Below are 57671 nucleotides of genomic sequence, written 5' to 3'. Positions count from 1 at the left end.
ATACCATCGCCCGCAAACTGAAGCTCGATCCCGGCAATGTCCGCGCGATCAACTATTATGGCGACGATACCGGCGACATGACGCCCTATGGCCAGAAGGTCGAGGACAATCGTCTGGTCGAAGTGACGGAGGCGGTCATGGCTTCCGCCGACTGGCAAATTCGCCGCGCTGAAATCGACACCCACAATGCGGAAAATCCGGTGATCCGGCGTGGGTTGGCGATGATGCCGGTCAAGTTCGGCATTTCCTTCAATCTGACCTCGCTCAACCAGGCCGGCGCCCTCGTTCATGTCTATCTGGACGGGTCGATCTTCCTCAACCATGGCGGCACGGAGATGGGCCAGGGCCTCTTCGTCAAGGTTGCGCAAGTGGTGGCGGAAGTATTCCAGGTCGAACTGGACATGGTGCGCATCTCGTCGACCGCCACCGGCAAGGTGCCGAACACCAGCGCGACAGCTGCCTCCACCGGTTCTGATCTCAACGGCATGGCTGCGTTCAAAGCTGCGACGGCAATCAAGGCGCGCATGACGCGGGTAGCCGCCGAGCATTTCGACGTTGAAGAAGACGTGATTGTCTATCGCGAGAGCCGGGTGCACGCGGGGAATGAATCGATTTCATTCGGCGAACTGGCAAAAATGGCCTGGGCCAAACGCGTCCAGCTTTCCGAAGCCGGGCATTATGCGACGCCGAAAATCCACTGGGACGGCAAGACGATGAAAGGCCGGCCGTTCTTCTATTTCAGTTATGGCGCTGCGGTTGCGGAAGTTGCTGTCGATACGCTGACGGGCGAGACACGCTGCCTGCGCGCCGATATTCTGCAGGATGTGGGATCACCGCTTAACCCGGCTATCGATCTTGGCCAGATCGAGGGAGCCTTTGTGCAAGGCATGGGCTGGGTGACCTGCGAGGAACTGTGGTGGGATAAGGCAGGCCGTCTACGCACCGTAGGGCCCTCCACCTACAAGATTCCGGGATCGCGCGATGTGCCGCCGCAATTCAATGTCCGCATTCTCGACAATATGCCAAATCGCGAAGAAACGGTGTTCCGCTCCAAGGCGATCGGTGAGCCACCGTTGATGCTGGGCATATCGGTTTGGCTTGCCATCCGCGATGCCATTGCTTCGATCCGGGGTGGTGTGCCACAGCTGGACGCACCTGCGACTCCGGAAAACGTCTTGCGTTCAATACGGTCTGAGAGGTCGCGCAATGACGCTTGAGCAATTGAATAATCTAAGCACCGCAGATTTTGTTGGAGCACTCGGCGGCATATTCGAGCATTCGCCCTGGGTGCCCGAAGCTGTGGCCAGGATGCGACCGTTTGCCAGCGTCGACCGACTGCATGAAGCCATGGTGGTTGCTGTTGAGAAATCAGGTCAGGTCGCCCAGCTCGGACTCATTCGCGCTCACCCGGATCTGGCCGGCAAGGCGGCTCGGCAGGGCAGCCTGACCGCGGAATCGACCAGCGAACAAAAGGGAGCGGGGCTTGACCGGCTGACGAATGATGAATTCGAGGAGTTCCATCGTTTGAATAACGCCTATCAGAGCCGTTTCGGCTTTCCGTTCATTCTTGCGGTGCGCGGGCATGACAAGCATTCGATCATGGCGGCGTTCCGGCAGCGCTTGGGTCATAATGCCGGGGAGGAGGTCGCCGAGGCGCTGCAGCAGATCGCGCAGATTGCCCGGTTTCGTCTCGACGATTTAATTGCTTGAGGAAGATTTTATGGGAAAGTTATCCACGCATGTGCTCGATACGACCTCCGGAGGCCCCGCCATTGGCATGGCGCTGACCCTGCACAGGATCAATAAGGACGGCCGCGAACTGATCAAGACCGTCGTCACCAACGGAGACGGGCGAACCGACAAGCCATTGTTGTCGTCGGACGAAATGAAGGTGGGCCGTTACGAACTGACCTTCTTCGTCGAGGACTACTTCAAGCACAAGCTGGTCGCCGTGGACTCGCCGGCCTTCCTCGACGAAGTTCCGATCCGTTTTGCCATATCCGATGCCGCAGCCAACTACCACGTGCCGTTGCTGGTGACCCCCTGGTCGTACTCGACGTACAGGGGGAGTTGAAAAGCACTACGGCCCTGCTGTTTACCCATAGATCCCAACCACGCTGAAGCTGCGTTGTTCATCTCCCTTGAAGTAGACAAGGTTGGACGAAGATGCGGGCGACGGATCAGGGCAAGGGACACTTATATTGCCAGCGCCGCTGGCAAGCAGCACGCCATGCTGTGCAAACACAGTGCCCAGATGTTTTCGCATCATCGGCGAGATATCGACGGCGATGTCTTTCCTGACAGGATCGACAATCTGAATCTGTTGGATAAACCGCCAGCCAATCGCGCGACAACCTGGAAGGCTGCACACCCATGAAACATGCAACCCTGCATTCGTTGTGACCTGAAGAAATTCACATCATGGATTGGAGGTTTACAGCGGCGGCAGCAGCACCGAGCCAGCCGGTGCATTCGGAGAGGATGGGGCCACTCCGACCGAGGCGAGGGCCTCGCTGTAAACTCGGAGGTGAAGGCAAATGTGGTTCCTGCCACTACGCGTCACCCTAGAAATGAAAAAGACCCGGACGAGCTGGCAGCTTGTGATCCGGGTCCATTTCATCAGCTAGGAAAGGAGGGCGGGCGCTAGCTCGCCCCCTCTCCGGTCCGCAATATAACGAGTTTCCTGTTGATTTCCAAGCACGCCCCGGTTGATCGCCGAACGAGCATTGCATTTATGGTGCCCTATGCTACTGATCGCCCGTTTTGTGTCCCCCACGCCGAGGATCAATGAAATTGGAAAACTTTCGGCAAAGCATCTCGATGATGCCGCGTCGTTACAAGCAGATGCTCCTCGTCTTTTTCGACGTGGTGACGCTGACATTCGCGGTCTGGCTCAGCTATGTACTGAGGTTTGGTGCATTCTTCATTCCGAATAGCGAGCAAGCCCTGTTAATGGTTTCGGCGGCGCTGATCGGTCTGCCGGTGTTCGTTCGCTTTGGTCTCTATCGCGCTGTCATCCGGTATCTGCCGGACCGGGCGATCTGGACCATGATCCAGGCTGTGACGATTTCAGTCGTCCTCTGGGTCTCGCTGGCGTTTCTCACGCTCATGACAGGTGCCGAAGGCGTGCCGCGCGCCATTCCGTTCCTCTACTGGGTGCTGAGCGTCGGATTGATTTGTGGCAGCCGGTTTGCCGCCAAATGGCTGCTGTGGAGCCCGATCCGCGAAAAAGTCTTGGGCAGGCAATGCCTTATTTATGGGGCAGGCGATGCCGGGCGGCAATTGGCGAACGCCCTGAGGGCCCAGAATGAAGTCTTCGTTGCCGGTTTCATCGACGATGACAAGGGCCTGCAAGGCATGGATATCCTCGGCATCCGCGTTTATCCAGAAGCGCAGATGGAGACGCTGATCGACAATTTCGGCATCAGCGAGATGATCGTGACGACATCGGCCCTGAGCGGTATCCAGCGCCGTAGGCTCATTGGCAGGTTGAAGTCACTTGAGGTTAAGGTCCGTATTCTGCCTTCGATTTCGGACCTCACCGCCGGCAAATACCTCGTCAGCCAGCTGCGCGATATTGACATTGATGATCTGCTCGGCCGTTCGCCCGTCCCCGCAGACCCGATCCTGCTTGACAAAACCGTTGAAAACCGTGTCATCCTCGTCACCGGGGCAGGCGGGTCAATCGGTTCGGAGCTTTGCCGCACGATTGTGAAGCTCGCTCCTTCCAAGCTGGTCATCTTCGACGTCAACGAACACAGCATCTACCAGCTCCAGCGCGAACTCACGTCCATCAGCGATTGCCTGATCGTTCCCGTCCTCGGCTCCATCAGCGATGCGCCGTTGATCAGAACCGTGCTTGCCGAGCACAAGGTGGAGAATGTCTATCATTGCGCGGCCTACAAGCACGTTCCCCTGGTCGAGGAGAATGTGGTCGAGGGAGCGCGCAACAACGTGATCGGCACCGATGTGCTGGCTGGATTGTCCCGCGAGGCAGGTGTGCGGAACTTCGTGCTGATCTCGTCCGACAAGGCTGTGCGGCCGTCGAATGTCATGGGAGCGACGAAGCGCTGGGCGGAACTCATTGTCCGCCACAACGGCAATGAAGCCAGCAAGCACGGCACTGGTCAGACCTTTGCCTCGGTTCGCTTCGGCAATGTGATCGGCTCCAGCGGCTCGGTTGTGCCGCTGTTTCGCGAACAGATTGCCAATGGCGGTCCGCTGACAGTCACCCATGACGAGATGACGCGCTACTTCATGTCCGTGCGCGAAGCGGCGGAGCTGATCATTCAGGCAGGCGCACTTTCCGAAGGCGGCGACATTCTTCTGCTCGAAATGGGCGAAGCGGTACGCATCCGCGATCTGGCGGAGAACATGGTCCTGCTGGCGGGACTGTCGGTCAAGGACAGCTCCAATCCTGAGGGCGATATCGAGATCATCACCGTTGGCATCCGCGACGGCGAAAAGCTGCACGAGGAACTCTTCTACGACCCGACGGGTGTTTCACCGACGAGCCACTCGAAGATTCTCCGTGCCAAACGCAGTGTAAACTCCGTCGACCATCTGCCGGATGCCGTCGCCGAATTGCGCCGCCTGATCGAAGAGCAGGACGCGGACTCGGTTCGCAAGCTGCTGTTTGAGGGCGCGAGCGCGTAGCCGCTCATATTCCGCACGATCTCATTGTTGGCCAGTTTGATGTGCAAGAGCGATGGGAGTGAGTCAGAAGACAGGATTGAGCACTGTTGAAACGCACACCATCATCCGGAAGGGTTGCCGTCCTGCTGGTGACCCGCAATGGCGCGGCGTGCCTGGACGATCACCTCGCTTCGATCGCAGCGCAGACCTATCCCGACATTGATCTTTGGATATCGGATGACGCTTCGACCGACGCGACCGTGGCGATCATTAATGACTGGTCAAAACGCTGGAGCAAGGGGCGCGTGCGTATCCTCGAGGGATGCGGCGATGGACCGGCGGAAAACTTCCGCTCGCTGATCGTCAATCCAGACATCGAGGCAGACTATTTCGCGTTCGCCGATCAGCACGACCTCTGGGAGGTTGAGAAGGTCGCCAATTCCGTTCGCTGGATCGAACACAATGCCTTTGCAGTCCCGTCGGCGTTTTGTTCGCAAAGCCTGGCAATCCGGCAGGACGGGGCCGTATCAGGTGTCTCCCGGCCGATGGTGCGGGATCTGGTGTTTGGCAATGCGCTGGTGCAGGATATCGCGCCGGGAAACAGGATGCTTTTCAACCGGATGGCGCGCGATCTTCTCGCCCAATCTTGCCGTAAGTCTGAGTTTTCCAGCCATGGCTGGTGGCTCTATCTGATTGTCTCCGGGGCCGGGGGTGTGGTGCACTGCGATCCGCAGATACTCGCGCGCGAACGGCAAGCGCAAGGGGGGAACATATGGAATGTGTGGCTTGCCCGGGTGCGGGGGTTGATCGCAGGAGAATTCGTCGAGCAGTCTGACCTCAATGTGCAAGGGCTGGTTCGCAACCGCGCTCTGTTGACTGATGAGGCCCGCGCCACGTGCGATCTCTATTGGAAGGTCCGGTCAGATAATTTCATCAAACGGCTCTATTACCTGCGCAAGTCCGGTGTGTACCGGCAGACGATGTGGGAACAGGCGGGACTCTATCTTGCCGCGTTGCTACGCAGGCTCTGAACTCAGTTTTTTCTGTTGCGAAAGCGATAGAGGACAAGCGCGACCGCAAACAGCGCGACGAGAATGCCGACAAGGCGTGGCAAGCCATGCTGGATCGTTGCAAGGGCACAGGCGCCGAGGATGAGGTTGAGCAAGCCGACACTCGAAACCACCTGCCAGACCGACCATCCTGACCGCTTCGCCACCTGATAGGCGTGCTTGGAATGGGCGGCGAGGATGTTTTCGCCAGCCGCGAGCCGCATCAGCAACGTCGACGTCGCATCGGCAATGAAGAACAGCGGCAGGATCAGACCGGCCCAGATCGACATGTCGCGCGCGACAAGGAAACAAGCAAGGCCACTCAGGAGGCCAATAGGCAGGCTGCCGGAATCGCCAAGGAAGACGCGTGCTTTCGGCCGGTTGAAAATGGCGAAACCGGCAAGACCACCCGCAATCGCAGCGGCAAGGTTGCCGGTCCCGATCGCTACTAGACCAAACCCCGAAAATCCTGCCAGCAACGCCAGCGGAACACCGAGTCCCGAAACGACCATCAGGTCCAGTCCATCCATGAAGTTCGTCAGATTGATGAAATAAACGAGCGCAAGAACGAGGAGCCCACGCTCCAAAAGGAAAGGCAGGAGGTCCGGCAGAAGGCGGAAATCCGGACCGAGCCCATAGACGGCAATAGTGGAGGCGGCAAATTGGGATAAGAGGCGAATGGATTCCGGCAGGTGATGGCGATCATCCAGAAAGCCAATGACCCACAGAAGCAGGGAAGCGATAGTCGCGCACGCAAGAAACGCCGGGTTAAGCCCATTTTCCGGCCCGAAGATCCAGAGCGAGCAGATGATTGCCGGTACAATCGCGAGGCCGCCAAGCTGCTGTGCCGCCTGCGTGTGATTCGAGCGCTCGGTGACGGCTGCTCCAAGAAAATCGGCTGGCAGTATTCGCATGATGACCGCCAGCAACACGGTGCTTGCAATGGCAGTGACAAGGAAGGGAATGATGATCGCAGGCAAGCGTGGTTATCCTCATGCGGAATCGGGGCTCTTTCCCTTGTCATGAAAATAATGCCGAAACAATTGTGAAGAGAGACAAACTGGTGGTCATTGGTGATTGCGCAAGCGGGAGCCAAAGGTTATAAGGCCGCGCTGTCACGCGGATTAATCAAATCAGCGCTGATATTTTTGGGGCGTAGCCAAGTGGTAAGGCAGCGGTTTTTGGTACCGCCATTCGGAGGTTCGAACCCTCCCGCCCCAGCCATTGCTTTTTTGTTGCTGCACCCATCAGGCATTCCACAATGATGTAGCCCGTCAGGCATTTCTTTCCCGCAAATCATTGATATAGATCGTTGCCGGAAGTTTAGTGGAGGAAGACCAGCATGGCACATCGTATCGCCGTCGTCGGCAGCAACATGACCGATCTCGTCACATCGATCGTTCGTATGCCCGCACCAGGCGAAACATTGGAAGCGCCGTCATTTTTCATGGGATTTGGTGGCAAGGGCGCCAATCAGGCGGTGGCCGCTGCGCGCCTGGGCGCCGAAGTAATGATGGTCACCAAGGTTGGCGATGATGTCTTTGGTCAGAGCACGATCAACAATTTCAGGGACAATGGCATCGACATCGCCCATGTCGGGACCGTAGCCGGGAAATCGAGCGGCGTTGCGCCGATCTTCGTCGACGAGCACGGCGAAAATTCCATCCTGATCATCAAGGGTGCGAACAACGAACTGAAGCCCGCGGATATCGATGCGGCCGCAGAGGACCTGAAGCGCTGTAACCTCATCCTGATGCAGCTGGAGGTGCCGCTGGAGACGGTCTACTACACAATCGCCTTCGCCCATCGCCATGGTATCGAGACGATCCTAAACCCCGCGCCGGCAGCGCCCAATCTTGATGCGAAGCAGGTCACCAAGGCAACGTTCCTTGTTCCCAACGAAACGGAACTTGCGCTTTTGACGGCAATGCCCACGGGCACGGATGAAGAGATCGAGGCGGCAGCGCGGTCCCTGATCGACAAGGGTATCCGCACCGTCATCGTCACCATGGGTTCGCGCGGCGCGCGCCTGGTTACGGCCGCTTCGTCAACGCTCATTGAACCGCTCAAGGTCAAGCCGAAAGACACCACCGGCGCCGGTGATGCGTTCATCGGCAGCTTCGCCCGCTACTACGTGGAGAGCGGCGAACTGGAGGGTTCGCTGAAAAAGGCGGCGCTCTATGCGGGCGATTCCATTACGCGCGTGGGAACGCAGAAGTCCTATGCGACGGCCGAGGAGTTTGAGGCATTTGTCGGGCGGCTTGATCAATAGAGCAGCGGAATGACTGCTCTTGATCGCATGGTGGCAAGCCGGACGATCCTGCTAATCTCTACTGATTGAGTAGTGATAATGGCAGGATCGATTTTCCATGAATCGGCTTTTGTAAGATGCCGGCTCCCGGTTTTCGTCGATCCGCGGAATGGCGTTCTGATAATTTGTCGTTCGCGGCAATAAATTGGCGCTGAATTTGTTCACGCTGTGAATCCATCCTTTCCTTAATTCACACCCTTCCACTATGTTTGCGCCGAATATCGGCAATCTTTATGATGTCGACAAATTTGGAACGATATTTGTTGCCAGAGCGATGCTCGGCAGCAAGAGTGGATAGTGATTTCATGACCAAGAACCTGACGCATCTTCAGCGTCTAGAAGCCGAGGCGATCCATATTTTCCGTGAGGTCGCGGCGACGTTTTCCAACCCGGTGATGCTCTATTCGATCGGCAAGGATTCTTCCGTCATGTTGCATCTGGCGATGAAGGCCTTTTATCCGGCCAAGCCGCCATTTCCCTTCCTCCATGTCGACAGTACCTTTAAATTCAGGGAGATGATCACGTTTCGTGATTCAGAAGCTGAGCGGCTCGGCTTCGATCTTCTCGTCCACAGCAACCAGGAGGGCATCGAGCAGGGCATCAGCCCCTTCGTGCACGGTTCCAACACTCATACCCACATCATGAAGACGGTGGCGCTCCGGCAGGCGCTCGACAAATACGGCTTTGACGCGGCCTTCGGTGGTGCGCGGCGCGACGAGGAGAAGTCGCGGGCAAAGGAGCGGATTTTCTCCTTCCGCAACGCCCAGCATTCCTGGGACCCGAAGAACCAGCGGCCGGAAATGTGGAAGATCTACAACACCCGCGTCGCCAAGGGTGAATCGATCCGTGTCTTTCCAATATCGAATTGGACCGAACTCGACGTCTGGCAATACATCATGCTGGAGGACATTCCGATCGTTCCATTGTACTTTGCGGCTGAGCGCCCGGTGGTCGAACGCGACGGCATGCTGATCATGCGCGATGACGAGCGGATGAAGCTGCTGCCCGGTGAGGTGTTGCAGGACAGGATGGTGCGGTTTCGGACACTCGGCTGCTATCCATTGACAGGCGCCGTTGAATCCGATGCGGCGACTTTGCCGGAAATTGTCAGCGAGATGCTGGTTGCCCGTACCTCCGAGCGGCAGGGCCGCATGATCGACAAGGATGAGGCAGGCTCCATGGAAAAGAAGAAGCGCGAGGGCTATTTCTGATGTCAAAGCTAGCCCAAGTCGAGGTCACACACGCCGCTTCAGCTGCAGAAGAGATCAGCGCCTACATGTCCGAGCAGGAGAAGAAGTCACTGCTGCGGTTTCTCACCTGCGGCTCCGTTGACGACGGCAAGTCGACGCTGATCGGCCGTCTGCTCTATGACACCAAACTGATCTTCGAGGACCAGCTGGCGGCGCTGACCAATGACAGCCGCAAGCATGGCACCAATGGCGAAGACATCGATTTAGCGTTGCTCGTTGATGGACTTGAGGCGGAGCGCGAGCAGGGCATCACCATTGATGTCGCGTATCGCTTCTTCTCCACGCCCAAGCGCAAGTTCATCGTTGCCGATACGCCGGGTCATGAGCAATACACCCGCAACATGGCAACCGGCGCATCCACCGCGGACCTCGCGATCGTTCTGGTCGATGCCCGGCAGGGCATTTTGCGGCAGACACGCCGGCACAGTTACATCGCCTCGCTGCTCGGCATTCGCAACATCGTCCTTGCGGTCAACAAGATCGACCTGGTCGATTATTCACAGGATGTCTTTGACCGGATTGTCGCGGATTATCAGGCATTTGCAAGCAATCTCGGATTCAACACGATGCAAGCGATACCGCTCTCGGCGCGCTTCGGCGATAATGTCATCGGGCCATCCGCCAATCTTGCCTGGTACAAGGGACCCGCGCTGCTGCAACACCTGGAAAACGTACCGCTGGACAGCGCCGATTCTGCACGCCCGCTCCGCTTTCCGGTCCAGTTCGTCAACCGCCCCAATCTCGATTTCCGCGGTTTCGCCGGGACCATCGCATCGGGCACCATAGCTCCCGGTGACGAGGTGGTTGTTGCAAAATCGGGCAAGTCCTCCCGCGTCAAGCGCATCGTCACCTGGGATGGCGATCTTGAGGTTGCACACGAGGGACAGGCGGTCACGATTGTTCTCGAGGACGAGATCGAGGTCTCGCGTGGCAATATGCTGGTCGCCCCGGAAGCGCGTCCCGAAGTGGCAGACCAGTTTGCCGCCCACCTCGTGTGGTTTGCCGAGCATGCGTTGATTCCTGGCCGGTCGTACATTCTGCGCACGGAAACCGACCAGGTGACCGCGACGGTCACCGATCTCAAATATCGGGTCGATATCAACAGTTTCGCCGAGGTTGCGGCCAAATCGCTTGACCTGAACGAGGTCGGTGTCTGCAATATTTCGACGCAGGAGCCGATTGCATTCGATCCTTACAAGTCCAACCGCTCGACCGGCTCGTTCATCCTGATCGACAGACTTACCAATGCGACCGTTGGTGCCGGCATGATCGACTTTGCCTTGCGCCGCGCGTCGAATGTGCATTGGCAGGCGCTTGACGTCGACAAGGCCTCGCGTGCCGCACAGAAGGATCAGAAGCCGGCGGTGTTGTGGTTCACCGGGCTATCGGGATCGGGCAAATCGACAGTGGCCAATCTCGTCGAGAAGCGGCTTTCGTCGATCGGCAAGCACACCTACATCCTCGATGGCGACAATGTCCGCCATGGCCTCAACCGCGATCTGGGCTTCACCGAGGAAGATCGCGTGGAGAACATCCGGCGTGTCGGCGAAGTGGCGAAATTGATGGTGGATGCGGGCCTGATCGTGCTGGTCTCGTTCATTTCGCCCTTCATCACCGAGCGCCGTATGGTACGCGAACTGCTGGGAGACGGCGAGTTCCTGGAAGTCTTTGTCGACACGCCGTTCGAAGAATGCGCTCGTCGCGATCCAAAGGGGCTCTATGCCAAGGCATTGCGCGGCGACATCAAGAACTTCACCGGCGTAGATTCGCCCTATGAGCCACCGGAAAATCCGGAACTCCACCTGAAGACGGTTGGCCGGACGGCGGAAGAACTTGCGTCGGAGGTCGAAAGGCTGCTCGTAGAGCACGGCGTTATCTTCAACTATGATCAAAGTTCGTGGTCAATTTAAGCGCCGACTATCTCTCCCCTTGCGGAGAGAAAGGATTTTCCCGGGTTTAGCCTCTTTGGAAAATCCAAGTGAGGGGGTACTGAAGTGAAGCAAATCCCCTCTCTTGCAATTTCTACCACTTAGCTACGCTAAGATGCTGAAATCGCTTTCTCCGCCACAAGGCGGGGATAAACAGCGCTACAAAACTGGAAATCCCGTGACAGTACTTTCGCAACTTAATTACATCTCCCTTCTTTCCATTTTTGAAGAGACAGCAATTGCCGCTGGTCGGGAAATCCTGCGCATTTATGAGGAAGGCTGCGACGTTGCACTGAAAGACGACAAATCACCTGTGACGGCAGCCGATCATGCGGCGGAAGCGATCATTCTCGCCGCATTGCGCCGGGTGACGCCGGATATTCCGGTTGTCGCGGAAGAGGAGATTTCCGGTGGTTACGTTCCGGGAAATCTCGGGGATCGCTTCTACCTGGTCGATCCGCTCGATGGTACGCGCGAGTTCGTCAATCGCAACGGCGATTTCACCGTCAACATCGCCTTGATCGAACATGGTGCGCCGGTGCTCGGTGTCGTCTATGCGCCAGTACGCGGCTGGCTGTTTATCGGCGGGCCGGAGGGCGCGCAGGAAGTGGCGGTTGACCACGAAGTGAAGATCACCGGTCGCAAAACCATTGCCTGCCGGGTCGCGCCAGAACAGATGGTGGCGGTCGCCAGCCGTTCACATCGCACGCCGGAAACGGACGATTTCCTGGAGGGTTTCTCCATTGCCGATTGCGTCTCCGTCGGCTCGTCGCTCAAGTTCGGTCTGCTCGCGCGGGGCGAGGCGGATATTTATCCGCGATTTGGCCGTACGATGGAGTGGGATACGGCGGCGGGCGATGCCGTGCTGCGCGCCGCCGGCGGAATCACGCTGACGCTTGACGGCGAGCCTCTGACCTATGGCCGCCGCAACCAGGCCGACGATGCCGATTTCGCCAATCCCAATTTCGTCGCGCGCGGGAAACTCTAGTTTCCGGTCTGTCGCCGCAGCAATGTCGTCACCACGAAGAACGCGCCAACGGAACTCGTCACGATGCCGATGGGCAACTCCTGCGGTGCAAGCAGCAGCCGTGCGGCGAGGTCACTCAGCAGGATCAGCATGGCGCCGAACAGTGCGCAGGTGACAACGAGCCCGGCGTGCAGCGGGCCGGCGAAGCGGCGCGCAATATGCGGGATCATGAGTCCGACAAAGCCGATGACGCCGGCGACCGAAACGAAGATCGCCGTTGAGAACGCGCAGACGATGAAGACCATGTTGCGGGTGCGCGTGACTCGCACGCCGAGACTTTCTGCCGTGCTTTCTCCCGCGAGAAACGCGTCGAGATTGCGGTGGTTGGCGAGGGCGTAGATGAGGATTGCGGCAAGGCCGAGCAATGACAGTGGCAGATTATCCCAGCGTGCAAGGCCAAGGCCGCCAAGCGTCCAGAACAACACGGAATGGGCGGCACGCTGGTCGCCGGAAAACACCATGTAATTGGTCAGGGCCGCAAACAGGAATGACACGGCAAGGCCGGCAAGGATCAGGCGCTCCGGCCCCTGACCCTGAACGCGGCGTACCAGCAGGAGCACGCTGATTGCCGCGAGCATGCCGCCGCAAAAGGCGGCAATCGGCAAGGTCCATATGCCGAAACGGTCACCAAGAACGGTGATTACCGAGACGGCCCCAGCCGCCGCACCGGACGAAAGCCCGAACAGAAAAGGATCGGCAAGATCATTGCGCGTCACTGTCTGCAGCATGGCGCCAACGATGCCAAGTCCGGCGCCGACGCAGACGGCCAACAACACGCGCGGCAGGCGCAGGTCGACAATGATGCGTTCGATCGGTGCACTCGTTGCCTGATCACCCAAGCCAACGGCATGGGCAAGTGCGCCCAGCACGTCCGGAAGCGGAATGACAGCTGAACCATAGGCGACCGATACCAGGGCGAGGGCGATGACCAGCACCATCCCCGCTGCAAGCAGCAAACATTGAACGGCACTGAATCGCACCTTAGAAAGCCTCTGGATGCATGGCCTTGGCGATTTTGCCGATCGCCTCGACATTGGCTGGGCCTGGGGTAATCTCAGCGTAGCGCAGCGCGACGAAACGCTCGTTCTTGACCGCGTCGGTTTCCTTCATCGCAGGATGCGATTTAAGGAAGTCGAGAAGTTTGCGGTACCCGGCATCATCCTGGTAATCCAGCAGAACGAGGAATTGCGGGTTGCGTGCCGCGACCGTTTCCCATGAGGTCGTGGCCCAACTAGTATCCATGTCGGCCATGATGTTGGTGCCGCCAGCCTCGCTGATCAGAGCGGTTGGCATTGCGAATTTGCCCGCGGTGAAAGGTTTGTCTTCGCCGGAATCATAAAGGAAAACACGGGTATCGCCCTTGCTGCTGATTCTTTTCTTGATATCCGCGAGCTGCGCTTTCCAGCCGGAGACCAACTTCTCAGTTTCTGCCTCCTTGCCGAAAATCTTGCCGAGCTTCTCGATATCGCCATAGAGCAGATCCATTGACGCAGCAGGGCGATTCTTGTCGAGGTGCACGCAGCTTTCAGTCAGCACCAGCGTCTTTATGCTATAGGGCGCGAGCGTATCCGGTGTAACATCACCCCCGGGCTTCATGCCGTAGTTCCAGCCGGCAAAGAAGAAATCGGGACTGGCCGCGACCAGATTTTCGATGGTCGGATATTTGGGCGCAAGTTCGGGGATCGAGCCTTGTTGCTGCTTGAATGCATCATCCAGCTTGTACCAGCCGGTGATACCGGTAACGCCGACGATCGAAGGCTGTAGTCCAAGCGCGAATGCCATCTCGCTCATGTTGATGTCCTGGATGACGGCCCGCTTCGGCGCTGCGTCGAAGGTGACCGGCTTGCCGCAACTGTCGACGGTGACGGGAAATGCCCACGCAGGAGCGGACAATATTGTGAGGGTGAGGGCGAGAAAGGCTTGTCTCATTATAGACTCCGTTTGTGGGCATGGGGGGACATTTCGGGTGTTTCAAACACCATGAGCTCGCGATCCTGAGAGGGATGGCGTAGGCGCAACACGTCAAGTTCGAAGACATCGCTGACGATGCGGGGTGTCAGGGTCTGGTCGGGCGCGCCGGCTGCCACGAGCTGCGCGTGATCCATCACCGCAACATCGGTTGCGAACGGCGCGACGAGCGGCAAATCATGCAATACGGCTATCGTGGTGACCTCGAGCCCGGCCACCAGCGACAGCAATTCGCTGCGGGCCTTGGGATCGAGGTGATTAGTCGGCTCGTCAAGAAAAAGTACCGCGGGCTGCTGCGCGATGGCCCGGGCCAAAAGTACGCGCTGACGCTCGCCTCCGGACAAGGAACCGATGCGTCGCCCGCAACAACGGGCAATCTTCACGCGAAGCAGCGCTTGCGCGACGATCTCGCGGTTTTCTGCGCGCGTGAACGCGGCGCTATGCGGGATTCGTCCGAGCGCAACGTAATCTTCGACAATCAACTGCGGGTCGGGCGTGTCGGTCTGGCCGACGAAGGCAAACTGCCGGGCACGCTCCAGCGGAGTCAGCCGGCTGATGCTCTCGCCACTGAGATAGATATCGCCGGACGTCGGTTGGAGAAGGCCGGCAAGCATGCGAAGCAAAGTGGATTTGCCGGCCCCATTCGGCCCAACGATCGCGAGGCGGCAGCCACAAGTCACAGTCAATGACACCGCATCAACAAGTGTCTGGCCATCAGTGCGAAAGGTTACCGCGTCGGCATTGAGGGCAATATGGCTCATGAATGGAATCCTCCCGATATCGAAGCACGGCAAATCTCGGCCATCTCGAAGCCCAAGTAACGTAATGGTATAACATAAGTAAAGTAATTTTGTTGACCGGCGGCCATTAATTCGCCAGTCGGGTCTGACAGGAGAGGGAGTGTTTGAATGTTCATATCTGCCCGGTTCAAGGACAGGAATGCGATCCCGCTTCTAAACACGCTGCGGAAGTCATCTGACGCGATTTTTTGCGCTTCCGGTGCTCACGTACTTTCAAGTACGCTGCCTCCGGTTCTCAAAAATCACGCCATATGCCTCACCACCACAGCGTGTTTCCAAGCGGAATCTAAGGGAACGCAGCAGACATATTACCGCTGTTCGGCATGCCCGCATGTATGGGCGCCTACTGCAGCGGAAAACATCGCATCGCTCCCGGCACACCCCGTCCGGTTCGAATTTCAGAATTGATGGCAGGTCTCCTGGCTCGCGGGTCTCAGCTTCGCCTTGCCTTCCCGATCTTCTGATCAGTGGCATCATCAGGCATCGCTAACCGCTTACAGTTGCGGGGGCAGCCACGGTCTCGGTCCCTTTTGGGTACGCCTCACCGTGTTCCCTTTTCATCTCCGGCGTTGTCGTGCCGGAGAAACCATCGGCGACGATCATTAGAAGAATTTACAATCAAAGCAACCGGTTTCGCTTGGAGATAGTTGGGATTGCGAATCGAACAGATAATTGTTGGAACCTCCTGTTTAGCGGGCAAGGCCCTTGCCCTCAAGTCGGAGAGGCCCATCATCTCCGACGCACCGGCTGGCCCGGTGCTTGCTGGTACGTCCACATGACCTGATGAAAATTTCTTGAGCCGGCGTTTGCGGCAACGAATGCCAGGTTGCATTCTACGTCAGTAAGATACGGCCACGGTTGTGTGCGCTCGTTTATGCGGCATGCTGCGAGAATGCTAAAATAATTGGCAGCGTGAGATTTACATCAGGATAGAGTAGGCTACGTTCTTCTCGGGAACGCGCATTTTAAGAAAAGCACTTTGAGGCGACATGGCAATTCACGCTGCAGTCTACCATCTGACCCATTACAAGTATGACCGCCCTATCATGTTGGGGCCGCAAATCATCCGGCTTCAGCCAGCGCCACATTCACGCACGAAGGTGCTCAGCCATTCACTGAAAGTCCAGCCAGCCAATCATTTCGTCAATCTGCAGCAGGATCCCTACGGCAACTTCCTTGCCCGTTTCGTCTTTCCCGAGCCCGTCACGGAGCTCAAGATCGAGGTCGATCTTGTCGCCGACATGACCGTCTACAATCCGTTCGATTTCTTCGTCGAACCAGTCGCCGAGAATTGGCCTTTCGCCTATCCGGAGGAGATCAGGGAGGACCTGTCGATCTATCTGAAGCCGGAACCGGCAGGGCCGCTACTGCAAGCTTTTCTCGATACGATTGATCGCAGCACAACCAATACGGTCAATTTCATCGTCGACCTCAACGCGCGCATCCAGCGCGAGGTCGGTTATGTCATCCGCATGGAAACCGGCGTGCAGGAACCGGAGATGACGCTTGGCGTTCGCACGGGTTCCTGCCGCGATTCTAGCTGGCTGCTGGTGCAGACGTTGCGGCATCTTGGCCTCGCCGCCCGGTTCGTCTCGGGATATTTGATCCAGCTAAAGCCTGATCTGGTATCGCTTGATGGTCCCGCGGGCACCGACAAGGATTTCACCGATCTCCATGCCTGGTGCGAGGTCTATCTGCCGGGCGCAGGCTGGATCGGTCTTGATCCGACATCCGGCTTGCTCACCGGCGAGAGCCATGTGCCGCTTGCGGCGACGCCGCACTATCGCAACGCAGCGCCCATTTCCGGCATGGCGGAACCTGCCAATGTCGAATTCGCTTTCGACATGCATGTTACCCGCGTGTCAGAACATCCCCGCATCACCAAGCCGTTCTCCGATGAGTCCTGGGCAGCGCTTGATGCGCTCGGCGAAAAGGTGGACGCAATTCTGAAGGAACGGGATGTGCGTCTCACCATGGGCGGTGAGCCAACCTTCGTTTCAATCGACGATTTCGAATCCGGCGAGTGGAATACCGATGCGGTAGGTCCGACAAAACGCGAAAAGGCCGACAAGCTGATCCGCCGCCTGCGCGACCGGTTCGCACCGGGTGGCTTCCTGCACTATGGACAGGGCAAGTGGTATCCAGGGGAAAGCCTGCCCCGCTGGACGTTCTCATTGTACTGGCGCAAGGACGGCAAGCCGATCTGGGTCAATCCAGACCTTATCGCCCCGGAAAACAGCAAGGCGGATGTCAAGCCGGACGATGCGGGCAAGCTTCTCACGGGAATTGCCAATATTCTGGGGGTGGAAGACGAGATGGTTTCCCCCGCTTACGAGGACCCTGCCGAATGGATCGTCAAGGAGGGCAATCTGCCGGCAAATGTCGATCCCTCCAATTCCAGACTGAAAGATCCGGAGGAACGTAGCCGCATTGCCCGTGTCTTCGAGCGCGGCCTGACGCAGCCGACGGGATTCGTTCTCCCTGTGCAGCGCTGGAACAGCAAGGCGGTTTCCGGGCCCAGGTGGCGCAGCGAAAAATGGACGACCCGCCGCGGCAAGTTGTTTCTGGTGCCGGGCGATTCCCCGGTTGGTTATCGCCTGCCGCTTGGTTCATTGCCGCATGTACCCCCATCCGAATATCCGTATATCGTTCCGGTCGATCCATCGGTTGAACGCGGCCCACTCGCAGATTCTCTCGCGCAAGCGGCTCGGGCGGGTTCTCTCGCGCAAACCCCCGCGGCCCGAGAAGCCCCGGTCGCATCGTTCACCGCAACCGAGGGAAATCAACAGGAACGCGTGGAGCAGGAACTCGGCGAAATCGGCGGCGCCGTGCGCACGGCCATTTCGGTCGAGCCGCGCGACGGTCGTTTGAGTGTTTTTATGCCGCCGGTAGAAGCGCTGGAGGACTATCTGGAGCTTGTCGGCGCGGCGGAAGCTGCGGCTGCGAAACTCGGTCTGCCAGTCCACATCGAAGGCTATGGCCCGCCACAGGATCATCGCATCAATGTAATCCGGGTCGCCCCTGATCCCGGCGTGATCGAAGTGAACATCCACCCGGCCTCCAACTGGCGCGAATGTGTGGAGACAACGACTGCAATCTACGAAGAGGCGCGGCAGACGCGGCTCGGCGCCGACAAATTCATGATCGACGGACGCCATACGGGTACCGGCGGTGGCAATCACGTGGTCGTGGGGGGCGAAACACCGAATAACAGCCCATTCCTGCGCCGCCCGGATCTGTTGAAAAGCCTTGTGTTGCACTGGCAGCGTCACCCTTCGCTGTCCTATCTGTTTTCGGGCATGTTCATCGGTCCGACCAGTCAGGCACCGCGCTTCGACGAGGCACGCCACGATAGTCTCTATGAACTTGAAATCGCCATGGCGCAGGTTCCGATGCCGGGTAGGGGAACGCCGCCGCTGCCCTGGCTCGTCGACCGGCTGTTCCGCAATCTTCTGGTCGATGTGACCGGCAACACGCATCGTTCAGAAATCTGTATCGACAAGCTGTTCTCGCCGGACGGGCCGACAGGCCGGTTGGGTCTCGTCGAGTTCCGCGGCTTCGAAATGCCGCCCAACGCGCGCATGAGTCTGGCGCAACAATTGCTCGTTCGCGCGCTGATAGCCCGCTTCTGGAACAGGCCGATAGAGGGCAGCTTTGTTCGCTGGGGCACGTCACTGCACGACCGCTTCATGCTGCCAGCCTTCGTCTGGCAGGATTTCCTCGATGTGCTCGCGGACTTGTCTCAGAATGGATTTCATTTCCGCCCCGAATGGTTCGAGGCGCAGCTTGAATTCCGCTTCCCGTTTTGCGGCGAGATCGAGAATGAGGGCGTGAAGCTAGAATTGCGGCAGGCGCTGGAACCATGGCATGTCATGGGCGAGCAGGGCGCCATCGGTGGCACCGTGCGTTTCGTCGATAGTTCGGTGGAACGGCTTCAGGTCAAGGCAGAAGGCTTCAACCCGGCCCGCTACAGCATTGCCTGCAACGGCCGTGAAATCCCGATGAAGATGACGAGTACAGAGGGCATTGCCGTTGCCGGCGTTCGTTACAAGGCCTGGCAGCCGAGGTCCGGCTTGCATCCAATGATCCCGGTCAATACGCCGCTGGTGTTCGATATTTACGACCAGTGGTCAGGCCGGGCCATTGGCGGCTGCGTCTATCATGTCGCACATCCCGGGGGGCGCAGTTATGATACGTTCCCGGTCAATTCAAATGAGGCCGAGGCACGCCGCCTGGCACGATTTGAACCACGCGGGCATACGGCCGGGGGATATGAGCTCAGGAAAGAACAGCCGTCAGCTGAGTTTCCGATGACGCTTGACCTGAGACGGCCGCGCCAGAATTGAGCAGGGGTCGGATGTCGGCAAGCAATCGAGCGCAAACAGAGGCAAAGGCTGGTGCTGGGCCTGGTGCTGGCCTGCTCGCGAGCTACAGACCTCTGCCTGGCGTTGCCGACGAAATGTTTGACCCGGCCGGAGCCCTTCGCCCCGGTTGGGAAACATTGCTTCAGACGCTTGATCAGATCGGTCCGGAAAAGCTGGCGACGCGTTTTGCCCGCGCCAATCAATACCTACACGATGCCGGTGTGTACTACCGTGTCTATGATGAGAACGGCACGCAGGAGCGCGAATGGCCGCTCGCCCATATGCCGATCCTGATCAATGAGGATGACTGGCGGGCGATCACCCTCGGCCTGACGCAACGTGCGGATCTGCTCGAAGATATTGTTGCGGATATTTATGGCGAGAACAGGCTGATCCGGGACAGCTTGCTGCCCGCGGATCTGATTGCCTCAAATCCGGAATTCCTGCACGCCATCGCAGGAGTGAAACCAGCGAGCGGACATTTTGTGCATTTCTGTGCCTTTGAACTCGGGCGCGGGCCGGATGGGCAGTGGTGGGTTCTGGGCGATCGCACGCAGGCACCATCCGGTGCAGGCTTTGCACTCGAAAACCGGGTGGCAACGACACGCGCACTGTCGGACATCTCCGGCGCCATGAACGTGCACAGGCTCGCCGGGTTCTTCAAGGATTTCCGCGATTCCCTGCAGGCGCTGGTCAAAAGTCCGCAGGGGCGGGCGGCTATCCTGACGCCCGGGCCGAACAATGAAACCTATTTCGAGCACGCCTATATCGCGCGTTATCTCGGCATCATGCTCCTCGAAGGTGACGACCTGACAGTCAGCAAGGGCAGGGTGATGGTTCGGACTGTATCGGGTCTCAAGCCCGTCGATGCCCTGTGGCGGCGCATGGACGCCGCCTATATGGATCCGCTCGAACTGAAGACGGATTCATGGATCGGCACACCCGGCATGGTAAGCGCCCTGCGCCAGCGTTCCGTTTCGCTGGTCAATGCGCTGGGCTCCGGCATCCTTGAGACCCGCGCGCTCCTGGCATTCCTGCCGGCTATTTCAAAAGCGCTGCACGGAAACGATCTTGCACTGCCGAGCATCGCGACCTGGTGGTGCGGTCAGGACAAGGAACGAAAACAGGTCATTGACCGGCTCGATCAGATGATGGTCGGTCCGGCGATGTCGACGCGACTGCCGTTTGAGGACGTGGGGGCGACCGTGCTCGGCTCGGCGCTCGACGAAGAAGGGCGTAAGGGGCTGCTGGCCCGGCTACAGAAAGATGGGCGCGGGCTGGTCGGGCAGGAGGCTGTAAAACTCTCGACGACGCCGGTTTATGTCGATGGCAAACTGGAACCGCGGCCATTCGTGCTTCGGGTCTTTGCGGCGCGCCACAAGGACGGGTGGAGCTTCATGCCCGGCGGCTTCGCCCGCGTCGGCTTCACGCTCGATACGGCAGCGATCGCCATGCAGCGGGGTGGGCAGGCCGCCGACGTCTGGATTACTTCGAGCGGTCCGGTGCGCAAGGACACGCTGCTCCCGCGTGAGGACGACACGTTCCGCCGCAACGTGCCGGGGACGCTGCCAAGCCGGGCAGCGGAAAACCTGATGTGGATGGGGCGCTATATCGAGCGTGCGGAAGGTACGGCGCGCGTCCTGCGCGCTTGCCATGCCCGTTATGCCGAGGCGGCCAATATGGAGCTGCCGCTGCTGACGGAAATGCGCGATTACCTGAAACCACTCGGTGTCGATCTCGATACAGCGGTACCAAAGGGGCTGCAGCGGTCCATCGATGGCGCGATGCTGAGCGCTGGACGCATCCGCGACCGCTTTTCGCCCGATGGCTGGCTGGCACTGCGCGATCTCTCCAAGACCGTTCATCGTTTTCAGGATGTGGTCATGCCAGGGGACGACACGACCCGGGCCATGACGATCATCCTGCGAAAGCTGGCCGGGTTCTCTGGCCTCGTGCATGAGAACATGTATCGCTTTACCGGCTGGCGGTTTCTGGAGATCGGCCGGCGACTTGAGCGTGGCATACAGATGGCCCGTATTCTGGCGACCTTGTCGCATGACGATGCGCCCGAGGGCGCACTGGAAATGTTGCTGGAGATCGGCGACAGCGTCATGACTCACCGGCGTCAATACAGCGTTTATTCGGGCCGTCTGAGCGTCCTCGACCTTTTGGCGCTTGACCCGCTCAATCCGCGTTCGATCATCTTCCAGCTGGATGCCTTGAAGACGGAGTTCGGCCTGCTGCCTGCCCGCGAACCGGGTGCGAGCATGCCTGCATTTTCCAAGAAGGTGTTGCGCCTGCACACCGATATGGCAATCATGGAAGCTGCCGATCTGACACCGAAGAAGCTCGACACGATTGCCTATGAGATCGGCACCCTGTCCGATACGATTTCCGATACCTATTTCGCCTGAAGGCCGCCATGCTCTACAATATCCGCCTTCATCTTCACTATGATTACGAGCGTTCGGCTGTCGGGGGCCGGCACCACATCCGTGTCATGCCGCAAAGCATGCCGGGAGTGCAGCGTGTGATCGCCTCGAGCCTGTCTTTCGACCCGGTATCGGCGGAACGCTCGGAATTCACTGATTTTTTCTCTAATACGGTCACGTCGATCACCTACCGCAACCCGCATGAGACGCTCGATGTGACCATGACGGCACGGGTCAACGTTACCCGGCCGCCAACAATGCTCGACGTCTCGCCCAATCTAGCAGGTCTGCAAAAGGAGATTCGCAGCGTCTGGTCCATCGCAGCGGATGCGCCGCATCACTTCCTGACCAGCAGTGCCTATGCGACAATCGATCCAGCAATTACGGCTTATGCCGAACAGAGCCTTGCCGAAACGCGTACGGTGATGGAGGCGGTCAAGCATCTCAACGACCGCATCCATGCCGATTTCACCTATGAGTCCGATGTGACCGATGTGCGCACGACCGCGCGTCAGGCGTTTGATCTCAAGGCAGGCGTATGCCAGGACTTCAGCCATGTGATGATAGCCGGTCTGCGTGGTATCGGCATTCCGGCGGGCTATGTGAGCGGTTTCCTGCGTACTATTCCGCCACCCGGGGAAGAACGGCTGGAAGGTGCCGATGCGATGCATGCCTGGGTGCGTGTCTGGTGCGGGCGCGAAGCCGGCTGGCAGGAATTCGACCCGACCAACGCCATGGTCGCGGGCAACGATCACATCACCATCGGTTACGGCCGCGACTATGCCGATGTCTCGCCCATCGTGGGTGTGCTCAAGACCAGCGGATCGCAGGAGGGCAAGCAGTCGGTCGATGTCATTCCGATGGAGTGAGTTGATGGCACAATGGATTTGCCGTCCATACAAGGATTATTGATACGGTTTTTCTTGGTTTCCCGTAATCCGAAGAATATGGTCTGCTTTCTGAGCTGGTTCCTATCAAAAGACGGGATGAAATTCCGAAGTGCGATCCTTGCTTCCCATCCCTCCGCTGATGCTGACGACCGGTCCCGTACCTGCCTATCCGGAAGTGCTGGCGGCGCTCGGCAAGCCGGTGCTCTATGATTATCACCCAGCGTTCCAGGCCTATTATGCCGGCGTCGTAGAGAAGCTCCGGCAGGCTTTACAGACCGATAATGATCCGGTGATCATGCAGGGCGAGGCCATCCTTGGCATCGAAGCGGCGGCGGCCGCGCTGATCGGCAAGGACGACGTGGTGCTCAACCTTGTTTCCGGTGTCTACGGCAAGGGCTTCGCCGCCTGGGCGGCGCGCTATGGCAAGGAAGTCGTCGAACTCGCTGTACCCTTTGACGAAATCATTGACCCGCAAGCGGTGCGCGATGTCTTGCGCAGCCGTCCGGATATCGGTGTCGTCGCGCTCTGCCATCACGATACGCCATCCGGCACGGTCAATCCCGTGGGCGAGATCGGCGCAATTGTTGCCGCGCACGGCGCCTATCTCATTGTCGATGCGGTATCGTCTTTTGCCGGAATGGACGTGCACCCCCAGAACGTCCATGCCGATATCTTCATCACGTCGCCATCCAAATGCCTCGGTAGCACACCTGGCCTCAGCCTGATCGCAGTCGGCGAGCGGGCATGGGCGAAGATCGAAGCCAATCCCGATGCGCCGCGAGGCTCCTTCCTCAGCCTCATTGCCTGGAAGGATGCATCGGAGCCAGGCCGGGAGTTTCCGGTCACGCCCTCCATAGCCGAAATCTACGCGCTCGATGCCGCTCTTGACCGTTATGCAAGGGAGGGGCCGGCGAACGTCTGGACCCGCCATGCGCAGACGGCCATGGTCGCGAGGGAAGGGCTGCTTGGCCTCGGCCTGTCGCTGTGGCCGAAGCAGGAGGCCTGGTGCGCGCCAACGGCGACAGCCTTCAAAGTGCCTGACGGCATCAGTGATGTGGCGCTGCGCGATCGTCTGCTGCACGACCACGGCATTCTCGTCTCGCTTGGACGCGGCGAGACTGCCGGCAAGATCCTGCGCATTGGTCACATGGGCGCCTCCGCCGAACCCGCCTTTGCCCGCACCATGATATCCGCGCTGAGCGACATCCTGTCCAAACCCATCCACTGAACCAGAGGATTGCAACAATGTCCCGTATCCAGTTGAACCGACGTGCTTTTCTCAACGCAACAGCCGGCGTCGGGGCAATAACAATCCTTCCAGATTTCGGCTGGGCACAAGCGGCAGCACCTGTCAAAGGCGGGCGTCTCGTCGTGGCCGGCGATAGCGAGCCGGCCAATCTCAATCCTGCCATTGTCGCGTCAAACGGGGTTTTCTTCGTCGCCAGCAAGGTGATCGAACCTTTGGCCGAACAATCCTATGACGGCAAGGACGGCCTGAGCCCGCGCCTTGCCACGGCTTGGGAAGGCTCGGACGATGGACGGACTGCGACGTTCAAGCTGCGTGAAGGGGTGACATGGCACGATGGCAAGCCTTTCACTTCCGCGGACGTGGCCTTCTCTGCGCTGGAGGTGTGGAAGAAGCTGCAGAACCTTGGACGTGTCGTGTTCAAGAACCTCGAAAGCGTTGAAACGCCGGACGATCGCACCGCCATTCTCAAGTTCTCGCAACCGACACCGTTCCAACTCATACGCAATGCATTGCCGGTTGTGACCTCGGTCGTGCCAAAGCACATCTATGAAGGGACGGACATCGCCAAGAATCCGGCCAACCAGAAGCTTGTCGGAACCGGTCCTTTCAAGTTCGGCGAATACAAGCCGGGCGAATACTACCTCTTGAAGCGCAATGACGCCTATTGGCAAAAGGACGAGCCGCTCCTGGATGAAATCGTCTACCAGTTCCTGCCTGACCGCGCCGCTGCCGGCAACGCGCTGGAAGCCGAGCAGATTCAGCTTGCGGCGTTCTCTGCCGTGCCGCTCGCCGATCTCGACAGGATCTCCAAGGTGCCGGGCCTGAAGGTGTATTCCAATGGCTATGAAGGGCTGACCTATCAGCTGATCGTCGAGATCAACCATCGCCGCAAGGAGCTTGCCGACGTCAAGGTGAGGCAGGCGCTCGCCCATGCAATCGACCATGACTTTGTCGTCAAGACGATCTTCCTCGGCTATGCCAAGTCTTCAACTGGGCCGGTGCCCGCCTATGACAAGACCTTCTATGAGCCGGACGTAACGAAATACTCCTTCGATCCGGCCAAGGCGGAAGCATTGCTTGTTGAAGCGGGTTACAAGCGTGGCCCGGATGGCAACCGTTTCAAGCTGAAGCTGCTTCCAGCGCCATTCTTCAACGAAACCAAACAGTTCGGCGACTATCTTCGCCAGGCTCTGGCCAAGGTTGGTATCGATGCAGAGGTGATCAGCAACGACACACCGGCGCATCTGAAAGCCGTCTACACCGACCATGATTTCGATATCACGGTGGCAACGCCGGTCTACCGTTCAGATCCGGCAATCTCCACGACGATCCTGTTCGAAAGCGGCCTGCCAGCGGGCGTACCGTTCTCGAACCAGTACGGCTATGCCAATGCGGATGTCGACAAGCTGATCAAGGAGGCGGCCTCAACTGTTGATGCGGACAAGCGCGCCGGTCTGTACAAGGAGCTGCAGAAAAAGACCGCCGACGAATTGCCGCTGATCAACGTCGCCGAGTTTTCCTTCATCACCGTGGCGCGTGACAGTGTGCAGAACGTTTCTGATAACCCGCGCTGGGCAGTGTCGAACTGGGCGAATGTGTGGATGAAGGGATAATCCAGGATCGGACTAGGGCTCCTAAGCCGGGAGGTGATCCGCAAAAGGATTGAGAACCCGGACACCGAGCGGGCCGAAATCCTTGGTGTTCGCTGTCAGTACCGTCATGTTGTTGGCTGCAGCGATGGAAGCGATGGCGATGTCGGCAAAACCTACCGCGTGGCTTCTGGCGCTGTCCATGATCTTTCCAGCGTGCCGCGCAGCTTCAACATTAAATGGCAAGATCCGGCCGGCGTAGAGCCGTTCAACTGCGAATAACCATGTGCGCAACCTGTCCGCCTTGGCGATGGCTTCGATGCGATCGAGTCGAGCAATCCCGCGTTCGATTTCGGCGATTGTCACGGCCGACGTGTAAAGCCGCGGATCCATTTGCTGCATCCACGTAACGAACGTTGATGAGGCGGCCATGCGTTTAGTCGGCGCGTCCGCAGAAATGATGTTTGTGTCGACAAGGAACATCACAGATCGACATTCCGCCCGGGCACCCTGTTGCGCTCGGGGATATCATCTCGTTCCCCCGGAAATGCCAATAAAAGGTCTGCGAAGCTGGGCACCTGGGAGATTCGCTGCCACTCATCGAAGGCAACCACTACGGCTTCTTTTCGCCCATGGCGCGTGATCACAGATGGCTCTCCGGCAACGGCCTGATCGACAACGGCAGATAAGGTTGCTTTTGCATCTTTCAACTGGATTTCTTTCACGGCGACACCCTTCATATGACTATAGGTAGTCATTGTATATATTTCTATTGACAGGGACAAGCCGCAGGAACATGAAAAGCTTTGCCTGACCGCCGGAGCCTTTCTTGCCGCCTCTCGTTTCCTTCTTCCTGAGACGCCTCGCCAGTGCGCTTCCGGTGCTTGGCGTGGTGTTGATTGGAAGCTTCCTCTTGCTTGAAGCGGCGTCCGGCGATGCTGTGGATTCCTATGTGGCGCGATCCGGCGCCATGGATGCCGAGCAGTTGGCGCAACTGCGGGAGGAATGGGGGCTGGATCAGGGGCCCCTCTATCGTTTCAAGGCCTATGCATGTGCACTCGCTCGCGGTGACCTTGGTTGGTCCACCGCCTTCGAGCGGCCCGTAAGCTCGGTCATTCTGGAGCGGCTGCCGGTTACGTTGCTACTGATGGGCATCGCCACGGCGCTGGCTTTCGTTGTGGGTTCCCTGTTGGGCGTGATAGCTGGTGCGAGACCCGGCTCAATTCGCGACCGCATACTGTCTATCGGATCACTGGCGCTTTACGCGGTGCCCGGTTTCTGGCTTGGACTTGTCCTGATCGTGATCTTTGCCGTCGATCTGCGCTGGCTGCCGGTCGGCGGTATCGAGACGATAGCTTCGGGCAAATCGGGGCTCGCGCGGCTGGGCGACATTGCCGTGCACCTGATCCTTCCGGTCGCTTCGCTTGCCATGGTCTATCTCGCGCTTTACCTGCGGCTCATGCGTGACCGGATGAGCGAAATCTGGCGTGATCCCTTTGTCAAGGCGCTGGAAGCGTGGGGACTCGATCGCAGGCGGATCGTATGGCGTCATGTCGCGCGCAACGCCGTGCTCCCGGTTGTGACAATGCTGGGGCTGCAGGCTGCTGCCATGCTCGGCGGTAGTGTTGTGGTGGAAAGCGTCTTTGCCATTCCAGGCTTTGGCCGTCTGGCGGCAGAAGCGGTGGCGCGACGCGATACGCCGCTGCTGCTTGGCGTGATCCTGTGCAGTGCCATTACCGTGATCATTGCCAATCTTCTCGTTGATCTTGCCTATGGCAAGCTGGACCCGCGCGTAAGGGCCGGCCGATGATCCTGTGGCGGCAACTGAATTGGGAGGGGCGTGCTGGCGCAGCCCTCCTTATGGCCCTCGTCCTGATGGCACTATTGGCGCCGTTGATCGCACCGGGCGATCCCTTGGCCATCACCGGCGAACCGATGCTGCGGCCGTTCGCATTGGAATTGCACCCCTTGGGAACTGACAGGCTCGGCCGTGACGTGCTCTCCGGTCTGTTGCACGGGACCCGCACAACACTTCTTGTCGCATTCTTTTCGGCGGCGGTTGCGCTCAGTGTCGGTAGCATCGTTGGCACGCTGGCGGGTTTTCTCGGAGGTGTCGCCGATACGGTTCTGATGCGCATCACCGAGGCGTTCCAGACAGTGCCAGGCTTCCTGCTGGCGCTCGCCGCGATCAGTGTGACTGGTCCAAGCGTGCCGACGTTGATTTTCGCCATCAGCCTCGGCAACTGGACGCAGGCTGCACGAGTAACACGGGCTGAAGTGCTGTCCTTGCGCGAAAGGGATTTCGTTGCTGCGGCACGGACCCTCGGCATGCGCCCGCTGGAAATTGCGTTCCGCGAGATCCTGCCCAACGCCTTCGGTCCGACCGCCTCCCTCGCAGCCATATCTGTTGCTGCCGCAATCCTGATCGAGGCTGCCCTGTCATTTCTCGGCTTTGGTGATCCAAACCGTGTGACCTGGGGCAGCATGATCGCCGAAGGCCGTACCGTACTGCGCGCCGCGCCTTACCTTTCGATCGTCCCCGGGCTGGCATTGGTCGTGACCGTTCTCGGCGTTCATCTGATCGGTCGGGGATTTTCGCGGGCGGAAAGGTTGCAGCCATGAGCGACCCCTATGTTCGCGTCCGCAACCTCAGCGTTGATTACGGCGGCGCCGTCGCGCTGAACGAAGTATCATTGCAGCTCGCCAAGCGTGGAAGGCTGGCGGTCATCGGCGAGAGCGGCTCCGGCAAATCAACCCTGGCCATGGCGATTGCCGGTCTCCTGCCTGGACGCGCCTTCGCCAATGGGACGATTGAGTTTCCGGGTCTGGACCGCAAGCCAAGACCAGGCAAGGACATTGGCGTTCTCTTTCAGGATCCGGGCGGCAGTCTCGATCCGGTGATGAAGATCGGCGACCAGATTGCCGAAGTGGTGATGACCCATCAGAGCATGGGGTGGATCGCGGCGCGTGTGCGGGCGGCCGAGTTGCTGGATCGCGTCCGCATTCCGAAGGCGCTCTCAAGGCTCAACGACTATCCGCATGAATTCTCTGGCGGACAAAAGCAGCGCATAGCACTCGCCGCAGCGCTGGCGGGCAACCCGTCGCTTTTGATCGCGGATGAGCCCACCAGCGCGCTCGATACGGTCGTGCAACGCCACATCGTCAATCTGCTCGACGAATTGGTGCAGGACAACGGTCTGACGCTACTGTTTGTCACCCACGATATTGCTCTGGCCTCGGAACGCGCCGACAAGATTGCCGTGCTGTACAAGGGGAAGCTGGTCGAAAGCGGCTCTGCAGCCAAGGTGCTTGGCAAACCCCAGCACCCTTACACGAGGGCGCTGATCGGCGCGAATATCTCATTGGAAACGCCGCGACGGAAGCGGCTTGCCGAAATCAACGCGGACGAATTGCAATGATAGGGGGCCTTGCTGAACCGCCTGTCCTTGACGTCAGGAACCTCGGTAAACGCTTTGGTGACAGGTCAGCAACCGGACTGGCAAACGTCAGTTTTTCAATTCAGACCGGGGAAACTCTGGCGGTGGTCGGCGCTTCAGGGGCTGGAAAAACCACTTTGGCACGTCTCGTCATGCGGCTCGCGGAGTCGGACGAAGGTTCAATCCATCTTCGAGGACGCGATATCACTGTGCTGCACGATGAACTCCTGCGGCCGTTGCGCCCACGTTTCCAGATGGTGTTTCAGGATCCGCTGGCGGCATTCAATCCGCGCGCGAGCGTCAAGCGTATTCTACAGGACCCGTTGCGGATAAACGGTCTTGCGGCAAAGGGCGAATATGACGCGCTCATCGACGCTGCAGTCACCCGCGTTGGCCTCAGCACTGATGTAATCGATCGATATCCATTGGAACTGTCCGGGGGGCAGCGGCAGCGCGTCGCCATTGCCCGTGCGATCATGACGAAACCCGACCTTATTGTGCTCGACGAGCCCGTGTCGGCCCTCGATGTCTCCGTCCGCGCGCAAATCCTCAATCTGCTCCTCGACCTTCAGGAGGAGACCGGTATTGCCTATCTGTTCATTTCACATGACCTGGCGGTTGTGCGGGCCTTTGCCGATCGGATCATCGTCATGGACGATGGCCGTATCGTCGAAGCCGGAGAGACAGAGGCCGTGCTTGCAAATCCGCAGGCGGAAGCTACACGTGTTTTGATCGACGCGGTGCCGCGATTAAAGTACTGAGGGATGTCTTCTTATCTGGCGACGACCGGCGGACCATCGAAATTGTGCCGGGCTTTGACGATTGCGGAAGCTGTTCCCCACAATATGACCAAGACCGCTGCCATCAGCGCAGCCATGATCAAAAAATCACGCAATTCCAAAGGCTCGATATCCCGGTCTCGCATCGCGACAGCTCCAAGTGACGACTGGCAGGCGGCAACAATCTGCATCAACCGTCGAAGGGCATCAATAAATCGCAAGATCGTTAAAATTCATTACAAGGCTCAGATAGACACCGCATAACCGACCAGCGCGGCAAGGACGACGCCAGCGAGAAACACGGCGAAATACCATCGGGCGGAATCGTGGACGGCCCAAGCCTCGTCGTCATCTTCATCAAAATCATCGGACATGGCAAAGGCTCCCGACTGGGATATCCGGGCCGCTCTTGAGCCGCGGACCAAATCCCGGTGCAGCTATGGGATGACCGGGTGGCTGGGTCCCCCACAGCAGTGGGGCCCAGATAGTCCACGGTTTTGGTCGTGAACGATACTGAGCCCCTGTCGGGTTGGCTTTGTGGAACTCGCCCAACGCTTTTCCCGACAGTTAGACAACGCGAGAAAGCGGCATAGGTTCCAAAATTGTGAAGTTCGTATTGGTAAAGCGCACCGATGTGATTACGCGGTTAGATATCAAGGGCTCGCTTGATCTCGAACAGCGCCCGGCCGATCGCGATGTCAGCCTCGGACTCATCACTGTTAGCGGTCATTTGCAGATATTGTTCGCCAAGATCAGACAGGGCCAGGGCCACCTCATATCGATGCCAGCCGGCCCACAGGGCCTGATCGGCCAGCCGCTGAACCTCTTCCCGCAGGGCATTCTTGCATTCCTGGGTCCGGTCCAGATCGTCGGAGCATTTCGGTGGTGTGATCATCATAATGGCTAAAATTGTAAACCCGGAAGACGAGCTCACAAGACGCCAATTGGAATTAAGGCGGCTTCTTAATTGATCAGGCCATTCATGTGATTTTTCATCCCTCGTATGTACCGGGAGGGGCTGCGGTCCGCCCCTACACAGTAATCTGGCTTGGGATAGTACACGAGATTGGCGCATGCACACGCTCAGACTAACAAACTAAGCTGCGCGTCCTATCTGTATTGGACGTTCCAAACTGAAGGGGCCCATCTTGACGACAATCTGGATCATCCGCCTGTACTACATAGCCCTTTGCCTTGGGTTCATCTGTCTTGGATATTTGATGATCGCAATCGGCGGCCCCGACACCGGTACGAGTGGGGCTATATTAACCGGATACGTCGCAGGTAGTGCTTTAATCAGATTTGGAGTTGGGCTTGCATGGTTTGGAATTCTTGTCGAGTTTTTACGCAAGACGTGGATGTTTTGGTGGTGATCGACGGACACGATCAACGGTATCGTTCTAAAATTGTAATAAGTTATTGATTTTACTGGTCGGAGTGAGAGGATTCGAACCTCCGACCCCGTCGTCCCGAACGACGTGCGCTACCAGGCTGCGCTACACTCCGTGACCAGTGACGCGCGTATATAACGTCCGGTTTCAGCCGCCGCAAGTTGTTTCCTTCGCTTTTTGAATTATCACGGCTTGGGCATCCTTGCGGCGACAAAGGGCTGAATGGCCCTTGTGATGACTGCCGAAAGTCTTGTATCGATTTGCACAGAAGCGCTCTGGCCAGCGACAGGCGGAACAACAAGGCAGCATGAATGACTAAGGACAAACAACGCATTATCAGCTTCGTCATGAGCGGTGGTGTCGGCTCGCGCCTGTGGCCCCTTTCGCGGGAGGATTTTCCCAAGCAGTTCCACAATTTATCCGGCCAGGGCTCGATGCTGCTGCGTACTGTCAAGCGTATGGGCGCGCGGACAAAAGCGGCTGTTCCTGTCTATCTGCTGGCCTCGGAACGCCATGCGGATCACATCAATCAAGACATCGCCGGCGTCGACCTTGCCGGTGGAAGGCCGATTCTCGAACCCATGGGACGCAATACCGCATCGGCCGTTGTGCTGGCCACCGAAATCACCTTGCGCGAGCATGGCGACGAGCTTGTACTTGTTGTCCCTTCGGATCACGAGATCACGACCGACCGCGATTTCTGGGACACGGTGGAAACCGGCATCGGAGCGGCCAATGCAGGGCGTATTGTCGTGTTTGGAATACAGCCCGATCGCCCCGAAACAGGGTATGGCTATATCGAAGTCGAGCCGGGGACCTCAGCGACGCGCGACGTGGTCCGTTTCGTGGAAAAACCGAACGAGAAGACAGCCAAGGAATATCTTGAATCGGGGCACTTTCTTTGGAATGCCGGGATTTTCCTCTTCCGCGCCAGCGTCATGCGCGATGCATTCAAGGCGCATGCGGCAGAGATCTGGGACAAGGCGATCATTGCGCTCGATCAGGCGGACACCAATATTTCTGGCACCTATGTGCCGCATGATCTTTATGCAGCAGTGCCCTCCATTTCGGTCGACTATGCGATTATGGAGCATGCTTCGGACATCGCTCTGGTGCCTGCGACGTTTCGTTGGAATGATCTGGGGTCGTGGCAATCCCTGCTTGAGGTCGGCTCGGTCGATGGCAATGGCAATGTGATCGTCGGCGACGTTGTCGCGATCGATTGCGAGCACAGCTATCTGCGTAGCGAAGGACGTCTGTTGTCGGCAGTTGGCCTGCGCGACACGGCCGTGGTGGCGACCGCCGACGCGACGTTTGTTGCGCCGGTCAGCGAGAGCCAGAACGTTCGCAAGGTCGTCGAACAATTGGAAAAGACCGGACGGCTTGAGACGAAATTCACGCCGGCACAGGATCGCCTCCCGCATGTCGGCGCCTATGGCAATCGTGTCCGCCACTGGTTGTTCGACGAAACATTGCCGCTGTGGTCCACGGTGGGCATTGACGAGCGGGGCGGCGGCTTCCACGAGGCGCTTTCCTTCGACGCCATTCCGATCAACAAGACCAAGCGGACGCGCACGATGGCACGGCAAATCTATGCCTTCGCCGTAGCACACGAAATGGGCTGGGATGGACCGGCTCAGGAACTGATCGATCACGGCATTCGCTTCATCACGGCCAACGGCCGCACCGAGCGCGGCGGCTGGGTGAAGACATTTAATCCCGATGGCAGTGTTCTCGATCCAACAGAAGACGCGTATGACCAGTCATGCGTGCTGCTGGCATTGGCTCACTCGCACAAGGCCGGACATAAGGATGCGCTGGCGCTTGGAACGGAAACCTTTGCATTCATCGACGAATATCTGGCGGATGTGCGGTTGACCGGTTTTCTCGAAACACCAGGTGACACGGGCTTGCGCCGCTCAAATCCGCATATGCATCTGCTGGAGGCGTTCCTTGCCTGGTATGACGCCACCGGTAACCGCGATTATCTGCAGCGGGCAGCGCGCATTGTCGATCTCTTTCGGCACCATATGTTCGATGCCGAAACCTGGACTCTGGGCGAATATTTCAGCAATGACTGGGGGCGCGCACCGGGCGAACAGGGGGAGTGGACGGAACCTGGCCATCATTTTGAATGGGCTTCCTTGCTGTCTGATTTTGCTCACGCATCCGGACAAAAGGATGTCGTTCGCTACGGTCGCAAGCTCTACGCCTCAGCTATCGCAAATGGATTGAACCGCTCGACAGAACTCGCATATAACGCCGTGTCGCGTCATGGCCTGCCGCTTGACAGGAATTCACGCAGCTGGCCGCAGACCGAGGCGGTCAAGGCGGCGATTGCGCTCGACGGCAATGGCGGACCGGATCTCAAGCCGGAAGTCGAGGCGCGGGTCGGGCGGCTGTTCCGCTGGCATATCGAGCCGGCGCCGAAGGGTCTGTGGATTGACCTGATCGATGAAACCGGACGGGCCAAGGCCGAAGATGTTCCGGCCTCGATTTTTTATCACCTCGTCTGTGCGCTCACCCAGTATGTGGACTACGTCGGCAAGAAGCCTCAATAAGGACTCTCGACCTTGCCCGTCTCCACATAGACCGACTTGATCTGGCTGTAATGATAGAGCGCGGCCAGACCATTCTCGCGGCCGACGCCCGACTGCTTGAAGCCGCCGAAAGGCATCTCGACCGGCGCGAGATTATAGGTGTTGATCCAGCAGGTACCGGCCTTGAGCTGGCTGATAACGCGATGCGCGCGCGACAGATCCTTGGTGAAAACACCGGCGGAAAGGCCAAACTCGGTGTCGTTGGCACGGGCGATGACTTCATCCTCATCCTTGAAGTCGAGAACGGCCATAACCGGTCCGAAAATCTCCTCGCGGGCGATGACCATGTCGTCGGTCACGTTCGTGAAGATCGTCGGCTCGACGAAGCAGCCTCCCTCGAAGCCCTGCATCTGCGGCACGCCGCCGCCAAGGTGCAGCGTTGCCCCTTCGGCCTTGCCTTTTTCGATATAGGAAACAACCTTGTTGCGCTGGGCGGCGTTGACCAGCGGTCCGAGATGGATATCCGGATCGAGCGGATCGCCGAGGCGGATGGCCTTGGTGCGCGCGGTCAGGCGATCGAGGAACTTGTCCTTGATGCCGCCCTGCACGAAAACACGCGTGCCGTTGGAGCAGACCTGGCCGGTTGAATAGAAATTGCCGAGCAGCGCGCCACCTACGGCGTTCTCAACATCGGCATCGTCGAAGATGATCAATGGCGACTTGCCGCCGAGCTCCATGGTGGCGTGTTTCATGTGCGAGCCAGCCTGTGCCAGGACACGCCTGCCGGTAGGAACTGAGCCAGTCAGCGAAACCTTGGCCACCAGCGGGTGATCGACCAGCTGCGAGCCGACGTCACCAAATCCTTGCACAACATTGAAGAGGCCGTCAGGGAGTCCGGCTTCCTTGTAGATCTCCGCAAGGGCGAGAGCGGAGAGCGGCGTGTTTTCGGAAGGCTTGAAGATCATGGCATTGCCGGCGGCAAGCGCCGGTGCCGATTTCCAGCCTGCACCCTGGATGGGGTAGTTCCAGGCGCCGATGCCGACGCAAACGCCAAGCGGTTCACGCCGCGTGTAGGCGTAGGAGCCGCCAAGTTCGATCATCTCGCCGTTGAATCCGGCGATGATGCCGCCATAGAATTCGAGTGCATCTGCGGCAGAGGCGGGATCGGCGACCAGGGTTTCCTGAATGGCCTTGCCGGTATCGAGTGTTTCGAGTTCGGCGATTTCGGCATTGCGCTCGCGCAGGATGTCGGCGGCTCGGCGCAGGATGCGGCCGCGCTCGACGGGCTTCAATGCTGCCCACGCGGGTTGTGCGGCCGCTGCGGCCTGGACGGCCTGTTCGATCAGCACTGGGGTTGCACCGAACAGCCTGGCGATGATCTCGCCGGTCGCCGGATAGATCACGTCGAGCGGCTTGCCCGCCTTGTCTTCAACAAAGCGGCCATTGATGAAATGCGAGGCCTTGGGCTGTGCGCGCATGATGTTCTCCTTGATTGTCGTTTTGTAGCCTAGCGGTCGCTCACCTGCCAGCGCGGGTTGATCCAGGGCTCCTGATTGGAGCGCGGCAGGGGATCGCGGCCAAGAATATGGTCGGACGCCTTTTCGCCCGTCATGATCGACGGCCCGTTGAGATTGCCATTGGTGACCCGCGGGAAGATCGAGGAATCGGCAACGCGCAAGCCCTCGACCCCGATGACGCGGCATTGCGGGTCGACCACCGCCATCGGGTCCGTTGTTGCGCCCATCTTGCAGGTACCGCAGGGATGGAAGGCGCTTTCCGCATGTTCGCGCAGGAAGTCGTCGATCTCCTCGTCCGATTGCACCTGGGCGCCCGGGGAAATCTCCCGACCCCGATAGGGATCAAGTGCCGCCTGGCCGAATATCTCTCGCGTCAGCCGCACGGCGTGGCGGAAGTCAGTCCAGTCATCGGCATGCGACATGTAGTTGAAGAGGATCTTCGGTTTCTCGAACGGGTCTGACGAACGGAGTGTGACACTGCCGCGCGACTTCGAGCGCATTGGTCCGACATGTGCCTGGAAACCGTGGCCCTTCGCCGCCGCCTTGCCATCATAGCGAATAGCGGCGGGCAGGAAGTGGTACTGGATGTCCGGATAGTCGACGCCGGGTTTGGAGCGCACGAAAGCTGCCGACTCGAAATGGTTAGTCGCGCCATGGCCGCTCTTGAAGAACAGCCACTCGGCACCGATCATCGCCTTGGAGAACAGCCCGAGCTTGGAATTCAAGGTGATCGGCTTGAGGCTCTCCTGCTGGATGTAGACCTCCATATGGTCCTGCAGGTTCTGGCCGACACCTGGCCGGTCCGCGACGACCTTAATGCCATTGTCCTTGAGGTGCGCAGCAGGGCCGATACCGGAAAGCATCAGCAGCTTGGGTGAGTTGATGGAGGAAGCGGCAATAATCACCTCGCGGCGGGCGCGAATGATTTCCGTCTTGCCGCGCCGGGTGATTTCAATGCCAATCGTCCGTTGATTCTCGATGATCACACGCCGGGCGAAGCCGTTGACGAGACTCACATTTTTGCGCCTCAGAGCCGGGCGCAGATAGGCATTGGCGGTCGACCAGCGACGGCCCTTGTGGATGGTCTGTTCCATGGCGCCGAAGCCTTCCTGCTTCGAACCATTATAGTCGTCGGTTACTTCAAAGCCTGCCTGTTGTCCTGCATCGACGAACGCGTGGAACAGCGGATTATCACGTCGCCCGCGTTGCACATTCAACGGGCCGTCCGTGCCGCGCCATCCGGATTCGCCGCCATGCGAATTCTCCATGCGCTTGAAGTACGGCAGCACGTCCGCATAGGACCAGCCAGTCGCACCGCTTTCTGCCCAGTGGTCGAAATCATGCGCGTGGCCACGCACATAGACCATGCCGTTGATCGACGACGATCCGCCAATGACCTTGCCGCGCGGCGTCACCAGCGTACGCCCGCCAAGGTGCGGCTCCGGTTCGGAGATAAAACCCCAGTCATAGGTACTCATGTTCATGGGGAAGGAAAGGGCGGCCGGCATCTGGATGAAAGGCCCGATATCCGTGCCGCCGAACTCGATGACGATGACCGAATATTTGCCGTCCTCCGACAGGCGGTAGGCCATGGCTGAGCCGGCAGAGCCTGAACCCACAATTACGAAATCTGCTTCCATGGCTCTCACCTATTCACCGCGCGGATAGCGCGCATTCTCTTCCAGGACGTTCAAATCCATATGATTGCGCATATAGCGCTCCGACGCCTTCTGCAGCGGCTGATAATCCCACGGGTAGTAGGAGCCGTTGCGCAGCGCGTCGTACACCACCCAGCGCCGTGCCTGGCTTTCGCGCACGGCGGCATCGAAGGCGCGCATGTCCCAGCGGCCACGAGCCTTTGCCATGAAATCGGCCAGCAGCTTGGCATGGGCGGGATCATTGGCGAGGTTGGTCAATTCGTGCGGATCCGATTCAAGATCAAAGAGTTGCGGCGGATCGATCTCGCAATGCACGAACTTGTATCGGCCTTCGCGGATGCAGACCAGCGGCGCATTCGAGCCTTCGGCTGCATATTCCATCAGCACAGGCCCAATGCGGTCCTTGCCCTGCATGAGACGGGTCAAGTCTTCACCGTCGGTCCATGGCAGGACCTCGGCAATGTCGATGCCGCCAAGCGCCGCGAGCGTCGGATTGATATCGAGGGTAGAGACCGGCTGACTGATCAATTGCGGCGCAATGCCCTTACCAGCAATCATCAGCGGCACGCGCACCGAACCTTCGAAGAAGTTCATCTTGAACCACAGACCGCGCTCGCCCAACATGTCGCCATGGTCGGAGGTGAAGACGATGATCGTATCGTCGAGCATGCGCGTCGTGCGCAGCACTTCGAGGATTTCGCCGACCTTGTCGTCAATATAGGAAATATTGGCGAGATAGCCTTGCCGCGCCAATCGCACCTGTTCCGGCGTGATGTCGAATTCGCGGTGCTCAGCGGCCTCCATCAGCCGTTGCGAGTGCGGGTCCTGCTCATCGAAAGGAATGCCGCCAACGACCGGATCAAGGGCGGGCGAACCCTCGTAGAGATCCCAATATTTGCGCCGCGCCACATACGGGTCGTGCGGGTGCGTGAATGAGACCGTCAGACACCAGGGGCGGCGCGATGCTACGTCGGACTCGCGCGACAGCTGGTAGAGCTTCTGGCGCGCGTGGAATGCCACCTCGTCGTCATATTCCATCTGGTTGGTGATCTCGGCAATACCCGCGCCGGTGACGGAGCCAAGATTGTGATACCACCAGTCTATGCGCTCGCCCGGCTTGCGGTAGTCGGGTGTCCAGCCAAAATCGGCCGGGTAGATATCGGTGGTCAGGCGCTCTTCGAGGCCGTGCAACTGATCCGGCCCGACGAAATGCATCTTGCCGGAAAGACCGGTGTAATAGCCGGCGCGTCGTAAATGATGCGCATAGGTCGGAATATCCGACACGAACTCGGCGGCATTGTCATAGACGCGCGTACGCGATGGCAACTGCCCGGACATCAATGAGGCGCGGGCAGGGGCGCAGAGCGGGGATGCGGTATAGGTGTTGGCGAAGCGCGCCGAGCGTTGTGCAAGTGCCTTCAGATGCGGCGCATGGATGAATTCGGCCGGGCCATCCGGAAACAGCGTTCCGTTCAATTGGTCAACCATCAGGATGAGGATGTTCGGCCTGGTCATTTCGATGCTCCGGCGGCGGATAGTTTTGTTGTTACATAGTCTTCCACGAGCGCGATGGCGTTCGCTGCCTCAGGCGCGCCATTGCGCAGCGCATGGCGGATATAGAGCCCGTCGATCATGGCGCCGGCGCCCTCGGCGATCTGAATCGCCATCGCCCTGCTCGTCAGCTGCTGTAGCGCGTGGGCGAGGTTGGAGTGCATGCGCCGTGCATAGACGCGCAGCAGGCGGCGCGTGTCTTCCGATTTCTGTGCGTGCACATAGAATGTCAGCCAGGCGCCAACGGTTTCCGGCGCGAATTGCGAAGCGGAAAAATTGACGGCAATGACAGCCGCGATGCGGGCCGCCGGTGTCGTTGCGGTTTGCAGTGCAGTTGCGAGATCGTGACCGAGCTCCTTAAGAAGGTGCCGCATGGTGGCGAGGATCAGCTGCTCCTTGCCACCGAAATAGTGATGCGCGAGCGCAGGTGACACACCCGCCTCATGCGCGATCTCCGCAACCGTCACGTCAAGCGAACCGCGCTGGCCGATGGTGCGGATTGCAGCATCGATCAACTCCCGCTTGCGCTGTGGTTCCATTCCGACTTTGGGCATGTTGAGAGACCTCGTTTGCAAGGCATGCTATTCTTGATTGACTGGTCAATCAATAAAAAAATGCGTGATTGGACGTGCCAATAATCGGGCTTTACCTTGAACCGGGCGCGGTCCATGGTTAGGTCAACAGATAAGACATATTGGAGGAAATGAGATGACAGCCTGTATCGTTGGATGGTCGCACCTGCCATTCGGAAAGCTGGAAGGCGAGACCGTCGAGAGCCTGATCGTCAAGGCCGCGATCGGGGCACTGGAGCACGCTGGAATCGGCCCGGAAGATGTGGACGAGATCGTGCTCGGCCATTTCAATGCCGGTTTCTCGCCGCAGGATTTCACCGCAAGCCTCGTTTTGCAGGCGAGTGATGCGTTTCGTTTCAAGCCGGCCACTCGCGTCGAAAATGCCTGTGCGACAGGCTCTGCGGCAGTGCATCAGGGCATCAAGACCATTCGCGCCGGAACGGCGAAGGTCGTACTCGTGGTGGGCGTCGAGAAGATGACGTCCACACCCGGACCGGAGATCGGCAAGAATTTGCTCAAGGCATCCTATCTGCCGGAAGAGGGTGACATCCCTGCTGGTTTCGCCGGAGTGTTCGGCCAGATCGCTGCCGCCTACTTCCAGAAATATGGCGACCAGTCCGATGCCCTGGCGATGATCGCCGCCAAGAACCACAAGAATGGCGTAGGCAACCCCTATGCGCAGATGCGCAAGGATCTGGGTTTCGAGTTCTGCCGCCAGGAGAGCGAAAAGAACCCGTTCGTTGCTGGTCCGCTGAAGCGCACCGACTGCTCGCTGGTATCCGATGGCGCCGCTGCGCTGGTGCTTACCGATACGCAGACTGCCTTGAAGATGAAGCGCGCAGTGGCGTTCCGCGCGGCGCAGCATGTGCAGGATTTCCTGCCAATTTCCAAGCGCGATATCCTGCAGTTCGAAGGCTGCGCCGAGGGCTGGAAGCGGGCGTTAAATCAGGCTGGCGTAACCATCGACGATCTGTCGTTTGTTGAGACTCATGACTGCTTCACCATAGCCGAGCTGATCGAATATGAGGCCATGGGCCTTGCCAAGCCGGGCGAGGGCGCCAAGGTGGCGATGGAGGGCCAAACCGCAATGGGTGGACGCTTGCCGGTGAACCCGTCTGGCGGCCTCAAGGCCAAGGGGCATCCGATTGGAGCCAGCGGCGTCTCCATGCATGTTCTGTCGTCGATGCAATTGACCGGGGAGGCGGGCGGCATCCAGGTGCCGGACGCCAAGCTTGCGGGCATCTTCAATATGGGCGGTGCAGCAGTTGCCAATTATGTGTCGGTGCTGGAGCGGATCAAATAGCGTTCACGCCAGGACGGCCTGCAAACGGCGTTTTTCAGCGTTCCGGTGCTCGTGAACGAGAAAAGTTCACTGCGCTCCGGTACTTGAAAACCACCATCTTCGGCTCGCGCTGACCCGAACGCTAAACAGACCCTAAAGGTCAATCCTGCCGAATCCGGGCACTTTAAGACCCGGATTCAGAATATCGAATCCGGCTACCAAGCCCATGAAATTGATCTCGAATCCGCTCCGTGCGCCGACCGCAAAACCTGTATAGCCAAAGAGCGTAGCGTGGACGTTCCGCCAATCGTCATCGATGGCAAACAGCTTGCCATCCGTGGGGAAGTCGCGGCCCACCGCATTTGCAGGCAAGACTACGCCGATTTCCGGAACTGAACGTAAGATATGGGCTACGAAACTGTTTGAGTTCGGGCCTGGCCAAATCACATAATTGCCCGGCTTTGCGTACGGGTATTTCAGGATTGCAGTTTCGATCTTCGAAATCAAAGTTGCTGCTTCGGTGCCGTGAATCTCATGCACGATGGAGGGCGTGTTAGAATACCACCTCCCATCGGCGTCATAGGCATTTTTCCGAACAGGCGTACCCCAACCGACGACATCGTAGCGGTCGTAATGGGTGGTTCCTGGGCGCTTTAGCACCAGCCAGCTATGCAATGACAAAGCGCCCTTGAGTCCGCCCGTTCGGGCTGCGAGTACATAGATCGCGGCGTCGTCAGCTGTCGGCTTGGCGGGCAGTACATTGCTTGAGCTCCAGTTGGCGTCGCGCCAGTTGTTGGCGTGATGCTGGGTCATCCACCATCCAGCGGCGGCCAGCGAAGGGACAATAAAGACGACAAGTATCAGGAGTGCCAGCCGGGCGAACAACTTGATCAAGCAGTTTCTCCATTGGAAAGGCGGACAGAGCATCCTATAAGGGCAGTAATTCAGGCTGATTTCGGCCAAATTCGTGGGAAAAGTTGGGTATCATGAGCAATCCGGTGCTGGTTGAAGTTTTTCGGGGTGAGACGGTCGAAAGCCGCCATCGCGGTTCAGTCATCGTCACTGACGGCGATGGCAAGATTGTCTTTTCGCTCGGCGATATCGAACGTCCGACCTTTCCGCGCTCCGCGATCAAAGCCATCCAGGCGCTGCCTCTCGTGGAAAGCGGTGCGGCGGATGCCTATCACTTCGGCAGTGAAGAACTGGCCATGGCCTGCGCTTCGCACTCGGGCGAGCCGGAACATGTGAAGAAGGCCGCGGATATGCTGGGCCGCGCCGGGCTCGATGTTTCGGCCCTGGAGTGCGGCGCCCATTGGCCGTCGCAGCAGTCAGTTCTCATTGCACTCGCACGAACCGGCGAGGAGCCGACCGCCCTTCACAATAATTGCTCCGGCAAGCATGCGGGATTCCTGTGCACCTGCCGCCATCTCGGTATCGAGACGCGTGGCTATTCTGCGCTGGGATCGCCTGAGCAGGATATGGTGCGCGATGCGATGGAGGGCGTGACCGGTGCCGCCCATACGCTGGATCATTGCGGCACTGATGGCTGTTCCATCCCGACCTATGCCATTCCCCTGAGGAACCTTTCACATGGGTTTGCCCGCATGGCGACAGGCGCCGGGCTTGAACCGATACGCGCCAAGGCGGCGCGCCGCCTGCTGGATGCGACAATGGCCGCGCCGTTCTACGTCGCAGGCACCCACCGCGCATGCACGGAACTGATGGAGATGGCGCCGGGGCGGATCTTCGTGAAAACCGGGGCGGAGGGAGTATTCGTTGGCGCGGTGCCGGAACTTGGGCTCGGGATCGCGGTCAAATGCGATGACGGAACGACACGCGCCTCGGAAGCGATCATCGCGACCGTCCTGGCGCGGATCTTCCGCGATGAACCGGAGCTCGAGTCGAAGCTTGATCGATTTGCCGATCGTGAAATGCGCAACTGGAATGGCATTACTTACGGCGTCATCAGCCCAGCAGAGATACTGACGGACGCCGATATCAACTGATGATATTTCGCTCGACGATGAGGTTAGGATAATCCGCGACGCTCTTCCGGGTAAGGTCCTTGACCGTGGTCTCGGACCAGCTGTGGCCGACGATCCCGCCGTTGCGTGTGCCTTGAATGACGTTGTCGCTGATGACCGCTGTGCCGACTCCTTTGACGACACTGACATAGATCCCTTCGCCAGACGTGCGGATGATGTTGCCGGTGGCGATGACATTACGCATGTAGGGTCCCCATCCGAGCTGTATACCGTATAGCGGGGCATTTTCGATGACATTGCCCGTCACGGCAACGTCCGCCTCCACAGCAATACCAACGCCGAACGTGGCGGGATAAGGGCCTTTGGTGGAAAGGTTCCTGACGAGGTTGCCGCTACAGGTGCCCATGCGTCCACCGCCGTCGAAATTCACCATTGAAATGCCATTGGCGGCGCCATCCACCAGATTGTTGGCGATCACCGCACCTACAAACCCAAATTCTGAATAGATTGCGGTCTCGCCGCTTGCCATACAATTGTTGCCGGTGATCTGGAGATTGCTTACCGTATTGCCGCGGATCGCAGAGAACGCGCTTTCACTCACGATATTGTTGGCGACAATAACATTGTCGGCGCGGAAGACGTTGATGGCATTGCCGTTCTGGCCTGTGCCGCCGGTGTCCGCCCTGGTTTTCGCGACGCGATTACCGGTGATGATTGTTCCATCGCGTCCTTGCTCATATCGCTGGACGAGGATGCCGCCATTGCCACAATCGCTGATTTCATTGCCGGTGATGTGCAAGCCGCTTGAATCCGCAGCAAAGATTGCTGCGCCGGCGGCGCCGGAAATGCGGTTGCGCTCAATTCGTCCGCCGCATTTGAACAGGGCGATGGCATTCTTCCGCGCGCCGACAACATCACAATCGTCGAGGATAAGCTGGCTGACATTGCCGGCTTCGATGAGCCCGCCCGACCCTTCACCGAGCGGCCTGTTATCGCCGTCGGCGACTATGCCGGAGAGTTGTACCCGGCCGCCTCCGTTCGCTCTAAGCAGGCTCTTGTTGCCGCCGAACAGTAGTCTGGATTTTCCCGGAATACCCAGGAGATTGACATGGGCCGGCAACTGGATATCGGAAACGACATAGGTGCCCGGTGGTAGAAAAACCTGCTGCCCGGACGAACTTGCCGTCGTCAAAAGCGCGTTGAGTTTGACCGACTGATCGTCCGACGATCCCGCCCGCAAACCGAAGTCCACGGCATTGATCGATCCGGATGAGGTCTGTGCGCTGGCAACGCCCAGCAAGGCGTTGCTGCCACCGGCAAGCCCAGCCAGACCTGCAAGGACACGACGTCGGTCTATCATTGTATTATTCCGGAGTTGGAACGCCTAATCCGAAGGATTACACTTGCTGTTAGCCCCCGCAAGACCTACCTTTGAGTAATGAGCAGAGCCTTCACCAAGGACGACGACAACAATTCCTCCAATGATTTCGGCGAGCGCCCCATAAGCCCCCACCGCAACCTTGTGACGGAACAGGGATTGTTATTGATCGATGCCGAGATCGCCGCGGCGCATGAGGTGCTGGCCAAGGGTAATGCCGAGGCCGATCGCGATCTGATTGCCCGCGCCTCGCGTGATCTACGCTATTGGACGGCACGGCGGGAAACTGCGGAGGTCTCGCACCCCGATCCGCATAGCAATGTCGTGCGTTTCGGCATGACGGTTACCATCGTCGATGAACACGACAGGACGCAAACCTGGACAATCGTCGGCGAGGACGAAGTGGATGCCAGTCATGGCATGATCTCGCATGTCTCGCCCATGGCGGTGCTCATGTTTGGCAAATCCGTCGGCGACGCGTTCGAGCTCAACAGTCATGAATGGGAAATCACGGCCATAAGCGCGCCCCAGACCTGAATACAGCGCGAGTGCGCGCAGCTAACAGATTCAAGATCAAGCTGTTTGAGTTTTGTTTCACCGACGACGAGTGACAGCTCGCTTCGACGTGTTCAGTGCCACGGCGGCGAGAATGAGCGCCTTCAACGCTTTCTCATCAATGTCTTCGCCCTCATGGATATCGATGGCACGCCTGGTGTTGCCTTCGAGACTGGAATTGAAGAGGCCTGAAGGGTCGTCCAGCGAAGCCCCCTTGGCGAAGGTCATCTTCACGACAGCCTTGTACGTCTCGCCGGTGCAGATGATTCCGTCGTGCTCCCACACCGGCACGCCCCGCCACTTCCACTCCTCGACGACTTCTGGGTCCGCCTGCTTGATCAGGGCCCGAATTCGAGCGAGCGTCTCGCCCCGCCAATCACTCAGCTCCTTGATTCTCGCATCTATCAGCTGAGAGGGCGAGTTCCCCCCTTTTCCTTCCTTCAAGTCGCTGTTCTTCATGGGTATCGTCCTCCTCCTGATGGTTGCCAGACAGGCAGCTTGCACTGGCTGCTTACAATCGTTCGCCTGGCAGTTGGCTGGCCTGCTTCACCCAGTCGACGAACTGCGCTTCGTCGAGCTGGCCTTCATAAATATTGAGATACCGCACTTCCTTGTGTTTGGACTCGCCGGGCGGAACAGGATTTAGCGACGTGCCACGGAAGAACGTCACCTGGATGTACTTTGTGTAGCAATGCAGGCAGAGGAACCAGCTCTTCTCCTCCAACCCGTAGAAGGGCGAGTTCCATTTGACCGCCTTGCACACGCCGGGGACGGTGCGCTCGATCAGCTTGTCGAGATGGCGCCCGACGTCGCTTTTCCAGCCCGGCATGGCCGCGATGTAGGCCTGCACGGGCGCGTCACCGTAGCCTTTCGCGATCTGTGGGTTGCCGCCAGAGAGGAGGACCGGCTTGGCGTCGGCGTTATTGGCGACTTTCGTTGACTTGTTGGACGTCTCGTTGGCCATGGCGTTCACTCCATTGCGCGAGTTGGGATCGGTAGCACGACTCCGGCAAATGTGTCTGCTCCAGAGGATTCAAGTCAAGCCGTTTCAATCGGCTGGATATGATCGCGGAAAAAAGCTGCTGCGCCCACCCCATCGATTTCGCCGGCGGCGACCATCAGAACGAGCTGTATGATTTCCTCTGAAGTCGTCTCCAGGCTGACGCTATTGAAGTAGAGAAGAAGATCGGCTGCGGCGAAGCCTGTTCGCTTGTTGCCATTGGCGTTGCAAGCACACAAGGTAACCTTGGTTCTACAGCCAGCCCTTCTTGCGGAAGATCAGCAGCGGGATGATGGCCGAGGCGACCATCACGCCGATTGCCATCGGATAACCCCAGGTCTCCTTGAGTTCCGGCATGAATTCGAAGTTCATGCCATAGATGGATGCAACCAGCGTCGGCGGCATGAAGGCGACCGCCGCAACCGAGAAAATCTTGATGATTGCGTTCTGTTCAATTGAAATAAGACCCACAACCGTGTCCAGAAGGAACGTTATCTTGTTGGACAGGAAATCGACATAGGCACCAAGCGATTGCGTATCGCGCTCCAGTGATTTGATCCAGGCACGCGTTTCCTTCTTGTTGACGTTCTGCTCTGTCATGGCGGCCATATAGACGAGCAAGCGGCTTACGCCGGCGATGCTTTCGCGAACCTTCGAGAGAAAGGCTCCCTGTCCGCCGATCCGGGTAAGGCTGTCGCGAAAATTCTTCGTCGTCATCGGCCTGTCGTTTTCCGAGCGGCGGAAAATCGCGTGGGAGTGAACATCGATCTCCCCTGCAGCGTTCTCAAGGATGTCGGCGATACGGTCGGTCACGGCTTCGATAAGGCCAAGCAGGATCGTTACGCCGGTGCACTTGCCCGTGATGATGCCATTTCCAGGTTTCGTTACCCGGTTGATGAAGAGATTGAAGGCCTTTGGCTCGGTGTAGCGGACGGTAACCAGGAGCTGACCGGTAAGGATAAACGTCACCGGAGCTATGCCTTGATGCTTCTGATCGGTGGAATGCAGGATTGAGGCGGTTAGATATTGTGCGCCATTTTCGGCATAGAAGCGGCTTGATTCCTCGATCTCGACCATATCTTCGTGTGTCGGGATCGTCGCTTTGGTCCAGTTTTCGGTCTGCAGGTCTTCCTCGCGCGTCGGATTGACGAGGTCGACCCAGACGGCGTTCGCCGGCAATTCCGCGCCAGGGAGAGCGCCGCTTGCCATGAGGTAATCGTTTTCCAGTGTATAGACTAAAATCATTTCACAAGGATTCCAGTAACGTATCGATCAGTTTCTCGGCCGCCTCGCCGATCACCGTGCCAGGCGGAAAGATTGCGGTCGCGCCAGCTTGAAGAACCGCATCGAAGTCCTGGGGCGGAATCACACCACCAACAATGATGAGGATATCATCGCGGTCGCGCCGCCGCAGTGCTTCCTTCAGTTCGGGCACGAGGGTGAGATGTCCCGCGGCAAGCGACGATACGCCAACGATGCGCACATTGCTGTCGGCAGCAAGTTCGGCGACCTCGTCCGGCGTCTGGAACATTGCCCCGACGATGACTTCGAATCCGAGATCCCCAAAGGCGGTGGCGATGACCTTCTGGCCACGATCATGGCCATCCTGGCCCATCTTCGCGACAAGAATCCTTGGCTTTTCGCCGGTGCGCTTTTCGAACGCGGCCGCCTTGGCCTGTACGCGGTCGATGACCTCGCTCTTGCCGGCTTCCTTGCGGTAGACGCCGGAAATCGTATGGATTTCGGCGACATGGCGGCCATAGGCCTTTTCCAGCGCCAGCGAGATTTCGCCGACCGTTGCACGCGCCCGGGCTGCCTTGATCGCGAAGTCGAGCAGATTACCTTTTCCTGTTTTCGCCGCCGTCGTCAGCGCGGAAAGTGCGTTGTCGACGGCCGCCACATCGCGCGTGCCCTTCAATTGCTGCAGCTTGGAAAGCTGTCGGGCGCGCACCTCGGCATTGTCGACCTGTCGCACATCAACTTCCATGTCCTCGGTGGGACGATAGGAGTTGACGCCGATCACCGGCTGCTGGCCGCTGTCGATGCGCGCCTGCGTGCGTGCCGCGGCCGCTTCGATGCGCATTTTCGGAATGCCGCGCTCAATGGCCCTGGCCATTCCGCCCAGCGCCTCGATCTCTTCGATGTGGGAGAGTGCGCGTGCCGCAAGATCATGAGTGAGGCGTTCAACATAGGCCGACCCACCCCAAGGGTCGATAATGCGCGTCGTGCCGGATTCCTTTTGCAGGATCAGCTGCGTGTTGCGGGCAATCCGGGCCGAATGATCGGTGGGAAGTGCCAAAGCTTCGTCGAAGGAATTGGTGTGGAGCGACTGGGTATGGCCCTGCGTCGACGCCATGGCTTCGATCATCGTGCGCATGATGTTGTTGTAGGGGTCCTGCGCGGTCAGCGACCAGCCCGACGTTTGCGAATGGGTGCGCAGCGACAGCGAGCGTTCATCCTTCGGGTTGAAATTCTTCTTCATCAGCACGGCCCAGAGCAGACGCGCCGCGCGCAGTTTGGCAACTTCCATGTAGAAGTTCATGCCGATCGCCCAGAAGAACGAGAGACGCGGCGCAAATGCGTCGATGTCCTGACCGGCTGCCACGCCCGCCCGCGCATATTCGATGCCGTCGGCAATCGTGTAGGCAAGCTCGAGATCGGCGGTCGCTCCGGCTTCCTGCATGTGATAGCCGGAAATCGAGATCGAATTGAACTTCGGCATGTTTTCGGAGGTATAGGAAAAGATGTCTGAAACGATCCGCATCGAAGGCTGGGGGGGATAGATGTAGGTGTTGCGCACCATGAACTCTTTCAGAATGTCATTCTGAATAGTACCGGCTAGCTGCTCCTGGGAGACGCCCTGTTCTTCAGCTGCAACGATATAGAGCGCAAGGATGGGCAGCACCGCGCCATTCATGGTCATGGATACGGTCATTTCGCCAAGCGGAATGCCGTTGAAGAGCTGCTGCATGTCAAGAATGGAATCGATGGCGACACCCGCCATACCGACATCGCCGGCGACCCGCGGATGATCGCTGTCATAGCCGCGATGGGTGGCAAGATCGAAGGCGACTGAAAGGCCCTTCTGCCCGGCGCCGAGATTGCGCCGATAGAAGGCGTTGGATTCCTCGGCCGTCGAGAAGCCGGCATATTGGCGGATCGTCCAGGGCTGTTGCACATACATGGTGGGGTAGGGACCGCGAATGAAGGGCGCAGCGCCGGGGAAACTGTCGACATAGGGCAGGTTCTTCACGGCCGCGTCGCCATATGCGCGCTTGACCTTGATGCCTTCAGGCGTCTTCCAGCTTGCCGCCTCCGGCTTCGCGGCCGGGGTCTTCGGCTCTTGCCAGTCGATCGTGGTGAAATCGGGAATTCTCATATTATTCAGCGGCCTGCAATGTTTCGTCGATGCGCGGGAATGTCAGCGGTTCGCAGTGAACAACGCCGTCGGTCGGTAAGGGCATATGGGGTGCGTCGAGTACACTAACCGGCCGCTCCTGTTTCGCAGGGAACAGAGTGGTGCCGACGATGGCACGCCTGCCAGAACTGTACTCCTTCGTGCGGGCATGGCGCGCTTCGAGGACCCGCGCCTGCAGCTTGCCGTCGACAAGGCTTTGCAAAATGCCGCCGTCGCGTTCAAGTAGCTGGAACTCCTTCCAGGCGGCCTCGCATAATTTTTCGGTCAGGCTTTCGACAGCACCCGAACCACAGGCAGGGTCAGCCACGAAAGCCAGATTGCTTTCCTCGGCGAGGATGAGCTGGGTGTTGCGGGCGAGCCGCCGGGCAAAGGCATCAGGCAAGCCATGGGCGATTGTATGGGGCAGGATCGCGATCGAATCAGCCCCGCCGACGGCCCCAGCAAAACCCGCAATGGTCGTCCTCAATATATTGGTCTCGGGATCCTTTTTCGTCATCATCCGGTAGGAGGTTTCCGCATGAATGGTCGCACGCGACGGCCGCGCACCGCAGGCCTCCTGCAAGCGCGTCCACAGCCGCCGCATGGCCCGTACCTTGGCGATGGAAAGGAACTGGTCCTGATCGACGGAAAGCGCAAAGCCGATGTGCGGTGCAGCATAAACGATTGGCTGGCGCGCCTCCTCGAAGAGCCGGAAATGGCCCGCAGCAATGGATAACATAGCGCCGAGTTCCTGCGCCTCGGTGGCACCTGCATTGTGATAGACACGGCCGTCGGCCTCAAGCACGATGCCCGGAAGATCGGATGAGAAAAACCCGGAAAGCGATTGCGGCAGCGAGGCTTTCAGCGCTGCAACGCTCATGCGCAGGCGGCCCGTGCCAGCGAGCGTGGCAGCCGGATCAATGCCAAGCGAGAAGCTCAGTGTCTTCGGATTGACATCGCGTGGGCGCATGTAATCCACGAACCAGTCGGCGCAGGCGCGGCTCCTCGGGTGCACGTCCATCCGCAGATGGATCATGTCGAGATGCACGCCGTGGAGAACCTTGTCGACGGCCTCGCGGGTCGAGGGAAGGCCGTAGCCGAAAGCGTTCGGCGCACCCTCGAAAACCAGCGAAATGCCGGTGGCGCCGCTTTCGAGTTCTGCCAGTAGCTGCCTGTTGGCGCGAACCGGATCGGGATCGTCGATGCGCTGGACGATGTGCCAGGGCTGCGATGGACTCTTGCGCGGCGCCAGCTTTGCCTTGTGGCGGCGATCATAGAGCGGCTCGATCGCGATATTGTCGTCGGTCTTTGAAATCAGCGTTTCGGCAAAATCCGCGCCTTTCAGAGCTTTTTGCGCAAGTTTGACCCAGGTTTCCCGGTCAATCGCCGCAAATTCAGTTTCCTTGAGCAGTGACGCGTCCATGCTTTCTCCCGGTCGCCCGTATTTTTGCGTGGACTTTAGGGGGAGTCATGCTGCTTCGCAACAAAGCAAAGTGCCGCTGGCGCAACATATTGAAAACACGGGTGATTCCTCATGCTCCAGCAGAGCAATATCGATGCGCAGGTTTCGGGTGGTCGGGCCCGATCGGATGTGAAATTCCTGTGGTCGAACAGAAAGTCTGAAAGGCAGGAATCATGGGTATGCTCAAAGATAAGACCGCTATCGTCACCGGCGCGAGCTCCGGTATCGGCTATGAAACGGCAAGGCTCTTCGCCAGCGAAGGAGCGAATGTCATTGTCGCCGCACGCCGCCAGCCAGAGCTGGATAAGCTGGTTGCGGTGATCGAACGGGACGGGGGAAATGCAGTTGCGCAGGCTGGCGATGTCCGGGATGAGGACTATGCCAAGTCCTTGGTTGAATTGGCAGAAAGCCGGTTTGGCGGACTGGATATCGCGTTCAACAATGCCGGCGCCAATGGCGAGATGGGGCCAACGCCGGGAGTGTCGCTCGAAGGCTGGCGCGAGGCGCTGGACGTCAACCTGACGGGCTCCTTCCTCGGAGCGAAGTACCAGATCCCGGCGATGCAGAGGCGCGGAGGCGGCTCGCTGATCTTCACGTCGACTTTCGTCGGTCATACGGCAGGAATGCCAGGAACGGCAGCTTATGCTGCCAGCAAGGCCGGTGTGATCGGCCTGATGAAGACGTTAGCGGTAGAATTCGGTCCGCAGGGGATCAGGGTCAACGCCATCCTGCCGGGCGGTACGGCCACAAGCCTCGCAGAAGCCTGGGTAGACACGCCGGAGAAGCTCGCATTTGTTGAAGGATTACATGCGCTTAAGCGCCGTGCGACGCCGGCCGAAATCGCCCGCTCGGTTCTTTATCTCGCCTCCGACGCATCGAGCTTTACCACCGGATCGGCGATGCTGGCCGATGGCGGCGTCTCGATCAACCGGACCTGAAACGTAAAAGTGCGCGCCTCAGGGACGCGCACTTTTGTCTAGGCTAGACTGTTCGATCAGACGAACTGGCTCAATCCAGGAATGGAGTTGACCACCTCGTCGACCGGACCGCTGCCAGCCTTTTCCCGAGCAAAAGCAATGGTTTCCTTGGAAATTCCGGTGATTTCGCCCATGCCGAGTCCAATGCCCATCAGCTTGGAGCCAAGGCCCATGACACCCGGCATCAGGCCGGAAAGCAGGCCGCCGCTACCCTGGGCTTCGGCGATGGCGGCTTCCGCACCCGGAAAGCCGGCGATGAGCTGGCCCACCTTGTCGGCCGGACCTTCTTTTTGCAGGAACGCCAGAATCAGGCCAACGGCCTTGGTCGCCGTTGCGGGGTCGGTGCCGACATTGGCGGAAATGCGCGCGATGAGTTCGTCCATGAGCCTAATCTCCCGTCTATCATGAATTACGTTTACGTAATATGCGGGAATTCTCTCCCGCACAAGGGTCTGCGTCAATCTGGACCAGCCTCGCAACCGCGTACAATCAAATTGCAATTGGACGATGAAATTCCTGTACCGGTTTCGCTTTTTCCTGTGCGGGAATCCCTTCGGCGCGTGCCGAATTGGCACGGTTTGGTTCGACTTCAATCCGGGATACCGGCTGGCGCATCCAATTTTCCGGCCGCGAAGAATTGCTTGACCATTGTCCGTTCCGGATTGGCTGTTTATACCGTGGATGAGAGTCTGAGTGACACCAACGGGACGAGGACAAGACGATATGGCCGCTGACAGCATTTTCCTTGGTGCAAGCCGCAAGCCCGACAACTCCTACAGCCAAGCCGAATCGTTGCTGCTGAAATTCGGCAACCGCCATGGTCTGATCACCGGTGCAACCGGGACAGGTAAGACAGTCTCTCTGCAAGTTTTGGCTGAGGGGTTCTCTGAAGCCGGCGTTCCGGTGTTCTGCGCCGACATCAAGGGCGACCTTTCGGGGATCGGCGCGAAAGGTGAGGAGAAGGACTTCCTTTTGAAGCGCGCTGCCGAGGTCAAGCTCGACCCCTATGAGTTTGGCGCCTCGCCGGTCATCTTCTGGGACATTTTCGGCGAACAGGGCCACCCCATCCGCTCAACGATTTCGGAAATGGGACCCTTGCTGCTGTCACGGCTGATGAACTTGACCGAAGCGCAGGAAGGCGTGCTCAACATCGCCTTCAAGATCGCCGACGAGGAGGGGCTCCTGCTCCTCGACATGAAGGACCTGCAGGCTCTGCTCGTCAACATCGCGGAACGGGCCGAGGAAATCTCTGCCCGATACGGCAATGTCACCAAGCCCTCGGTCGGGGCGATCCAGCGCTCGCTGCTGGTGCTGGAACAGCAGGGCGGTACCAAGTTCTTCGGTGAACCGGCGCTGAAGATCGCCGATATCATGCGCACCGATACGAATGGCCGCGGTCTCGTCAGCGTTCTTGCCGCTGACAAGCTGATGATGAACCCGCGCCTCTACTCGACGTTTCTGCTGTGGCTCCTGTCGGAACTTTTTGAGGAGCTGCCGGAAATCGGCGACCCGGACAAGCCGCGCCTGGTCTTCTTCTTCGACGAGGCGCATCTGCTCTTCAACGAGGCGCCGAAGGCATTGCTTACCCGCGTCGAGCAGGTGGTTCGCCTGATCCGTTCCAAGGGGGTCGGCGTCTTCTTCATCTCGCAGAACCCGCTGGACGTGCCGGAGACAGTGCTGGCGCAGCTTGGCAACCGCGTGCAGCATGCATTGCGGGCCTACACGCCGCGCGAGCAGAATGCGGTGAAAACCGCGGCCGACACGTTCCGCCCCAATCCGGATTTCAACACGTTCGAGACGATCACCAACCTTGCGACCGGCGAGGCACTCGTCTCGACGCTTGCCGACAAGGGCGTGCCGTCCATGGTGCAGCGGACGCTGATGCGTCCGCCCGCGGGACGCATCGGACCGCTGACGAGCGATGAACGCCAGGGCCTGATCAATGCGAGCCCGGTCGCCGGGCTCTATGACGAAATGGTCGACCGCGAATCGGCCTACGAACTCCTGCAGAAAAAGGCCGAGCAGACGAAAACCGAGGCCGAGGCGAAGCAAACCCAAGAGGCGGACAGCACCAGCGGCTGGAGCCTTCCCGACATTCTCGGCGGCGGCCAGCCAGGTCCGCGCGGCGGCGCACCCCGCGGCCGGCAGACGGTCGCGGAAGCCGCAATGAAATCCGTTGTCCGCTCGGTGGGAAACTCGCTCGGACGGGCGCTGGTTCGCGGCATTCTGGGAAGCCTGAGCCGGCGCTGAACGCCGGCAACCTGCGCGATCACGCTATCAATATAACAACTTGAAATTGTGTATTTTTTTGCAACATGCATATTAATTAACCGTGCCTCGAATTCAGGCAGTTGACACAACGGTACACAACCGCAAGGCTGCATCAGCCAGTTTTGTAGTTCATATTGCCTGATTTTTTTTAAAGGACGCTTTTCATGTATGCATTTCCAAGGGCGGATTCCGTCCATTCTCCGCTATTGCCTTCATTCCATCGCGCCCGCCGCACACTGCTTGCCTTTGCGTCGGCAGCTGCGATCGCTATTGCCACAATGCCCTCCGGAGCGCTGGCAGATGGCAAATATTTCATGGCGGATGGCAGCAAAACCAATGACTTTGAAGAGGCTGCGACGAGCTGGCGCACGCCGGAGTTTCTGAAGGATCACGCCCTGGCGGGTGTGAAGGCAGAGTATGCCTATGCCTTGGGGTTTACGGGCAAGAGTGTGGTTCTTGGAGAAGTGGATTCGGGCGTTCTCGCATTTCATCCGCAATTATCGGGGAAGGTCACATCTCTGACCGTTACCGGCATCTATGGTGCCTATGGATGGCGGTACGAAAGCGGAAACAGAAATCGCACCTGGAAGGCGGGTGACAAATTTTCGATTGCCGGAGACTATGATGTCTTGATCAATGACAGCCACGGCACTGCGGCGGCAGGAGAAATGGTCGCAAGGCGAGATGCGACCAGCGTCAAAGCCACGCTTGCCCGCAACGGCGTCCCCTTTGAATCCGTGGGTTCGACCTACAATGAACGGGCGCTGCTCCGCGGTATCGACAGCGCCGGCTTCGGCAATCCGCTGCATGACATGATTGTCGTTGCCGACAACAGGGAAATGCCGGCCGCCGTGGCTGCCGGTATCAGCGAAGGGCTCGTTGCCACGACGATCGCCGGCGTGCTTGCCAAGGATGCAAGCGTGATCGGCAATGCGGCGAAAAATCGTATCCGCGCTGCCTTTGACGGGGTAGCCGTGAAGGAGCAAGCGGTGATAGCGTCACCGCTGGCTTACGCTCCGGCGCAACGAGCCAAGACCAGCGATGCTTTCGCAGCAGTAGCGCCTGTACCACGACCGCCCTGTGAGGCGAGGCGTATGGCGGATGGGCGCATGCGGACGGCGATGGCAATGCCTCGGGCTACAGCCGCAACACCGGCGGCTTCGTCACCGGGCTCGACGGTGTGGTCGCGGATGATTGGCGCATTGGCGTGCTCGCCGGTTATGGCAATACGTCGCTCGATAGCGGAGCTTCGAATGCTTCGGTCGACAACTATTCGATCGGGCTTTATGGCGGCACCGCGTGGGACAATCTGCGCTTGAGCCTTGGCACAGCTCTTACCCAAAATGAGATCGACACCGACCGCACGGCGGTCTTCGGCGATCTCGTCAACAGTCACAGCGCTTCCTATGATGCGAAGATCGTGCAGGTATTCGGCGAGCTCGGCTATGCAATCAAGACGCCATATGCCGATTTCGAGCCCTTCGCTGCGGCGAGCTACGTGCATTTGAAGCCGGGCGGCTTTCAGGAGATCGGCGAGATCAGACCGGGCTGGCAGGAACGAGCGACCTGACGACGACGACACTCGGCTTTCGCACCTCACGCAGCTTTGCCCTGAGCGACACGCTTGGCCTGACGGCGAGAGGGCTGCTTGGCTGGAGCCATGCCTTCGGCGATGTAACGCCGGCGGCAAAGTTGGCCTTTGCTGGCGGCCAGCCCTTCACGGTCCAGGGGCTGCCGGTCGCGCGAGATACCGGCATAGTCGAGGCGGGATTTGATGTCGGCATTGGCAAAAGCACGACGCTCGGCCTGACCTACACCGGGCAGTTCTCCAACAGGGCCAGCGACAACGCGGTGAAAGCCGTCCTGACGGTCAGGTTCTAAGCGGCAATGCCCTCCCGATCGGGAGGGCATCGCCTCAATCGGAGTTGGTCGTGGGGCAGGAGTTCAATTCGCTCCTTCGCGCCTCCGTGCATCCTTCAGATCCTCCAGCGTATCTTCCATGATCGTCGCTGGTACGAAGCTTGGCGGAAATGAGCGCGGCGGGAACTCCTTGAACGTCTCCACGAACTGGAAAACCTCGTCCATGACGCCGTAGACCTGCCCGACGTGGTTGAGCTGCCAATCCCAGAAGGTATTGGACGTAATATCAGCCCGCTCGAACGGATCCTGGTAGAGGTTGTAGATCTTCTGCAGGCGCAGTTTCGTGAAAGGCTCCGCCCAAACGCCCATCGTCCCGGGAAGGCGCTGCTCCGCATAGACATACTTGTAGTCACCCTTGCGCATGGCCACCAGCAAGCCGTCATCGTCGGAGTAGAAAAACTTGTCGCGTGCGCTTTTCGCTGTGCTGTTTTCCGAAACTGTGCCGCTGACGGTGCGCAGGAATTCAGACTGGTCGTAACCGTCGAGGTGCACCTTGTAGTTGATGCCATTGGCCGTATAGCCGGCCTTGAGCTTGTTGACGACGTCCGGTTCACCCGCGGCTGCGCAAAGAGTGGGAACCCAGTCATTGTGGCTCATCAGCTCGTTGGTGACTGTGCCGGGCTTGATCACACCCGGCCAGCGGACCAGGCAAGGGACGCGGAAGGCGCCTTCCCAGTTCGTGTTCTTCTCTGAGCGGAACCAGGTCATGGCTCCGTCCGGCCAGCTGTTCATATGCGGGCCGTTGTCGCTGGTGTAGACAACGATCGTGTCGTTGGCGATCCCCATGTCATCAAGTGTTTTCAGGATGGTGCCGATCGTATCGTCATGCTCGAGCATGCCATCGATGTACTCGCTGTCGCCGTGAGTGTAGCGGCCGCGGTGTTCGGGACGGACATGTGTGCGCAAGTGCATGCGTGTCGAGTTGAACCAGCAGAAAAACGGCTTGCCTGCGGATTGCTGCCGCTTCATGAAATCGATCGCCGCAGCCGATGTTTCGTCGTCGATCGTTTCCATGCGCTTCTTGGTCAGCGCCCCGGTGTCCTCGATGGTTTGCTTGCCGATCTTGCCGAAACGCGGATCGACGGTAGTGTCGTCGGTGTCGGTTGCCTTGCACTTCAGAACGCCGCGCGGCCCAAACTTGGCTAGGTAGGCGGGGTCCTTGGGATAATCCGGCAATTCCGGCTCTTCTTCGGCATTCAGATGGTAGAGGTTGCCGAAGAATTCATCAAATCCATTGACTGTCGGCAGCGTTTCGTTGCGGTCGCCGACATGGTTCTTGCCGAACTGGCCGGTGGCATAGCCAAGGTTCTTGAGAAGGCCGCCAATGGAGGGGTCCAGCTGGCTCATGCCCATCGGCGCGCCGGGGAAGCCGACCTTGGTCAGACCTGTGCGGATGCCATGTTGGCCGGTGAGGAATGCTGCGCGGCCAGCAGTGCACGACTGCTCGCCATAGTAGTGGAGGAACATGACGCCCTCACGGCCGATGCGGTCAATGTTCGGCGTGGGATAGCCCATAAGTCCGTGGGTATAGGCACTGATATTCGCGATGCCGACATCGTCACCGAAGATGACAAGGATATTCGGCTGTTTCCCGCCTGGGGCAGCCGGTTGCTGCTGCGCCTGCGCTGTCCGGACCGATGAAATCGATGCCGCTACCGATGTCGCGGCCAGTGCCGTCGCACCAAGCAGGAGGCCGCGGCGATTGACGTTGCGTGGAGTATCTGTATCGGACGATTTTTTGGTGGGGCCGAACGTGGTCATATAACTTTTCCCTTCGGAGGACCGGATGCCTGCCGGCGAGGGAAAGCTAACAAAAGTATGAATCCAAGTACGTTACGGTTACAGAACTGTTGGCCAAAGCGGGATGCCTCGACAAAAAAGTCCGGCGGACTGACGTGCCGGACTTTCGTACTCTTGAGTGCCTTGAGCCTAGATCACCAGCACCGGCGACTTGTTCGGAACGCGGTCGTAGAGGTCGATGATGTCCTGATTGATCAGGCGGACGCAGCCGGAGGAAACCGCCTTGCCGATCGACCACCATTCCGGCGAGCCGTGCAGGCGATAGAGCGTATCGACACCATTCTGGAAAATATAAAGAGCGCGGGCGCCAAGCGGGTTTTTGAGGCCGGGCTCCATGCCGCCATTCCGTGCGCTGTATTTGACCAGTTCCGGCTGGCGGGCAACCATCTCGTCCGGCGGCGTCCACTTGGGCCAATGGCGCTTCCACTGGATCACGGCGCGTCCGGACCAGGCGAAACCTTCCTTGCCGATACCGACACCATAGCGGATGGCCTGGCCGCCTTCGCGCACCAGATAGAGAAACTTGTCGTTGGTATCGACGACGATCGTACCTGGCTGTTCGCCGGTCGGATCCTGGACGATCTGGCGCAGATAGCGCTTGTCCATCTTCTCGATCGGGATCGCCGGCAGCTGATACCCGTCATCTTCGCGTGCTGAATACATTGCCGCATAGGACGCGAACGCCGGGTCGACATCCATTTGTGGCT

48 protein-coding genes, 2 tRNA genes, 2 pseudogenes and 1 riboswitch (2 of these 53 cut by a window edge) are annotated in these 57671 nt (G+C 58.9%); of the genes and pseudogenes, 28 read left to right on the top strand and 24 right to left on the bottom strand.

What is annotated here, in order from left to right; translation table 11 throughout:
• The 5 genes from xdhB to CU102_RS00825 all read left to right on the top strand — a co-directional run.
• Nucleotides 1-1217 carry the 3' portion of a xanthine dehydrogenase molybdopterin binding subunit gene (xdhB, locus tag CU102_RS00850; RefSeq protein ID WP_106709072.1) on the top strand. It extends 1102 nt beyond the left edge of the window, so 1217 of the gene's 2319 nt are visible here — the last part of the coding sequence; its start codon lies beyond the left edge, outside the window; the stop codon is at nt 1215-1217.
• Complete coding sequence (gene uraD, locus CU102_RS00845) at nt 1207-1710, top strand: 2-oxo-4-hydroxy-4-carboxy-5-ureidoimidazoline decarboxylase (protein ID WP_106709071.1); 504 nt, start codon at nt 1207-1209, stop codon at nt 1708-1710. Before xdhB ends, uraD begins: the two co-directional genes overlap by 11 nt.
• 10 nt (nt 1711-1720) lie before the next feature.
• Nucleotides 1721-2074, top strand: coding sequence for a hydroxyisourate hydrolase (uraH, locus tag CU102_RS00840; protein ID WP_106709070.1), 354 nt, complete (start codon nt 1721-1723; stop codon nt 2072-2074).
• Nucleotides 2075-2787: 713 nt separating this feature from the next.
• The gene (locus CU102_RS00830; RefSeq protein ID WP_106709068.1) at nt 2788-4656 is read left to right on the top strand and encodes a polysaccharide biosynthesis protein; all 1869 of its coding nucleotides are present in this window, start codon (nt 2788-2790) and stop codon (nt 4654-4656) included.
• Nucleotides 4657-4742: 86 nt separating this feature from the next.
• Complete coding sequence (locus tag CU102_RS00825; RefSeq protein WP_166648297.1) at nt 4743-5666, top strand: glycosyltransferase; 924 nt, start codon at nt 4743-4745, stop codon at nt 5664-5666.
• 2 nt (nt 5667-5668) lie between these two features.
• Here the strand turns inward: CU102_RS00825 and CU102_RS00820 are convergent, their stop codons facing one another.
• On the bottom strand, nt 5669-6664 hold the full coding sequence (locus tag CU102_RS00820) for an MraY family glycosyltransferase (RefSeq protein ID WP_106709066.1): 996 nt from the start codon (nt 6662-6664) through the stop codon (nt 5669-5671).
• A gap of 169 nt (nt 6665-6833) precedes the next feature.
• Here CU102_RS00820 and CU102_RS00815 point away from each other — a divergent pair.
• From CU102_RS00815 to cysQ, 5 genes are all read left to right on the top strand, one after another.
• A tRNA-Gln gene (locus tag CU102_RS00815) sits at nt 6834-6908 on the top strand.
• Nucleotides 6909-7026: 118 nt separating this feature from the next.
• Nucleotides 7027-7956: a ribokinase gene (gene rbsK / locus CU102_RS00810; RefSeq protein WP_106709065.1), complete on the top strand. Its 930-nt coding sequence runs from the start codon at nt 7027-7029 to the stop codon at nt 7954-7956.
• A 344-nt stretch (nt 7957-8300) separates the two neighbouring features.
• The gene (gene cysD, locus CU102_RS00805; RefSeq protein WP_106709414.1) at nt 8301-9206 is read left to right on the top strand and encodes a sulfate adenylyltransferase subunit CysD; all 906 of its coding nucleotides are present in this window, start codon (nt 8301-8303) and stop codon (nt 9204-9206) included.
• Nucleotides 9206-11155 (top strand): bifunctional sulfate adenylyltransferase/adenylyl-sulfate kinase NodQ, encoded by a 1950-nt coding sequence (nodQ, locus tag CU102_RS00800; protein WP_106709064.1) that lies wholly within the window; start codon nt 9206-9208, stop codon nt 11153-11155. Before cysD ends, nodQ begins: the two co-directional genes overlap by 1 nt.
• A gap of 196 nt (nt 11156-11351) precedes the next feature.
• The gene (cysQ, locus tag CU102_RS00795) at nt 11352-12161 is read left to right on the top strand and encodes a 3'(2'),5'-bisphosphate nucleotidase CysQ (protein WP_245425093.1); all 810 of its coding nucleotides are present in this window, start codon (nt 11352-11354) and stop codon (nt 12159-12161) included.
• Here the strand turns inward: cysQ and CU102_RS00790 are convergent.
• The 3 genes from CU102_RS00790 to CU102_RS00780 are packed head-to-tail and all read right to left on the bottom strand — an operon-like array spanning nt 12158 to nt 14929.
• Complete coding sequence (locus CU102_RS00790; RefSeq protein ID WP_106709062.1) at nt 12158-13138, bottom strand: FecCD family ABC transporter permease; 981 nt, start codon at nt 13136-13138, stop codon at nt 12158-12160. The two genes, cysQ and CU102_RS00790, sit on opposite strands and share 4 nt — an antisense overlap.
• Before the next feature lie 43 nt (nt 13139-13181).
• Nucleotides 13182-14129, bottom strand: a complete 948-nt coding sequence (locus CU102_RS00785; RefSeq protein ID WP_106709061.1) for an ABC transporter substrate-binding protein — start codon at nt 14127-14129, stop codon at nt 13182-13184.
• Nucleotides 14129-14929: an ABC transporter ATP-binding protein gene (locus CU102_RS00780; protein WP_106709060.1), complete on the bottom strand. Its 801-nt coding sequence runs from the start codon at nt 14927-14929 to the stop codon at nt 14129-14131. Before CU102_RS00780 ends, CU102_RS00785 begins: the two co-directional genes overlap by 1 nt.
• A 431-nt stretch (nt 14930-15360) precedes the next feature.
• A riboswitch (cobalamin riboswitch) is annotated at nt 15361-15574 on the bottom strand.
• 383 nt (nt 15575-15957) lie between these two features.
• On the opposite strand from CU102_RS00780, the gene CU102_RS00775 reads away from it, so the two are divergent.
• From CU102_RS00775 to CU102_RS00755, 5 genes are all read left to right on the top strand, one after another.
• Nucleotides 15958-19314, top strand: coding sequence for a transglutaminase family protein (locus tag CU102_RS00775; RefSeq protein WP_106709059.1), 3357 nt, complete (start codon nt 15958-15960; stop codon nt 19312-19314).
• 11 nt (nt 19315-19325) lie between these two features.
• Entirely contained in the window at nt 19326-21746 is a 2421-nt protein-coding gene (locus tag CU102_RS00770; protein ID WP_106709058.1) for a circularly permuted type 2 ATP-grasp protein, read from the top strand.
• A gap of 8 nt (nt 21747-21754) precedes the next feature.
• Nucleotides 21755-22633 (top strand): transglutaminase family protein, encoded by an 879-nt coding sequence (locus CU102_RS00765; RefSeq protein ID WP_106709057.1) that lies wholly within the window; start codon nt 21755-21757, stop codon nt 22631-22633.
• Nucleotides 22634-22763: 130 nt separating this feature from the next.
• Nucleotides 22764-23882: a pyridoxamine--pyruvate transaminase gene (gene ppaT, locus CU102_RS00760; protein WP_245425092.1), complete on the top strand. Its 1119-nt coding sequence runs from the start codon at nt 22764-22766 to the stop codon at nt 23880-23882.
• A gap of 17 nt (nt 23883-23899) precedes the next feature.
• Nucleotides 23900-25516, top strand: coding sequence for an ABC transporter substrate-binding protein (locus tag CU102_RS00755; RefSeq protein WP_106709055.1), 1617 nt, complete (start codon nt 23900-23902; stop codon nt 25514-25516).
• Nucleotides 25517-25537: 21 nt separating this feature from the next.
• On the opposite strand, the gene CU102_RS00750 is transcribed toward CU102_RS00755, so the two are convergent.
• Entirely contained in the window at nt 25538-25975 is a 438-nt protein-coding gene (locus CU102_RS00750; protein ID WP_106709054.1) for a PIN domain-containing protein, read from the bottom strand.
• Nucleotides 25975-26217, bottom strand: a complete 243-nt coding sequence (locus tag CU102_RS00745; protein WP_106709413.1) for a type II toxin-antitoxin system Phd/YefM family antitoxin — start codon at nt 26215-26217, stop codon at nt 25975-25977. Before CU102_RS00745 ends, CU102_RS00750 begins: the two co-directional genes overlap by 1 nt.
• A 104-nt stretch (nt 26218-26321) precedes the next feature.
• Between CU102_RS00745 and CU102_RS00740 the strand changes: the two genes are divergently transcribed.
• The 4 genes from CU102_RS00740 to CU102_RS00725 are packed head-to-tail and all read left to right on the top strand — an operon-like array spanning nt 26322 to nt 29690.
• Entirely contained in the window at nt 26322-27302 is a 981-nt protein-coding gene (locus CU102_RS00740; RefSeq protein ID WP_106709053.1) for an ABC transporter permease, read from the top strand.
• A complete protein-coding gene (locus CU102_RS00735; RefSeq protein ID WP_106709052.1) occupies nt 27299-28114 on the top strand; it encodes an ABC transporter permease in 816 nt (271 codons plus the stop codon). Before CU102_RS00740 ends, CU102_RS00735 begins: the two co-directional genes overlap by 4 nt.
• Complete coding sequence (locus tag CU102_RS00730) at nt 28111-28911, top strand: ABC transporter ATP-binding protein (RefSeq protein ID WP_106709051.1); 801 nt, start codon at nt 28111-28113, stop codon at nt 28909-28911. Before CU102_RS00735 ends, CU102_RS00730 begins: the two co-directional genes overlap by 4 nt.
• Nucleotides 28908-29690 (top strand): ABC transporter ATP-binding protein, encoded by a 783-nt coding sequence (locus CU102_RS00725; protein WP_106709050.1) that lies wholly within the window; start codon nt 28908-28910, stop codon nt 29688-29690. The genes CU102_RS00730 and CU102_RS00725 overlap by 4 nt, the downstream gene beginning before the upstream one ends.
• An 11-nt stretch (nt 29691-29701) precedes the next feature.
• Here the strand turns inward: CU102_RS00725 and CU102_RS29605 are convergent, their stop codons facing one another.
• Both CU102_RS29605 and CU102_RS30770 read right to left on the bottom strand, forming a co-directional pair.
• Nucleotides 29702-29854: a hypothetical protein gene (locus CU102_RS29605; RefSeq protein ID WP_166648299.1), complete on the bottom strand. Its 153-nt coding sequence runs from the start codon at nt 29852-29854 to the stop codon at nt 29702-29704.
• Between the two features lie 99 nt (nt 29855-29953).
• The gene (locus tag CU102_RS30770) at nt 29954-30082 is read right to left on the bottom strand and encodes a hypothetical protein (RefSeq protein WP_280951860.1); all 129 of its coding nucleotides are present in this window, start codon (nt 30080-30082) and stop codon (nt 29954-29956) included.
• A 242-nt stretch (nt 30083-30324) separates the two neighbouring features.
• Between CU102_RS30770 and CU102_RS29315 the strand changes: the two genes are divergently transcribed.
• Nucleotides 30325-30615 (top strand): hypothetical protein, encoded by a 291-nt coding sequence (locus tag CU102_RS29315; protein ID WP_133624365.1) that lies wholly within the window; start codon nt 30325-30327, stop codon nt 30613-30615.
• 522 nt (nt 30616-31137) lie between these two features.
• Here CU102_RS29315 and CU102_RS00705 read toward each other — a convergent pair.
• A tRNA-Pro gene (locus CU102_RS00705) sits at nt 31138-31214 on the bottom strand.
• A 196-nt stretch (nt 31215-31410) separates the two neighbouring features.
• Between CU102_RS00705 and CU102_RS00700 the strand changes: the two genes are divergently transcribed.
• Entirely contained in the window at nt 31411-33660 is a 2250-nt protein-coding gene (locus CU102_RS00700; RefSeq protein ID WP_106709046.1) for an AGE family epimerase/isomerase, read from the top strand.
• Here CU102_RS00700 and betB read toward each other — a convergent pair.
• From betB to betI, 4 genes are read right to left on the bottom strand one after another with little or no spacing between them, the layout of a single operon-like run.
• Nucleotides 33654-35117, bottom strand: coding sequence for a betaine-aldehyde dehydrogenase (gene betB, locus CU102_RS00695; protein WP_106709045.1), 1464 nt, complete (start codon nt 35115-35117; stop codon nt 33654-33656). The two genes, CU102_RS00700 and betB, sit on opposite strands and share 7 nt — an antisense overlap.
• Nucleotides 35118-35146: 29 nt before the next feature.
• A complete protein-coding gene (gene betA, locus CU102_RS00690; RefSeq protein WP_106709044.1) occupies nt 35147-36796 on the bottom strand; it encodes a choline dehydrogenase in 1650 nt (549 codons plus the stop codon).
• 9 nt (nt 36797-36805) lie between these two features.
• Entirely contained in the window at nt 36806-38329 is a 1524-nt protein-coding gene (gene betC, locus CU102_RS00685) for a choline-sulfatase (RefSeq protein WP_106709043.1), read from the bottom strand.
• Nucleotides 38326-38919, bottom strand: coding sequence for a transcriptional regulator BetI (gene betI / locus CU102_RS00680; RefSeq protein WP_106709042.1), 594 nt, complete (start codon nt 38917-38919; stop codon nt 38326-38328). Before betI ends, betC begins: the two co-directional genes overlap by 4 nt.
• 154 nt (nt 38920-39073) lie before the next feature.
• On the opposite strand from betI, the gene CU102_RS00675 reads away from it, so the two are divergent.
• Entirely contained in the window at nt 39074-40240 is a 1167-nt protein-coding gene (locus CU102_RS00675) for an acetyl-CoA acetyltransferase (RefSeq protein ID WP_106709041.1), read from the top strand.
• 132 nt (nt 40241-40372) lie between these two features.
• Here the strand turns inward: CU102_RS00675 and CU102_RS00670 are convergent, their stop codons facing one another.
• Nucleotides 40373-41110, bottom strand: a complete 738-nt coding sequence (locus CU102_RS00670) for a DUF3750 domain-containing protein (protein WP_166648310.1) — start codon at nt 41108-41110, stop codon at nt 40373-40375.
• Between the two features lie 92 nt (nt 41111-41202).
• On the opposite strand from CU102_RS00670, the gene CU102_RS00665 reads away from it, so the two are divergent.
• On the top strand, nt 41203-42225 hold the full coding sequence (locus CU102_RS00665) for an asparaginase (protein WP_106709412.1): 1023 nt from the start codon (nt 41203-41205) through the stop codon (nt 42223-42225).
• On the opposite strand, the gene CU102_RS00660 is transcribed toward CU102_RS00665, so the two are convergent.
• Nucleotides 42218-43564, bottom strand: coding sequence for a TIGR03808 family TAT-translocated repetitive protein (locus tag CU102_RS00660; protein ID WP_106709039.1), 1347 nt, complete (start codon nt 43562-43564; stop codon nt 42218-42220). The two genes, CU102_RS00665 and CU102_RS00660, sit on opposite strands and share 8 nt — an antisense overlap.
• 78 nt (nt 43565-43642) lie before the next feature.
• Between CU102_RS00660 and CU102_RS00655 the strand changes: the two genes are divergently transcribed.
• Entirely contained in the window at nt 43643-44119 is a 477-nt protein-coding gene (locus CU102_RS00655) for a GreA/GreB family elongation factor (protein ID WP_106709038.1), read from the top strand.
• A 57-nt stretch (nt 44120-44176) separates the two neighbouring features.
• Here the strand turns inward: CU102_RS00655 and CU102_RS00650 are convergent, their stop codons facing one another.
• The 6 genes and pseudogenes from CU102_RS00650 to CU102_RS00625 all read right to left on the bottom strand — a co-directional run bounded on the left by CU102_RS00650 (nt 44177) and on the right by CU102_RS00625 (nt 49957).
• Nucleotides 44177-44596, bottom strand: a complete 420-nt coding sequence (locus tag CU102_RS00650) for a DUF1801 domain-containing protein (protein ID WP_208113785.1) — start codon at nt 44594-44596, stop codon at nt 44177-44179.
• Between the two features lie 52 nt (nt 44597-44648).
• Entirely contained in the window at nt 44649-45101 is a 453-nt protein-coding gene (locus tag CU102_RS00645; protein ID WP_106709037.1) for a DUF1801 domain-containing protein, read from the bottom strand.
• 74 nt (nt 45102-45175) lie between these two features.
• Nucleotides 45176-45358, bottom strand: a pseudogene (locus CU102_RS00640) (type II toxin-antitoxin system death-on-curing family toxin); the annotation flags it as partial.
• 31 nt (nt 45359-45389) lie between these two features.
• Nucleotides 45390-46382, bottom strand: a complete 993-nt coding sequence (locus CU102_RS00635; RefSeq protein ID WP_106709036.1) for a magnesium transporter CorA family protein — start codon at nt 46380-46382, stop codon at nt 45390-45392.
• A gap of 1 nt (nt 46383) precedes the next feature.
• Nucleotides 46384-48516, bottom strand: a complete 2133-nt coding sequence (gene scpA / locus CU102_RS00630; protein WP_106709035.1) for a methylmalonyl-CoA mutase — start codon at nt 48514-48516, stop codon at nt 46384-46386.
• A 1-nt stretch (nt 48517) separates the two neighbouring features.
• A complete protein-coding gene (locus CU102_RS00625) occupies nt 48518-49957 on the bottom strand; it encodes a methylmalonyl-CoA mutase subunit beta (RefSeq protein ID WP_106709034.1) in 1440 nt (479 codons plus the stop codon).
• A gap of 212 nt (nt 49958-50169) precedes the next feature.
• Between CU102_RS00625 and CU102_RS00620 the strand changes: the two genes are divergently transcribed.
• Nucleotides 50170-50934, top strand: a complete 765-nt coding sequence (locus tag CU102_RS00620; RefSeq protein WP_106709033.1) for an SDR family oxidoreductase — start codon at nt 50170-50172, stop codon at nt 50932-50934.
• Nucleotides 50935-50990: 56 nt separating this feature from the next.
• Here CU102_RS00620 and CU102_RS00615 read toward each other — a convergent pair whose 3' ends face one another.
• Nucleotides 50991-51356 (bottom strand): hypothetical protein, encoded by a 366-nt coding sequence (locus tag CU102_RS00615; RefSeq protein WP_106709032.1) that lies wholly within the window; start codon nt 51354-51356, stop codon nt 50991-50993.
• Nucleotides 51357-51696: 340 nt separating this feature from the next.
• Between CU102_RS00615 and CU102_RS00610 the strand changes: the two genes are divergently transcribed.
• The 3 genes and pseudogenes from CU102_RS00610 (at nt 51697) to CU102_RS31045 (ending at nt 55125) form a co-directional block, all read left to right on the top strand.
• Entirely contained in the window at nt 51697-53223 is a 1527-nt protein-coding gene (locus CU102_RS00610; protein ID WP_106709031.1) for a helicase HerA-like C-terminal domain-containing protein, read from the top strand.
• 1168 nt (nt 53224-54391) lie between these two features.
• A pseudogene (locus CU102_RS30765) lies at nt 54392-54814 on the top strand (autotransporter outer membrane beta-barrel domain-containing protein); the annotation flags it as partial.
• Nucleotides 54706-55125 (top strand): autotransporter outer membrane beta-barrel domain-containing protein, encoded by a 420-nt coding sequence (locus CU102_RS31045; protein WP_425351501.1) that lies wholly within the window; start codon nt 54706-54708, stop codon nt 55123-55125. The pseudogene CU102_RS30765 and the gene CU102_RS31045, both read left to right, overlap by 109 nt.
• A gap of 63 nt (nt 55126-55188) precedes the next feature.
• Here the strand turns inward: CU102_RS31045 and CU102_RS00595 are convergent, their stop codons facing one another.
• On the bottom strand, nt 55189-56925 hold the full coding sequence (locus CU102_RS00595; protein WP_106709028.1) for an arylsulfatase: 1737 nt from the start codon (nt 56923-56925) through the stop codon (nt 55189-55191).
• Nucleotides 56926-57093: 168 nt separating this feature from the next.
• A protein-coding gene (locus CU102_RS00590; RefSeq protein WP_106709410.1) for a L,D-transpeptidase crosses the window boundary here: on the bottom strand, nt 57094-57671 show its 3' portion. 136 nt of this gene lie beyond the right edge of the window; the window shows 578 of its 714 coding nt (coding positions 137-714); the start codon falls outside the window, past its right edge; it ends in the stop codon at nt 57094-57096.

Origin of the sequence: Phyllobacterium brassicacearum, assembly GCF_003010955.1 — a bacterium.
Lineage (GTDB): Bacteria > Pseudomonadota > Alphaproteobacteria > Rhizobiales > Rhizobiaceae > Phyllobacterium > Phyllobacterium brassicacearum.
Note: the sequence above shows the minus strand (reverse complement) of the source record. Positions and strands in the feature narration are given on the sequence as shown.

Excerpts from the sequence above, each read along its gene's own strand:
- uraD (WP_106709071.1), top strand. The coding sequence starts at position 1,207 with ATGACGCTTGAGCAATTGAATAATCTAAGCACCGCAGATTTTGTTGGA.
- uraH (WP_106709070.1), top strand. The coding sequence starts at position 1,721 with ATGGGAAAGTTATCCACGCATGTGCTCGATACGACCTCCGGAGGCCCC.
- CU102_RS00830 (WP_106709068.1), top strand. The coding sequence starts at position 2,788 with ATGAAATTGGAAAACTTTCGGCAAAGCATCTCGATGATGCCGCGTCGT.
- rbsK (WP_106709065.1), top strand. The coding sequence starts at position 7,027 with ATGGCACATCGTATCGCCGTCGTCGGCAGCAACATGACCGATCTCGTC.
- cysD (WP_106709414.1), top strand. The coding sequence starts at position 8,301 with ATGACCAAGAACCTGACGCATCTTCAGCGTCTAGAAGCCGAGGCGATC.
- nodQ (WP_106709064.1), top strand. The coding sequence starts at position 9,206 with ATGTCAAAGCTAGCCCAAGTCGAGGTCACACACGCCGCTTCAGCTGCA.
- CU102_RS00790 (WP_106709062.1), bottom strand. The coding sequence starts at position 13,138 with ATGGTGCTGGTCATCGCCCTCGCCCTGGTATCGGTCGCCTATGGTTCA.
- CU102_RS00785 (WP_106709061.1), bottom strand. The coding sequence starts at position 14,129 with ATGAGACAAGCCTTTCTCGCCCTCACCCTCACAATATTGTCCGCTCCT.
- CU102_RS00780 (WP_106709060.1), bottom strand. The coding sequence starts at position 14,929 with ATGAGCCATATTGCCCTCAATGCCGACGCGGTAACCTTTCGCACTGAT.
- CU102_RS00775 (WP_106709059.1), top strand. The coding sequence starts at position 15,958 with ATGGCAATTCACGCTGCAGTCTACCATCTGACCCATTACAAGTATGAC.
- CU102_RS00770 (WP_106709058.1), top strand. The coding sequence starts at position 19,326 with ATGTCGGCAAGCAATCGAGCGCAAACAGAGGCAAAGGCTGGTGCTGGG.
- CU102_RS00765 (WP_106709057.1), top strand. The coding sequence starts at position 21,755 with ATGCTCTACAATATCCGCCTTCATCTTCACTATGATTACGAGCGTTCG.
- CU102_RS00755 (WP_106709055.1), top strand. The coding sequence starts at position 23,900 with ATGTCCCGTATCCAGTTGAACCGACGTGCTTTTCTCAACGCAACAGCC.
- CU102_RS00750 (WP_106709054.1), bottom strand. The coding sequence starts at position 25,975 with ATGTTCCTTGTCGACACAAACATCATTTCTGCGGACGCGCCGACTAAA.
- CU102_RS00735 (WP_106709052.1), top strand. The coding sequence starts at position 27,299 with ATGATCCTGTGGCGGCAACTGAATTGGGAGGGGCGTGCTGGCGCAGCC.
- CU102_RS00730 (WP_106709051.1), top strand. The coding sequence starts at position 28,111 with ATGAGCGACCCCTATGTTCGCGTCCGCAACCTCAGCGTTGATTACGGC.
- CU102_RS00725 (WP_106709050.1), top strand. The coding sequence starts at position 28,908 with ATGATAGGGGGCCTTGCTGAACCGCCTGTCCTTGACGTCAGGAACCTC.
- CU102_RS29605 (WP_166648299.1), bottom strand. The coding sequence starts at position 29,854 with ATGCGAGACCGGGATATCGAGCCTTTGGAATTGCGTGATTTTTTGATC.
- CU102_RS30770 (WP_280951860.1), bottom strand. The coding sequence starts at position 30,082 with ATGTCCGATGATTTTGATGAAGATGACGACGAGGCTTGGGCCGTCCAC.
- CU102_RS00700 (WP_106709046.1), top strand. The coding sequence starts at position 31,411 with ATGACTAAGGACAAACAACGCATTATCAGCTTCGTCATGAGCGGTGGT.
- betB (WP_106709045.1), bottom strand. The coding sequence starts at position 35,117 with ATGCGCGCACAGCCCAAGGCCTCGCATTTCATCAATGGCCGCTTTGTT.
- betA (WP_106709044.1), bottom strand. The coding sequence starts at position 36,796 with ATGGAAGCAGATTTCGTAATTGTGGGTTCAGGCTCTGCCGGCTCAGCC.
- betC (WP_106709043.1), bottom strand. The coding sequence starts at position 38,329 with ATGACCAGGCCGAACATCCTCATCCTGATGGTTGACCAATTGAACGGA.
- betI (WP_106709042.1), bottom strand. The coding sequence starts at position 38,919 with ATGCCCAAAGTCGGAATGGAACCACAGCGCAAGCGGGAGTTGATCGAT.
- CU102_RS00675 (WP_106709041.1), top strand. The coding sequence starts at position 39,074 with ATGACAGCCTGTATCGTTGGATGGTCGCACCTGCCATTCGGAAAGCTG.
- CU102_RS00660 (WP_106709039.1), bottom strand. The coding sequence starts at position 43,564 with ATGATAGACCGACGTCGTGTCCTTGCAGGTCTGGCTGGGCTTGCCGGT.
- CU102_RS00655 (WP_106709038.1), top strand. The coding sequence starts at position 43,643 with ATGAGCAGAGCCTTCACCAAGGACGACGACAACAATTCCTCCAATGAT.
- CU102_RS00650 (WP_208113785.1), bottom strand. The coding sequence starts at position 44,596 with ATGAAGAACAGCGACTTGAAGGAAGGAAAAGGGGGGAACTCGCCCTCT.
- CU102_RS00645 (WP_106709037.1), bottom strand. The coding sequence starts at position 45,101 with ATGGCCAACGAGACGTCCAACAAGTCAACGAAAGTCGCCAATAACGCC.
- CU102_RS00635 (WP_106709036.1), bottom strand. The coding sequence starts at position 46,382 with ATGATTTTAGTCTATACACTGGAAAACGATTACCTCATGGCAAGCGGC.
- scpA (WP_106709035.1), bottom strand. The coding sequence starts at position 48,516 with ATGAGAATTCCCGATTTCACCACGATCGACTGGCAAGAGCCGAAGACC.
- CU102_RS00625 (WP_106709034.1), bottom strand. The coding sequence starts at position 49,957 with ATGGACGCGTCACTGCTCAAGGAAACTGAATTTGCGGCGATTGACCGG.
- CU102_RS00620 (WP_106709033.1), top strand. The coding sequence starts at position 50,170 with ATGGGTATGCTCAAAGATAAGACCGCTATCGTCACCGGCGCGAGCTCC.
- CU102_RS00615 (WP_106709032.1), bottom strand. The coding sequence starts at position 51,356 with ATGGACGAACTCATCGCGCGCATTTCCGCCAATGTCGGCACCGACCCC.
- CU102_RS00610 (WP_106709031.1), top strand. The coding sequence starts at position 51,697 with ATGGCCGCTGACAGCATTTTCCTTGGTGCAAGCCGCAAGCCCGACAAC.
- CU102_RS00595 (WP_106709028.1), bottom strand. The coding sequence starts at position 56,925 with ATGACCACGTTCGGCCCCACCAAAAAATCGTCCGATACAGATACTCCA.